The organism is Sphingomonas sp. Leaf4 (genome assembly GCF_920939515.1).
In the GTDB taxonomy this organism is placed as follows: domain Bacteria; phylum Pseudomonadota; class Alphaproteobacteria; order Sphingomonadales; family Sphingomonadaceae; genus Sphingomonas.
Genome location: NZ_CAKLBB010000012.1, coordinates 1 through 57,671, shown reverse-complemented (window position 1 = coordinate 57,671; position 57,671 = coordinate 1). Strand labels below are relative to the sequence as shown.

Annotated in this window: 49 protein-coding genes and 1 tRNA gene (1 of these 50 running past the window's edge); 18 read left to right on the top strand and 32 right to left on the bottom strand. The window is 66.1% G+C overall.

Features of this window, described 5'->3' with window-relative positions:
* Positions 1-1,461 carry the 3' portion of an MFS transporter gene (locus tag LRA89_RS16890; RefSeq protein WP_230772125.1) on the top strand. It extends 36 nt beyond the left edge of the window, so the window shows 1,461 of its 1,497 coding nt (coding positions 37-1,497); its start codon lies beyond the left edge, outside the window; it ends in the stop codon at positions 1,459-1,461.
* Positions 1,462-1,622: 161 nt separating this feature from the next.
* On the opposite strand, the gene glgX is transcribed toward LRA89_RS16890, so the two are convergent.
* From glgX to LRA89_RS16830, 12 genes are all read right to left on the bottom strand, one after another.
* Positions 1,623-3,371: a glycogen debranching protein GlgX gene (glgX, locus tag LRA89_RS16885; protein ID WP_230772122.1), complete on the bottom strand. Its 1,749-nt coding sequence runs from the start codon at positions 3,369-3,371 to the stop codon at positions 1,623-1,625.
* Between the two features lie 17 nt (positions 3,372-3,388).
* Positions 3,389-4,801 (bottom strand): glycogen synthase GlgA, encoded by a 1,413-nt coding sequence (glgA, locus tag LRA89_RS16880; RefSeq protein ID WP_230772120.1) that lies wholly within the window; start codon positions 4,799-4,801, stop codon positions 3,389-3,391.
* Positions 4,802-4,809: 8 nt separating this feature from the next.
* Positions 4,810-6,063: a glucose-1-phosphate adenylyltransferase gene (glgC, locus tag LRA89_RS16875; RefSeq protein ID WP_082448372.1), complete on the bottom strand. Its 1,254-nt coding sequence runs from the start codon at positions 6,061-6,063 to the stop codon at positions 4,810-4,812.
* A gap of 13 nt (positions 6,064-6,076) precedes the next feature.
* The gene (glgB, locus tag LRA89_RS16870; protein WP_230772118.1) at positions 6,077-8,227 is read right to left on the bottom strand and encodes a 1,4-alpha-glucan branching protein GlgB; all 2,151 of its coding nucleotides are present in this window, start codon (positions 8,225-8,227) and stop codon (positions 6,077-6,079) included.
* Positions 8,224-10,653: a glycogen/starch/alpha-glucan phosphorylase gene (locus LRA89_RS16865; RefSeq protein ID WP_230772116.1), complete on the bottom strand. Its 2,430-nt coding sequence runs from the start codon at positions 10,651-10,653 to the stop codon at positions 8,224-8,226. The genes glgB and LRA89_RS16865 overlap by 4 nt, the downstream gene beginning before the upstream one ends.
* Before the next feature lie 182 nt (positions 10,654-10,835).
* Positions 10,836-11,447 carry a LutC/YkgG family protein gene (locus tag LRA89_RS16860; RefSeq protein ID WP_230772113.1) on the bottom strand — a complete coding sequence of 204 codons (612 nt, stop codon included), beginning with the start codon at positions 11,445-11,447 and terminating at the stop codon, positions 10,836-10,838.
* Positions 11,444-12,838 carry a lactate utilization protein B gene (locus LRA89_RS16855; RefSeq protein WP_230772111.1) on the bottom strand — a complete coding sequence of 465 codons (1,395 nt, stop codon included), beginning with the start codon at positions 12,836-12,838 and terminating at the stop codon, positions 11,444-11,446. Before LRA89_RS16855 ends, LRA89_RS16860 begins: the two co-directional genes overlap by 4 nt.
* Positions 12,835-13,590 carry a (Fe-S)-binding protein gene (locus LRA89_RS16850; protein ID WP_230772108.1) on the bottom strand — a complete coding sequence of 252 codons (756 nt, stop codon included), beginning with the start codon at positions 13,588-13,590 and terminating at the stop codon, positions 12,835-12,837. Before LRA89_RS16850 ends, LRA89_RS16855 begins: the two co-directional genes overlap by 4 nt.
* Positions 13,587-14,537, bottom strand: coding sequence for an alpha/beta hydrolase (locus LRA89_RS16845; protein WP_230772106.1), 951 nt, complete (start codon positions 14,535-14,537; stop codon positions 13,587-13,589). The genes LRA89_RS16850 and LRA89_RS16845 overlap by 4 nt, the downstream gene beginning before the upstream one ends.
* On the bottom strand, positions 14,528-15,307 hold the full coding sequence (locus tag LRA89_RS16840; protein WP_230772104.1) for a rhamnogalacturonan acetylesterase: 780 nt from the start codon (positions 15,305-15,307) through the stop codon (positions 14,528-14,530). Before LRA89_RS16840 ends, LRA89_RS16845 begins: the two co-directional genes overlap by 10 nt.
* Positions 15,304-16,068, bottom strand: coding sequence for an SDR family NAD(P)-dependent oxidoreductase (locus LRA89_RS16835; RefSeq protein WP_230772102.1), 765 nt, complete (start codon positions 16,066-16,068; stop codon positions 15,304-15,306). Before LRA89_RS16835 ends, LRA89_RS16840 begins: the two co-directional genes overlap by 4 nt.
* Before the next feature lie 13 nt (positions 16,069-16,081).
* Positions 16,082-16,936 (bottom strand): IclR family transcriptional regulator, encoded by an 855-nt coding sequence (locus LRA89_RS16830; protein ID WP_230772099.1) that lies wholly within the window; start codon positions 16,934-16,936, stop codon positions 16,082-16,084.
* 194 nt (positions 16,937-17,130) lie between these two features.
* Here LRA89_RS16830 and rhmD point away from each other — a divergent pair, with 194 nt between their 5' ends.
* The 5 genes from rhmD to rhaT all read left to right on the top strand — a co-directional run bounded on the left by rhmD (position 17,131) and on the right by rhaT (position 22,008).
* Entirely contained in the window at positions 17,131-18,321 is a 1,191-nt protein-coding gene (gene rhmD / locus LRA89_RS16825; protein WP_230772097.1) for an L-rhamnonate dehydratase, read from the top strand.
* A 10-nt stretch (positions 18,322-18,331) separates the two neighbouring features.
* A complete protein-coding gene (locus LRA89_RS16820) occupies positions 18,332-19,186 on the top strand; it encodes a fumarylacetoacetate hydrolase family protein (protein ID WP_230772095.1) in 855 nt (284 codons plus the stop codon).
* Positions 19,183-19,935 (top strand): SDR family NAD(P)-dependent oxidoreductase, encoded by a 753-nt coding sequence (locus LRA89_RS16815; RefSeq protein WP_230772093.1) that lies wholly within the window; start codon positions 19,183-19,185, stop codon positions 19,933-19,935. The genes LRA89_RS16820 and LRA89_RS16815 overlap by 4 nt, the downstream gene beginning before the upstream one ends.
* 118 nt (positions 19,936-20,053) lie before the next feature.
* A complete protein-coding gene (locus LRA89_RS16810; protein ID WP_230772091.1) occupies positions 20,054-20,953 on the top strand; it encodes an amidohydrolase family protein in 900 nt (299 codons plus the stop codon).
* The gene (gene rhaT, locus LRA89_RS16805; protein WP_230772089.1) at positions 20,950-22,008 is read left to right on the top strand and encodes an L-rhamnose/proton symporter RhaT; all 1,059 of its coding nucleotides are present in this window, start codon (positions 20,950-20,952) and stop codon (positions 22,006-22,008) included. Before LRA89_RS16810 ends, rhaT begins: the two co-directional genes overlap by 4 nt.
* 1 nt (position 22,009) lies before the next feature.
* Here rhaT and LRA89_RS16800 read toward each other — a convergent pair whose 3' ends face one another.
* Both LRA89_RS16800 and LRA89_RS16795 read right to left on the bottom strand, forming a co-directional pair.
* Positions 22,010-22,963, bottom strand: a complete 954-nt coding sequence (locus LRA89_RS16800) for a family 43 glycosylhydrolase (RefSeq protein WP_230772087.1) — start codon at positions 22,961-22,963, stop codon at positions 22,010-22,012.
* Positions 22,960-24,534, bottom strand: coding sequence for an MFS transporter (locus LRA89_RS16795; RefSeq protein WP_230772085.1), 1,575 nt, complete (start codon positions 24,532-24,534; stop codon positions 22,960-22,962). The genes LRA89_RS16800 and LRA89_RS16795 overlap by 4 nt, the downstream gene beginning before the upstream one ends.
* A 112-nt stretch (positions 24,535-24,646) precedes the next feature.
* Here LRA89_RS16795 and LRA89_RS16790 point away from each other — a divergent pair, with 112 nt between their 5' ends.
* On the top strand, positions 24,647-25,978 hold the full coding sequence (locus LRA89_RS16790) for an oligogalacturonate lyase family protein (protein WP_443025001.1): 1,332 nt from the start codon (positions 24,647-24,649) through the stop codon (positions 25,976-25,978).
* Positions 25,979-26,028: 50 nt separating this feature from the next.
* Here LRA89_RS16790 and LRA89_RS16785 read toward each other — a convergent pair whose 3' ends face one another.
* The 7 genes from LRA89_RS16785 to LRA89_RS16755 form a co-directional block, all read right to left on the bottom strand.
* Positions 26,029-28,389, bottom strand: a complete 2,361-nt coding sequence (locus tag LRA89_RS16785; protein ID WP_230772084.1) for a glycosyl hydrolase 115 family protein — start codon at positions 28,387-28,389, stop codon at positions 26,029-26,031.
* Positions 28,389-29,501 (bottom strand): beta-galactosidase BglB, encoded by a 1,113-nt coding sequence (gene bglB, locus LRA89_RS16780; protein WP_230772081.1) that lies wholly within the window; start codon positions 29,499-29,501, stop codon positions 28,389-28,391. The genes LRA89_RS16785 and bglB overlap by 1 nt, the downstream gene beginning before the upstream one ends.
* 191 nt (positions 29,502-29,692) lie before the next feature.
* Positions 29,693-32,689, bottom strand: a complete 2,997-nt coding sequence (locus tag LRA89_RS16775; RefSeq protein WP_230772079.1) for a glycoside hydrolase family 35 protein — start codon at positions 32,687-32,689, stop codon at positions 29,693-29,695.
* 5 nt (positions 32,690-32,694) lie between these two features.
* On the bottom strand, positions 32,695-33,033 hold the full coding sequence (locus LRA89_RS16770) for an L-rhamnose mutarotase (protein WP_443025000.1): 339 nt from the start codon (positions 33,031-33,033) through the stop codon (positions 32,695-32,697).
* 45 nt (positions 33,034-33,078) lie between these two features.
* The gene (locus LRA89_RS16765) at positions 33,079-34,569 is read right to left on the bottom strand and encodes a rhamnogalacturonidase (protein WP_443024999.1); all 1,491 of its coding nucleotides are present in this window, start codon (positions 34,567-34,569) and stop codon (positions 33,079-33,081) included.
* Positions 34,566-35,765, bottom strand: a complete 1,200-nt coding sequence (locus tag LRA89_RS16760; RefSeq protein WP_230772077.1) for a rhamnogalacturonan acetylesterase — start codon at positions 35,763-35,765, stop codon at positions 34,566-34,568. The genes LRA89_RS16765 and LRA89_RS16760 overlap by 4 nt, the downstream gene beginning before the upstream one ends.
* The gene (locus tag LRA89_RS16755; RefSeq protein WP_230772075.1) at positions 35,762-37,636 is read right to left on the bottom strand and encodes a rhamnogalacturonan lyase; all 1,875 of its coding nucleotides are present in this window, start codon (positions 37,634-37,636) and stop codon (positions 35,762-35,764) included. The genes LRA89_RS16760 and LRA89_RS16755 overlap by 4 nt, the downstream gene beginning before the upstream one ends.
* A 173-nt stretch (positions 37,637-37,809) precedes the next feature.
* Here LRA89_RS16755 and LRA89_RS16750 point away from each other — a divergent pair, with 173 nt between their 5' ends.
* From LRA89_RS16750 to LRA89_RS16725, 6 genes are all read left to right on the top strand, one after another.
* Complete coding sequence (locus tag LRA89_RS16750; RefSeq protein ID WP_230772073.1) at positions 37,810-41,040, top strand: TonB-dependent receptor; 3,231 nt, start codon at positions 37,810-37,812, stop codon at positions 41,038-41,040.
* A 20-nt stretch (positions 41,041-41,060) separates the two neighbouring features.
* Positions 41,061-41,762: a DUF6250 domain-containing protein gene (locus LRA89_RS16745; RefSeq protein WP_230772071.1), complete on the top strand. Its 702-nt coding sequence runs from the start codon at positions 41,061-41,063 to the stop codon at positions 41,760-41,762.
* A 17-nt stretch (positions 41,763-41,779) separates the two neighbouring features.
* Positions 41,780-44,479: an exo-rhamnogalacturonan lyase family protein gene (locus LRA89_RS16740; RefSeq protein WP_230772069.1), complete on the top strand. Its 2,700-nt coding sequence runs from the start codon at positions 41,780-41,782 to the stop codon at positions 44,477-44,479.
* 234 nt (positions 44,480-44,713) lie between these two features.
* Entirely contained in the window at positions 44,714-46,558 is a 1,845-nt protein-coding gene (locus LRA89_RS16735) for a potassium transporter Kup (RefSeq protein WP_230772179.1), read from the top strand.
* Entirely contained in the window at positions 46,555-47,067 is a 513-nt protein-coding gene (locus LRA89_RS16730) for a 2'-5' RNA ligase family protein (protein WP_056492417.1), read from the top strand. Before LRA89_RS16735 ends, LRA89_RS16730 begins: the two co-directional genes overlap by 4 nt.
* A 52-nt stretch (positions 47,068-47,119) precedes the next feature.
* Positions 47,120-47,196: transfer RNA gene (locus LRA89_RS16725), tRNA-Met, on the top strand.
* On the opposite strand, the gene LRA89_RS16720 is transcribed toward LRA89_RS16725, so the two are convergent.
* The 7 genes from LRA89_RS16720 to LRA89_RS16690 all read right to left on the bottom strand — a co-directional run bounded on the left by LRA89_RS16720 (position 47,153) and on the right by LRA89_RS16690 (position 51,439).
* The gene (locus LRA89_RS16720; protein WP_230772178.1) at positions 47,153-48,778 is read right to left on the bottom strand and encodes a recombinase family protein; all 1,626 of its coding nucleotides are present in this window, start codon (positions 48,776-48,778) and stop codon (positions 47,153-47,155) included. The two genes, LRA89_RS16725 and LRA89_RS16720, sit on opposite strands and share 44 nt — an antisense overlap.
* 118 nt (positions 48,779-48,896) lie before the next feature.
* The gene (locus tag LRA89_RS16715) at positions 48,897-49,523 is read right to left on the bottom strand and encodes a hypothetical protein (RefSeq protein WP_230772067.1); all 627 of its coding nucleotides are present in this window, start codon (positions 49,521-49,523) and stop codon (positions 48,897-48,899) included.
* On the bottom strand, positions 49,520-49,804 hold the full coding sequence (locus tag LRA89_RS16710; RefSeq protein WP_230772065.1) for a hypothetical protein: 285 nt from the start codon (positions 49,802-49,804) through the stop codon (positions 49,520-49,522). The genes LRA89_RS16715 and LRA89_RS16710 overlap by 4 nt, the downstream gene beginning before the upstream one ends.
* Entirely contained in the window at positions 49,801-50,082 is a 282-nt protein-coding gene (locus LRA89_RS16705; protein ID WP_230772062.1) for a hypothetical protein, read from the bottom strand. Before LRA89_RS16705 ends, LRA89_RS16710 begins: the two co-directional genes overlap by 4 nt.
* Position 50,083: 1 nt before the next feature.
* Positions 50,084-50,290: a hypothetical protein gene (locus tag LRA89_RS16700; protein ID WP_230772060.1), complete on the bottom strand. Its 207-nt coding sequence runs from the start codon at positions 50,288-50,290 to the stop codon at positions 50,084-50,086.
* Between the two features lie 278 nt (positions 50,291-50,568).
* Positions 50,569-51,036, bottom strand: a complete 468-nt coding sequence (locus LRA89_RS16695; protein WP_230772058.1) for a hypothetical protein — start codon at positions 51,034-51,036, stop codon at positions 50,569-50,571.
* A gap of 139 nt (positions 51,037-51,175) precedes the next feature.
* Positions 51,176-51,439, bottom strand: a complete 264-nt coding sequence (locus LRA89_RS16690; RefSeq protein WP_230772056.1) for a transcriptional regulator — start codon at positions 51,437-51,439, stop codon at positions 51,176-51,178.
* On the opposite strand from LRA89_RS16690, the gene LRA89_RS20645 reads away from it, so the two are divergent.
* Positions 51,420-51,857, top strand: a complete 438-nt coding sequence (locus LRA89_RS20645; protein ID WP_443024998.1) for a helix-turn-helix domain-containing protein — start codon at positions 51,420-51,422, stop codon at positions 51,855-51,857. The genes LRA89_RS16690 and LRA89_RS20645 overlap by 20 nt on opposite strands.
* Positions 51,858-51,901: 44 nt before the next feature.
* Here LRA89_RS20645 and LRA89_RS16685 read toward each other — a convergent pair whose 3' ends face one another.
* Positions 51,902-52,531, bottom strand: a complete 630-nt coding sequence (locus LRA89_RS16685; RefSeq protein WP_230772054.1) for an SOS response-associated peptidase family protein — start codon at positions 52,529-52,531, stop codon at positions 51,902-51,904.
* Between the two features lie 125 nt (positions 52,532-52,656).
* On the opposite strand from LRA89_RS16685, the gene LRA89_RS16680 reads away from it, so the two are divergent.
* The 3 genes from LRA89_RS16680 (at position 52,657) to LRA89_RS16670 (ending at position 54,038) form a co-directional block, all read left to right on the top strand.
* On the top strand, positions 52,657-52,860 hold the full coding sequence (locus LRA89_RS16680) for a hypothetical protein (RefSeq protein WP_230772052.1): 204 nt from the start codon (positions 52,657-52,659) through the stop codon (positions 52,858-52,860).
* Positions 52,857-53,153, top strand: a complete 297-nt coding sequence (locus LRA89_RS16675; protein WP_230772050.1) for a helix-turn-helix transcriptional regulator — start codon at positions 52,857-52,859, stop codon at positions 53,151-53,153. Before LRA89_RS16680 ends, LRA89_RS16675 begins: the two co-directional genes overlap by 4 nt.
* 291 nt (positions 53,154-53,444) lie before the next feature.
* The gene (locus LRA89_RS16670; RefSeq protein WP_230772048.1) at positions 53,445-54,038 is read left to right on the top strand and encodes a sce7726 family protein; all 594 of its coding nucleotides are present in this window, start codon (positions 53,445-53,447) and stop codon (positions 54,036-54,038) included.
* Here the strand turns inward: LRA89_RS16670 and LRA89_RS16665 are convergent.
* The 3 genes from LRA89_RS16665 to LRA89_RS16655 are packed head-to-tail and all read right to left on the bottom strand — an operon-like array spanning position 54,001 to position 56,853.
* On the bottom strand, positions 54,001-55,077 hold the full coding sequence (locus LRA89_RS16665) for a beta family protein (RefSeq protein WP_230772047.1): 1,077 nt from the start codon (positions 55,075-55,077) through the stop codon (positions 54,001-54,003). The two genes, LRA89_RS16670 and LRA89_RS16665, sit on opposite strands and share 38 nt — an antisense overlap.
* Position 55,078: 1 nt before the next feature.
* Positions 55,079-56,353, bottom strand: coding sequence for a helix-turn-helix domain-containing protein (locus tag LRA89_RS16660; RefSeq protein ID WP_230772044.1), 1,275 nt, complete (start codon positions 56,351-56,353; stop codon positions 55,079-55,081).
* Positions 56,350-56,853 carry a DUF6932 family protein gene (locus LRA89_RS16655; protein WP_230772042.1) on the bottom strand — a complete coding sequence of 168 codons (504 nt, stop codon included), beginning with the start codon at positions 56,851-56,853 and terminating at the stop codon, positions 56,350-56,352. The genes LRA89_RS16660 and LRA89_RS16655 overlap by 4 nt, the downstream gene beginning before the upstream one ends.
* 419 nt (positions 56,854-57,272) lie before the next feature.
* Between LRA89_RS16655 and LRA89_RS16650 the strand changes: the two genes are divergently transcribed.
* Entirely contained in the window at positions 57,273-57,578 is a 306-nt protein-coding gene (locus tag LRA89_RS16650; RefSeq protein WP_230772040.1) for a hypothetical protein, read from the top strand.
* Positions 57,579-57,671: the final 93 nt, after the last annotated feature.

The window sequence follows — 57,671 nt, the reverse complement described above, 5'->3', positions numbered from 1 at the left end:
TGGAACATCTCGTTCGGCTTCTTCGGCATCCAGATCGGCTTCGCATTGCAGAATGCGAACGCCAGCCGCATCTTCCAGTCGCTCGGCACGCCGCTCGACCAGTTGGGGCTGATGTGGATCGCCGCGCCGCTGACCGGGTTGCTGGTCCAGCCGCTGATCGGTCATTATTCGGACCGGACGTGGGGGCCGCTGGGGCGCAGGCGGCCCTATTTTCTGGTCGGCGCGATCCTGTGTACCTGCGCGCTGTTCTTCATGCCCAATTCGCCGTCGATCCTTGCGGCGGCGATCACGCTGTGGATTCTCGACGCCTCGCTCAACGTGTCGATGGAGCCGTTCCGCGCCTTCGTCGGCGACATGCTGCCCTCGAAGCAGCGGCCCGCGGGCTATGCGTTCCAGACATGGTTCATCGGCGCGGGCGCGGTCGTCGCCAGTATCGCGCCGTTCGTGCTGGAGAATGTCTTCGGCGTCAGCAACAGCGCGCCCGCCGGCCAGGTGCCCGATGCGGTCCGCTATGGCTTCTACTTCGGCGGGGCGATGTTGCTCCTCGCCGTGTTGTGGACCGTCATGACGGTGCGCGAATACAGCCCCGAGGAACTGGCGGCATTCGGCGAGGCGTCGAGCGCGGTCGAGGACAGCACGCCGCCGGCGATGCCGCGGCATGGCTTGTGGTGGATCGTCGGGGGCGGCGTCGTCGCGCTGCTGATCGCATGGGCGGAGCGTGGCGGTGCGCTCGACAGCGGGCGCGAGGCCTATTTCGTCGCGGGCGGCGTGGCGCTCTATGGCGTGGCGCAACTGGTGTCCGCCGCGCTGATCCGGGGCGGGCGCGGCAACAATGTGCTCAGCCATATCGTCGGCGACCTCATCACCATGCCTGAGACAATGCGGCGGCTGGCGTGGGTGCAGTTCTTCACGTGGGGGGCGCTGATCCTGCTGTGGGTCTATACCACGCCGGTCGTCGCGCAGCAGGTGTGGGGAACGATCGATCCGGCGGCGGACGGCTATAATCAGGCGGGAAGCTGGGTCGGCGTGCTGTTCGCCATCTATTCGGGCGTCGCGGCGCTGGCGGCGTTCGCGCTGCCGGTGCTGGCCAAGGCGATCGGTGCGGCGCGAACCCACCTGCTGTGTCTCGCGATCGGGGCGGCGGCGTTCGTCGGCATTTTTGCGACGCACGATCGGCTGGGGATGATCGTGCCGATGATCGGGATCGGCATCGCGTGGGCATCGGTTCTGACCATGCCCTATGTGCTGCTCGCCGATGCGTTGCCGCAGCGCAAGCTGGGCGTCTATATGGGTATCTTCAACTTCTTCATCGTGCTGCCGCAGTTGATCGTCGCCACGGTGATGGGGGGTGTCATCAAGACATGGTTCCCGGGGCAGCCGGCCTATACGATGCTGATCGCGGCGGCGGTGATGGCGCTGGCGGCGGTGGCGATGTTGCGGGTTCGGGTGCAGGTGAAGTAGAAGGTTGGTTCACGCGGAAGCGCGGAGGCGCGGAGGGGTTGCGGCTCACGATCGTGTCGCGCCGAATGGCGCTGTCGCTGGGCGCGGCGTAGCTGGGAGCGACGCTGCCGCGTCCAAATCATCTCCGCGCCTCCGCGCCTCCGCGTGAACCAACCCTTCTTCTACCCGAGCGTAACCCGCCGCGCCGAACGATCGACCCGGACCACCGCCCCGTCCAGATGCAGTTCGAACCCCGGACAGTCATAAGCTTCCCAAGCTTCTGCCGTCATCGCCCGTCCATCCAGCGTCCGCCACTCCGCCACCAGAGGCACCGTGCGATCGACCACCACCGGCCGCGCGCGTCGCCATGCCGCGCAGTCCGCGACGAACGCCTCCAGCGCCGTGTTCCGTGCCGCCCAGTCGACCCACGAGATCGCATTGTCCTGCGCATAGCCGTTGTTGTTGCCGCGCTGCGTCCGGCCGAACTCGTCGCCGGCGGTCAACTGGATATGCCCGCGCGTCGCGAACAACGTGGCGAGCAGCGCGCGTAGATCGCCCTCGCGCGCCGCCCGGATCGCCGGATCGTCGCTCGGGCCCTCGACGCCGTGGTTCCACGACAGGTTCTCGCCATGCCCGTCGCGATTGTTCTCGCCATTGGCATGGTTGTGCCGATCGACATGCGACACGAGGTCGGCGAGCGTGAACCCGTCATGCGCCGCAAGGAAATTGACGCTGCGGGTCGGCGATCCGAACACGTCGCTCGACCCCATCAGCCGCGTCGCCAATGCCCCCGCGCCGCCATCGCCGCGCCAGAAGCGGCGCACGTCGTCGCGGTAGCGATCGTTCCATTCCAGCCAGTCCGACGGGAAATTGCCGAGCTGATAACCGCCCGGCCCGATGTCCCATGGCTCGGCGATCATCTGCCGCGCGGCCAGCAGCGGATCGGCGGCGATCGCGGCGAAGATCGGCGCCTGCGCATCGAACCCCGGCGAGCGGGCGATCACCGGGGCCAGATCGAACCGGAAGCCGTCGACGCCGGCACACGCGAAGTGCCGCAGCGATTCGACGATCAGGTCGCGCACCCCCGCATCGCCGGCGTCGAGCGTATTGCCGGTGCCGGTATCGTTGATGAGGCTGCCATCCGGCGCATGGGCATAGCTGCGATCGTCCAGCCCGCGCAGCGACAGGACCGGTCCCTCCGCGTCGCTCTCGCCGGTGTGATTGAAAACGAGGTCGAGGATCACCGCGATCCCCGCGTCGTGCAATGCGGCGATGGTGTCGCGCAGTTCGGCGATGCCGCCGGGGGCCAGCCCCGGATCGATCGCCATCGGCACGACCGGATTATAGCCCCACGCATTGCTCAGCCCGAGCGGGGCGAGATGCCGCTCGTCGATCCACGCAACGACCGGCATCAGCTCGATCGCGGTGACGCCGATCCGCTTCAGATGCGCGACGATCGCCGGGTGGGCGAGCGCGGCGATCTTCCCGCGCTGTGCTTCGGGAACGTCGGGGTGGAGCATCGTGAAGCCGCGCACGTTGACTTCGTAGATCAGCCCCGCCGGATCGATCGGCACCGGATCGGGAATCGCGGCGGGCAGGGGGGACGGCACGATCGCACGCGGCACCAGATGCCCCGTCTCCGCGCCGAAACCGGCAAGCGCCGCATCCCACCCGAACCGGCGATCGAGTTCGACCGCATAGGGATCGACGAGCAGCTTGGCCGGATCATGCCACAGTCCGCGATCGGGTGCCCATTCGCCTTCGGCGCGATAGCCATAGCGCTGCCCCGGCCCGACGCCCGGCACCTCGACCACGAACCAGTCGCCGTCGCGCGTCATCGCGACGCGGCGTTCGTCGTCGCCGTCGAACAGGCACAGCCACACCGCATCGGCCCGCCGCGCGCGCACCGCGAAGGCGGTGCCGCCGGGCATCGGACTTGCGCCGGGGATCACGCCGCGATCAGGCTGCGATAGAGTGCGGCATAGCGCGCGCCGCTGCGCGTCCAGCTAAAGTCGGCGCGCATGCCCTGCCGCTGCATCGCGCTCCACAGTGGCGGCTGGCGATACAGGTCGATCGTCCGGCGTAGCGCGTGGACCAGGCCATCGACACTGACGTCACCGAACTGCACGCCGGTGGCGACACCCGCCGCGACCGCCGCCTCGTTGGCGTCGATTACCGTATCGGCGAGGCCACCGGTTCGCGCCACCACCGGCACGCAGCCATAAGCGAGACCGTAGAGCTGCGTCAGCCCGCACGGCTCGAACCGCGACGGGATCAGGATCGCATCGCCGCCGCCTTGCAACAGATGCGACAGCGCCTCGTCATAGCCGATCCGCACCCCGATCGCGCCGGGATGCCGCCGGGCGGCGTCAAGAAACGCGGCTTCGAGCGCGGCGTCGCCCGATCCGAGCAGCGCCAGCCGCCCGCCCAAGGCCACCAGCGTGTCGAGCGTGTCGGCGAGTACGTCCATGCCCTTCTGCCATGTCAGCCGGCTGACCACGACGAAGATCGGGCCATCGCCCCGCGCCAGATCGAACGCCGCCTCAAGCGCACGCTTGTTGGTGCGACGGCGGGCGAGGGTACGGACGGAATAGGGCGCAGGCAGCGCCGTGTCGGCGTGTGGCGACCACACCGCCGGGTCGATGCCGTTGACGATGCCGCTCACCCGGTCGCGCCGGACCTCGATCAGTCCTTCCAGCCCCATGCCGAACGCGGGCCTCCGGATTTCCTCGGCATAGCTCGGCGACACGGTGGTGATCGCCGAGGCGGAAGCCAGCCCGGCTTTCAGCAACCCGACCCCGCCATAATATTCGACGCCGTCGAGCGCGAACGCCGCGTCGGGCAAGCCGAGGTCGGCGAAGACCGTCGCGTCATAATGCCCCTGAAACGCGATATTGTGGATGGTGACGACGCTCGGCACCGCGCTGTCGTCATAGCGCAGATAGGCCGGGGTCAGCGCCGCCTGCCAGTCATGCGCGTGTACCAGATCGAAGTCGCCCGCGATGTCCGCCGCTGCGCGCGACAGGGCCGCGAACCGCCGCCAATTGTCCGCCCAGTCGCGGCCGGTCGCATCGGCATAGGGGCCGCCGTCGCGTGCGAACAGCGTCGGCACGTCGAGCACCAGCAAGGGATGCCCGTCGATCGTGCCACCCAGCAGCCGCGCCGGCTCACCCAGCAGATCGTCCCATGTCCGCACGACCTTTGCGGTCGCCGCCTTCATGACCGCCGGATAGCCGGGCAGCAATGTCACCGTCTCGATCCCGTGCGGGGCGAGCGCGGCGGGCAGGGCGCCGACGACATCGGCAAGGCCGCCGGTCTTGACCAGCGGATAGGCTTCGGACGCGACCGACAGAACGCGCATCGACCGCCCTACAGCCGGTCGATCATCGGCTGGGTGATGAGGCACACCCCGCGTTCGGTCCGGCGGAAACGATGGGCGTCCATCACCGGATCCTCGCCGATCACCAGTCCGTCGGGGATCGTCACCCCGGCGTCGACCACGCATTTGGTGAGCCGCGCGCCACGCCCGATCCGCGTCATCGGCAGCACCACCGATTCGTCGATACTGGCGAAGCTGTGCGCGCGCACCCCGGTGCTGAGCAGGCTGCGATGCACGCTGGCACCCGACACGATGCAGTCGCCCGCGATCAGGCTCGACACCGCGCTGCCGCGCCGCCCGTCGAGGTCATGGACGAACTTGGCGGGCGGGGTGATTTCCGAATAGGTCCACAGCGGCCAGCTCCGGTCGTACAGGTCGAGCTGCGGCACCACGTCGGTCAGATCGATGTTGGCTTCCCAATAGGCATCGACCGTGCCCACGTCGCGCCAGTAGGACCCCGGCTCGTCGGCCGAGCGGACGCAGGAGGCGGAGAAGCGATGCGCCTGCGCATGGCCGTGCCGGACCAGCCACGGGATCAGGTCCTTGCCGAAATCGCGCGACGATCCTTCCTCATCGGCGTCGCGGCGCAACTGTTCGAACAGCAATTCGGTGCGGAAGACATAGATGCCGAGGCTGGCGAGCGCCATGTCGGGATTGTCGGGCATCGCCGGCGGATCGGCGGGTTTCTCGACGAAATCGATGATCCGGTCGGTGCCGTCGACGTGCATCACGCCGAAGCCGGACGCCTCCATCCGCGGCACTTCCATACAGGCGACCGTGACGTCGGCTCCCGTATCGCAGTGCTGCTGAAGCATCAGCTCGTAATCCATCTTGTAGATGTGATCGCCCGCCAGGATCACCATATATTCGGGGCGATAGCTCTGGATGATGTCGATGTTCTGGTAGACGGCGTCGGCGGTGCCCTCATACCACTGGAACTCGCTGATCCGCTGGCTGGCGGGCAGGATGTCGAAGCTTTCGTTGCGTTCGGGGCGCAGGAAGTTCCAGCCGCGTTGCAGGTGGCGGATCAGGCTGTGCGCCTTGTACTGTGTCGCCACGCCGATGCGGCGGATGCCTGAATTGATCGCGTTCGACAGCGCGAAATCGATGATCCGGCTCTTGCCGCCGAAATAGACCGCCGGCTTCGCGCGCGTATCGGTCATCTCGAACAAGCGGCTGCCACGTCCGCCGGCCAGCACATAGGCCATGGCATCGCGTGCCAATGGTTGCCCCCTACGCTCCATACATCCTCCCCGTTTATCGTTCTAATCGAAACCACATTGTCGCGAGCGGCGGCAGCGTCAGCACGACGCTCCCGTCCTTGCCCTCGACAACGCCCAGATTGCCCAGTCCGCTCCCGCCATAGGCGGACGCATCGCTGTTCAGGATTTCGCGCCAGCGCCCGTTCGCCGACACCGGCACGCGGTAGCCGTAACGCGGCACCGGCGTCATGTTGGCGACGACCAGCACCGGCGGCTCGCCCGGTGCACGCCGCTCCCACGCGAACACCGACTGCGCGGCATCGTCGACAACTGCCCAGCAGAACCCGTCACCCTCGCAATCGCGCGCATGGAGCGCGGGGGTGTCGCGGTAGCGATGGTTGAGATCGCGCACCAGCAACGACACGCCAGCATGGGCCGGCGCTTCGAGCAACTCCCAGTCGAGTGCACGTTCCTCCGACCATTCGCGCGCCTGCGCGAACTCCTGCCCCATGAACAGCAGCTTCTTGCCGGGATAGCCCCACATCAACGCATAATAGGCGCGAAGATTGGCGAATTTCTGCCATTCGTCGCCCGCCATCTTCGTCAGCAACGATCCCTTGCCGTGGACGACCTCGTCATGGCTGAGCGGCAGGACGAAATTCTCGGCGAAGGCATAGGTCAGGCCGAAGGTGATGTCGTCATGGTGGTGCTGCCGGTGGACCGGTTCGCGCGCCATGTACGACAGCGTGTCGTGCATGAAGCCCATGTTCCATTTGAACCCGAAGCCCAGCCCCCCTTCATGCGCCGGACGGCTGACGCCGGGCCACGACGTCGATTCCTCGGCGACGGTGAAGACGCCGGGATGCTCGCGGTAGATCGCGCGGTTGGTGGCGCGCAGAAAGTCGACCGCTTCCCAATTCTCGCGCCCGCCATCGGCATTGGGAATCCATTCGCCCGGCTCGCGCGAATAGTCGCGGTAGAGCATCGAGGCGACCGCATCGACGCGCAGGCCATCGACATGATAATGTTCGGCCCAGAACAGCGCGTTGTTGACGAGGAACTGCGACACCTCGCGCCGCCCGAAATTATAGATCGCGGTCTGCCAGTCGGGGTGGAAGCCCAACCGCGGGTCTTCATGTTCGTAGAGCGCGGTCCCGTCGAACTGCGCGAGGCCATGCGCGTCGACCGGGAAATGCGCCGGCACCCAGTCGAGCAGCACGCCGATCCCCGCCTTGTGCGCGCCGTCGACGAAACGCGCGAACCCCGCCGGATCGCCGAAGCGGGCGGAGGGGGCATAAAGGCCGGTCGTCTGATAGCCCCATGACGGATCATAGGGATGCTCGCTGATCGGCAGAAATTCGATATGGGTGAAGCCCATCGCGATGACATAGGGAATCAGCCGGTCGGCCATCCGGTCCCAATGCAGGAAGCCGCCATCGTCCTCGCGCTGCCAGCTTCCGGCATGGACCTCGTAGATCGAGATCGGCACCCGGCGCGGATCGATCGACGCCCAATGCGCGCGGTGCGCCGCATCGTGCCAGTCGTGATCGATCGGCGCGGCGGTGCGCGACGCGGTGGCCGGGCGCAATTCGCTGGCGAAGGCGAACGGATCGGCCTTCAGCGGCAGCAATTGCCCGTCCGGCCCCCGGATGGCGAATTTATACGCCTGCCCTGGTCCGACGTCGGGCAGGAAGATTTCCCACACGCCCACGTCGCCGCGCCGGCGCATCGGGTGGCGCTTCGCGTCCCACCCGTTCCAGTCGCCGACGACGCTCACCACCTGCGCATTGGGCGCCCAGACGGCGAAGTGCATGCCATCGGCGCCTTCGTGGCGAATCGGATGCGCGCCGAGCTTGTCGTGGAGGCGCAGGTGCGTCCCCTCGGCAATCAGGAAATCGTCGGTGGGGCCAAGGACGGGTCCGAAGCTGTACGGGTCCTTCACCCACCATTCGCCGCCGCCGCCGCGCGCGTAATACCACAAGGGCCGGGGCGGGCCGGCGACGATCCCCTCGACCATGCCGTCGCCGACCGGCTTCAACTCGCCGAGCACCGTGCCCGACAGGTCATGCGCCAGCACCTTCTGCGCACCGGGCAGCCATGCGCGCACGAAGGTGCCGGCGGGGCCGGCATGCGGCCCCAACAGGGCGAACGGATCGGCTTGCCTGCCTTCAAGGAGCGCGGCGATCGCGTCCGCCGAAGGCGTCACATCACGCCCCAGATGTCGCGGGCATATTCGCCGATCGTGCGGTCGGACGAGAACCAGCCGACGCCGGCCACGTTGCGGATCGCACTGGCATTCCACCCGGCACGGTCTTGCCAGCGGCGGTCGACGTCGCGCTGCGCGGTGGCATAGCTGTCGAAGTCGGCGGCGCACAGGAACCAGTCGCTGTTCTCGATCCCCTCGATCAGCCCGACATAGCGGGTCGGATCGTCATGGCTGAACACCCCGCCCTTGATCGCCGCCAGCGCCTGCGCCAGTTCGGGCGACGCGGCGATCGCCTCGCGCGGGTCATATCCGGCGGCGCGCTTCGCCGCGACCTCGTCGGCGGTCATGCCGAAGATGATGATGTCCTCGGCACCGACATGGTCGCGGATTTCGACGTTCGCCCCGTCCAAGGTGCCGATGGTCAGCGCGCCGTTCAGCGCCAGCTTCATGTTGCCGGTGCCCGATGCCTCCATCCCGGCCGTGCTGATCTGTTCGGACAAGTCGGCCGCCGGCATGATCTTCTCCGCCAGCGACACATTGTAGTTGGGGATGAATGCGACGCGCAGCAGGTTGCCGACCGCCGGATCGGCGTTCACCCGCCGCGCCACGTCGCCCGCCAGTTTGATGATCTGCTTGGCGTTGTGATAGCTCGGCGCGGCCTTACCGCCGAACAGCTTCACGCGCGGGGTCCAGTCGCGTTCGGGATGGCTGCGGATCTGGTCGTACAGCGCCACCGTCTCGAGGATGTTGAGCAACTGGCGCTTGTATTCGTGGATGCGCTTCACCTGCACGTCGAACATCGCCTGCGGATCGAGCCGGACGCCCATCGTCTCGCGCAGATGCTGCGCCAGCCGCGACTTGTTCGCGCGCTTCACCTGCTCGAACTTTTCGCGGAACGCGGCATCCTCGGCGAAGGGGCGCAGATCGGCCAGTTTCGCCGCATCGTCGAGGAAACCGTCGCCGATCGCCTCGCGAATCAATGCGGTGAGCGCTGGGTTGCTCTCGAACAGCCAACGCCTGGGGGTGATGCCGTTGGTCTTGTTGTTGATCCGCGTGGGATACAGCCGGTGGAGATCGGCGAAGACCGTCTGCTTCATCAGGTCGGTATGCAACGCCGCCACGCCATTGACGCTGTGGCTGCCGACGAACGCGAGGTTGGCCATCCGCACCCGCCGCTCGCCGCCCTCGTCGATCAGGCTGATCGACGAGATCGCGCCGTCGTCGATCCCCTTGGCGCGCGCCTCGCGCAGCACCTTGGCGTTGATCGCGTAGACGATCTGCATGTGTCGGGGCAGCAGCCGCTCGAAGAGGGGGAGGGGCCAGCTTTCCAGCGCCTCGGGCAGCAGCGTGTGGTTGGTATAGCCGAACGTTGCCTTGGTGATCGTCCATGCCTCGTCCAGATCGAGCGCATGTTCGTCGATCAACAGCCGCATCAGTTCGGCGACCGACACCGCCGGATGCGTATCGTTCAACTGGATCGCCGCCTTGTCCGCCAGCGTGCGGATGTCGCCGGAATATTGGACGTGGCGGCGCACGATGTCCTGGATCGAAGCGGAGGAGAAGAAATACTCCTGCCGCAGCCGCAGCTCCTGTCCGGCGGGCGTCGCATCGGCGGGATAGAGGACGCGAACCAGCGTTTCGGCACGCACCTGTCCGGCCAGCGCGCCTTCATGGTCGCCGGCGTTGAACCGGTCGAGCCGGATCGGGTCATAGGCGCGCGCGGTCCACAACCGCAGCGTGTTCACCCGCGCCCCGCGCCAGCCGATCACCGGCGTGTCGACCGCCATCGCCTCGACCATCTCGGCCGGGTGCCAGTGGACCGCGCCATTCTCGTCGCCGGTCACTTCGCCGCCGAAGCCGACCGGATAGGCGCTCTCGCGCCGCTCGAACTCCCACGGATTGCCGTGCCGCAGCCACGTTTCGGGCAGTTCGACCTGCCAGCCATTGTCGATCCGCTGGCGGAACATGCCGTTCACATAGCGGATGCCATAGCCATAGGCGGGCAGATCGAGCGTCGCGAGGCTTTCCATGAAGCACGCCGCCAGCCGGCCGAGGCCACCGTTGCCGAGCGCGGCATCGGGTTCCTCGTCCTCCAGCGTCGACAGATCGACGCCGAGCGACGCCAGCGCCGCGCGCACCTCGTCGCTGCGCGACAGATTGGCGATCGCGTCGCGCAGCAGCCGCCCGATCAGGAATTCGAGGCTGAGATAATAGACCCGCTTCGCGCCATCGGCATGCGCCTGCTTGCTCGACGTCATCCAGCGTTCGATCACGTCGTTGCGGACGGTCAGGATCGTGGCGGCCAGCCAGTCGTGCGGCAGCGCGGCCTGCGCGTCCTTGCCGATCCGGTGGATCAGCGTGTCGAGAATGGCATCGGCGAGCGGTGGCGTGGGCGAAGCGGCGGCGGCAAGGGCAGGCTGGGTCACGCGGGCTCCTGAATCGGACAAGACGACAGTATCGATTGCGAAACGCTTGTCACGCGCAATACGTATGCGTGATGACGCTCGTTCCGACCGCAGAACAAAATATGCGGCGGTGCAACGATATTGGCGGTTTTCAGCCGATCGTAATGCTATCCGGCGTCGTCGGGCCGCACCCCTGCCGTCGACTATCCGACCAGCACGACATGCAGGAACCGTGGCCCATGCGCGCCGCGGACATATTGCCCTTCAATATCGGTCGTCCCCGACACGCCCGTCACCCAGTAATGCGCGCGGTGCCCGGCCAGATCGGCGGGAATATCCTCCAGCCGGTCGACCAGCGTGTCGGCCGCCAGCACGACGATGTGGTGCAGCGTCAGGAAGTTGGGCAGCATCGGTGCATCGGGCGCGGTTTCGAACACCAGCGACCCGCTTTCGGCAGCGCCCGCCTTCGCCACCGCCAGCGCCGCCGGCTGATCGGGCAGCGCGGCATCGGTGATCGCGAAGCCCGACCAGTCGAGCCCGAGCACCGCCGGATCGGGCGGCAGGTAGAGCGCCGGCGCGAGGCCGGCCTCGCCCAGATAGCGCCCGACCGCCGCCGGCAGCGCGTCCAACGCCCCGATCCGCTCGATCGTCGCCGACACGCTCGGTGCCGCCAGCCGGCCGGCGAATCGTTCGGCGAGCGTGCCCGCCGGTTCGGGTGGCCGCTCGTTGCCGCGCACCAGCGCTGCCGCCTGTTCGGCGAGGTCCGCCGGCACCGCGCGGCGCAGCTTGTCGAGGATCGCGTCGCGCGCGCTCATCGCCGCTTGCCCCTGGCATATTGCGCCATGAACGTGCCGCCTTCCGGTGCCGGCATGTCGCGGTGCGCGGTCCATGCCCCGGCCAGCGGCAATTTGGCGATCCAGCCGCGCTTCGCCAGCAACCGCATCGACTGCACCGCCGCCGCGCTCGCCAGCCGGTAGAGCCTGGGCCGCAGCACCAGCCGTCGCCACCAGCCCAGCCCCTGCCGCATCGTCACCGGCTCCAGCCCCTCGCGCCAGCTCTTCTCGCGCCAGCCGCGCAACAGGGTGGGGAGGGGGATGTTGACCGGGCATACCTCCTGACACCGTCCGTTCATCGTGCAGGCGTGCGCCAGATCGCGGTTGGCCGACAGCCCGTCGAGCGCCGGGGTCAGCACCGCGCCCATCGGCCCGGGATAGGTGCCGCCATAGGCATGGCCGCCGACCTGCCGGAACACGACGCAGTGGTTCATGCACGCCCCGCAACGTATGCAGCGCAGCATGTCTTTCAGCGCCGCATCGTCGCGCATCGCGCTGCGGCCGTTGTCGACCAGCACGATGTGCATTTCCGCCGGTCCGTCGCGGTCGCCGGCGCGTTTCGGCCCGGTATAGAAGGTCGTATATTGGGTCAGCGCCGCGCCGGTCGCCGATCGCGCCAGCATCCGTAGCATATGGATCGCATGCGGCATCGCCGGCACCAGTTTCTCGATCCCCGCCGTCACGATATGGACGCGCGGCGGCACGATCGACAGTTCGGCATTGCCTTCGTTGGTGACGGTGCAGATGCTTCCCGTATCGGCGATCAGGAAATTGGCGCCCGAGATGCCGACATCGGCCCCGAGCATGCCGACGCGCAAATGCCGCCTGGCGCTCTCCGCCATCGCGGCGATGCTTTCCTCGACATGCGGATCGGCGTGCTTCGCGCGGAACAGCTCGGACACCTGTTCGCGGGTCTTGTGCATCGCCGGCCAGACGATGTGCGACGGCCGCTCGCCCGCCAACTGGATGATGTGTTCGGCCAGATCGGTTTCGATCCGCTCGATTCCCGCCTCCGCCAGCGCGTGGGGCAGGCCGATCTCCTCGCCCAGCATCGATTTCGAGCGCGCGACCGATTTCGCCCCCGCCTTGCGGCACAGATCGATGACGATCTTGGCGGCCTCGTCGGCGGTCTGCGCCCAATGGACCTGCGCGCCCGCCGCAATCGCATTCGCCTCGAACTGTTCCAGATAATGGCCGAGGTTGGCGATCGTGTGATCCTTGATCGCCGCCGCCCGCGCCCGCGCATCCTCGAACGCCGGAAACGCTGCCACCGCCGCCGCGCGCTTGGCCTCGGCGGTGCCGGCGGTGCGTTCGACCGCGATCTTCAGGATCGGATCGGCCAGCGCCAGCTCGACCCGTTGTCCAAAGCTCATCGCGTTTCCCCGATCGCCGGGCCATCGCCCATGCCCGCCAGCACCTCGACGGTGTGGAACGCGCGCACCCCGCTGCCGCGCCGGTGCAGCTTGCCCGCCATGTTCATCAGGCAGCCGAGATCGCCCGCCAGCAGCAGCGCCGCGCCGCTGTCCTCGATCGCCTGTGCTTTTTCCTCGACCACCGCGTTCGAGATGGCGGGATATTTCACGCAGAAAGTGCCGCCGAACCCGCAGCAGGTTTCCGCGCCTTTCAGCGTCACCTGCTCCAGCCCGGCGACCGCGCCGAGCAGGGCGCGCGGCTGACGTTTGACGCCCAGTTCGCGCAAGCCGGAACAACTGTCGTGATAGGCCGCGCTCGTCGCAAGCGCGACGCCGGCGGGCCGCCAGCCCTGTGCGTCGAGGAACGACAGGATTTCATGCGTTTTGGCCGACACTGCTTCCGCCCGCGCCAACCATGCCGGATCGTCGGCGAACAATTCGGGATAATGGGCCTTGATCGTGCCGCCGCACGATCCGCTCGGCACCACGATCGTGTCGTACGGTTCGAGCGTGGCGATCGTCGCCCTGGCGATTTCCACCGCGCCTGCCCGGTCGCCCGAATTGAACGCCGGCTGCCCGCAACAGGTCTGCCCCTGCGGTACGATCACGTCGAACCCGGCTTCTTCCAGCACCTTGATGCTGGCGAAGCCGATCGATGGCCGCATCGCATCGACCAGACAGGTGACGAACAGGGCGACGGTCGGTCGGGTCACAGTCCGTGCCGCTTCGCCCAGGCGAAGAACAACCGTGTCCACGGGGCCGGTTGTCCGTCGATCGTGACGCCAAAGCCATGGCCACCGATTTCGGGCAGATAGGCTTCGGCCGGCACCTTCGCCCGGCGCAGCGCGGCGAGCAGCGCGAGGCCGTTGTCGACCGACACGACCCGGTCATCGATCGCATGGGCGATGAACGTCGGCGGACTCGCCGTCGTGATCCGCGCGTCGGTGCGGTAACGCAGCGCGACGTCGGGCGCGGGGTCCTTGCCCAGCAACTGGTCCTGCGATCCCCGGTGGGTGCCCGGCACCCCCATCAGCGCGACCGGATAGAGCAGCCCCGCCGCGCGAACGCCCAGCGGCTGGGCATCGGCGGCATCGACCGCGCGGTACGTCTCGTCGCCGCGATACGCCAGCATCGCCGCCAGATGCCCGCCGGCGGAAAAGCCCATCACCCCGATCCGGTCGATCGCGACGCCATTGGCCTTCGCCTCGGCCTTGACGATCCGCAGCCCGCGCTGCGCGTCCTGCAACGGCGCATCGGGTCCCGCCGCCCAAGGATCGCCCGGCAGGCGATATTTGAGCAGATAGGCGTGATAGCCCTGATCGGCGAAGAATTGCAGCAACGCCCGGCCGCCATTGCCGATCGCGACGCGCAGATAGCCGCCGCCGGGGATCAACAGGATCGCCGCGCCATTGGGTTTGGCCGGGGCGACATGCGCCATCGTCGGCGTGGTGACATGGAGGAAGGCGGTGTCGTCCTTCGGACCGGTCGGCGAGCGCGGGATTTCCTGCTCGACCTCGGTCACTTTCTCGCCGCCGGGTGCCTTGCCCGGCCAGATCGGACGATAGGTCAGGGGGGCAGGAGCCTGCGCCGGCAGCGCGGCGGCAAGCCCCAGCGCCACCGTACCGCCCAGCAGCGTCCGCCGTGCGAGGATCACCGACATGCCGTGCTTCCCAGCGGCGTCGTCCGCGTCAGGTCGGGGCGATCCTTTGCCACCTTCGCCGCCACCGGCAGCCCGGTACGCGCCAGATCGGCGGCGATCAGCTCGGCGATGCCGCGTGCGCCCAGTTCGCTGAAATGGGTGTCGTCGGCGATGCCGTCCTTGAACCCTGGCCAGCGTCCCGCCGGATAATGGAGGAACAGCGCCTTGGACGGCTCGATCCCCTTGCCGTCGACCCAGCCGCGCGACGACGCTTCGAGGTCGATCAACTGCGTCCCCGTTGTCGCCGCGATGTCGCGCACCACCGCAGACCATGGGGCGAAGTCCGCCTTGGTCCGGCCGTCCGGCCCGAACGAGCGCCGCGTGACCGGGGTGATGAGGATCGGCGTCGCGCCGCGCCCCTTCGTCTCCCACACCATCCGCAGCAGGTTGTCGCGATACAGCGTCGCCGCCGGAGCATAGCGTTCGGGCTTGTTCTGGCTGGCGTCGTTGTGGCCGAACTGGATCAGCACCACGTCGCCCGCTTTCATATCGGCCATGATCTTGTCCCACCGCCCCTCGGCGATGAAGCTCTTGGTCGAACGACCACCCATCGCCCGGTTTTCGACCTTCACGTCGCCGGTGAGGCCGCACGGCAGCATCTGCCCCCAGCCGGTCTGCGGATAGCGATCCTGCTTGTAGGTTTGCGCGGTCGAATCCCCGGCGATGAAGATCGTCTCGGCGGTGGCCGGCGCGGCGGCCAGCAGCGCGAGGGCGAGTGCGAGCGGCCTCACTGGAGGTTCACGAACATGCCGCCGTCGACCAGCAGCGCAGCACCAGTGACATAGGCTGCCATGTCGGAGGCGAGGAACACAATCGGCCCGACCATGTCCTCAGGTCTTCCCAGCCGGCCGAGCGGCACGCGGCTTTCCATATACTTGCGCTTGCCCTCGTCGGCGAGGTCGTCCTTGTTGATCTCGGTCAGGATCGTGCCCGGCAGCACCGAATTGCAGCGGATGCCGTGCCGGCCCAGCGCAATGGCGGTCGACTGCATCAGCGAATGGACCCCCGCCTTGGTCGGGGTATAATGCGTCTGATATTCGCCGCCGACCAGCGCCGAGATCGACGAGACGGCGACGATCGCGCCGCCTTCGCCCTGCTCGACCATCGCCCGCGCTGCCGCCTGGCACATGTAATAGGCGCCGTGCAGGTTGACGCGCAGCGTCCGCTCCAGCGTTTCCGCGGGCATTTCGAGGAAGCTGTGGAACGGGCAGATGCCCGCGTTCGATACCATCACGTCGACCCGACCGAACTCGGCCACCGCCTTCGCGACGAAATCGGTCGCGGTCGCGGCCTCGGCCACGTCGCCCTTGATCGCGAGGCCGCGCTGACCCGTAGCCTCGATCGCGGCGATACAGGCATCGGCGTCGGCATCGCGGCTGTGATAGTTGATGACGACGTTCGCGCCAGCTTGCGCCGCGCCGATCGCCGCCGCGCGACCGATGCCGGTCGACGCGCCCGTCACCAATACTGTCTTGCCTTCCAACAGCTTCATCACGCTCTCCACATCATTTCCGGCGTCGCTTCTGCAACGCTTGGGTTTCGGGGGACCAGCCGAGATCGCGGCTGATCCGCTCGGCGGTGCCGCGCACCTCGACGCTCAGCGTCGCCATGCGGGCATCGTCCATATATTGCGCGGCGCTCGACACGCTGATCGCGCCGGCGATCCGCCCCGACGCATCGCGCACGGGGGCGGCGACGCAGCGGATTAGATCCTCGTTTTCTTCCAAGTCATAGGCATGGCCGCTGGCGACATAGCCGCGCATCCGTTCCAGCCACACCGCGAAGTCTGGGCGGCGCGTGCCTGGCGGATGTTCCGCCTCGAACACCCGGGTCCAGTGCGCCTCGTCGTCGTCGAGCAGCAGCGCCTTGCCCAGACCGGTCGAGGTCAACGGCTGGCGATCGCCGATCCGGCTGGAGATGTCGACGCGCCGCCGCCCCGGTATCTTGTCGAGATACAGCGCCAGATTATCGTCCAGCCGCCCGAAATGGACGGTATCCTCGCTCTGCGCGGCCAGTTCCTCGATCCGCGGCCGGGCGATCTGCACGATGTCGGCCTGTCCCTGTGCCAGAAAACCGAGCTGCAACAGCTTCGGCCCCAACAGATAGCCCTCGCGCGGCAGGAAGGTGAGGAAACCCCGGTCGATCAACGCATTGGCAAGGCGGTGCGTCGTCGAGCGCGTCAGCCCCATGCGCTGCGACAGTTCGGCCAGCTTCACCGGCCCGTCGATCACCTGATCGAGCAGGTCGAGCCCGCGCACCAGCGTCTGGCTGCCTTGCGTCTTGTTCTCCGGCCTGGTCCCCGTTTCCAGCGGAACGGCGGCGTCGGACGGCGATTCTTCGTTTGACGGGTTCTGTCTCATCTAGTAGCATCCTATCCCATAAAGTGAGAAAGTAAACCAGCCGGAGCGGATGTTTCGCGGCACTTGCCGCAAAAAGGGTTCCAACTATTCGACCATATGCTGACATCGTACCACATGATGGTACGGCTTGGCGTGTGGTTTTCCAGTTCAGTCGGCGGCGGGCAAGTGCGCGCGCCCAAGGATAAGGTGTGGCAATGAAGGCGGCGCTTCCCAGGATCAAACACGTCCGCGCGTTCACCGTGCGTGGCGGCGGTGCGGATTATCACGACCAGCAGGGCTATCACTGGATCGACGATCACATCGCGACGCCGATGAGCCGCTACCCCGAATATCGCCAGTCGCGGCAGAGCTTCGGCATCAACGTGCTCGGCACGCTGATCGTCGAGATCGAGGCGGAGGACGGCACGATCGGCTTCGCGGTCACGACCGGCGGCGAACCCGCCTGCTTCATCGTGGAAAAGCATCTCGCCCGCTTCCTCGAAGGGCGCAGCCCGACCGAATATGAGAAGATCTGGGACCAGATGTACTTCTCGACGCAATATTACGGGCGCAAGGGACTGGTGGTGAACGCCATTTCCGGCGTCGACCTCGCGCTGTGGGACCTGCTCGGCAAGCTGCGCGACGAGCCGGTATACCAGATGCTGGGCGGCGCGGTGCGCGACGAGCTGCAATTCTACGCGACCGGCGCGCGGCCCGATTTGGCCAAGGAAATGGGCTTCATCGGCGGCAAGATGCCGCTGCACCACGGCCCCGCCGAGGGCGTCGAGGGGCTCAAGAAGAATATCGCCGAACTGGCCGAGATGCGCGCGCGCGTCGGCCCGGACTTCTGGCTGATGTGGGATTGCTGGATGGCGCTCGACGTCGACTATGCCACCCGCCTCGCCCATGCCGCGCACGAACACGGCCTGAAGTGGATCGAGGAGGCGATCAGCCCCGACGATTACTGGGGCTATGCCGAGTTGAAGCGCAATGCGCCCAAGGGAATGCTGGTGACGACCGGCGAGCATGAGGCGACCCGCTGGGGCTTCCGCATGCTGCTGGAGATGGACTGTTGCGACATCATCCAGCCCGATGTGGGCTGGTGCGGCGGCGTGACCGAACTGCTCAAGATCAGCGCGCTGGCCGATGCGCGCGGCAAGCTGGTCGTGCCGCATGGATCGTCGGTCTACAGCTATCATTTCGTCGTCACGCGGCATAATTCGCCGTTCGCCGAATATCTGATGATGGCGCCGGAAGCCGACCATGTGCAGCCGATGTTCCACCCGCAGTTGATCGGCGAACCCATCCCCGAAAACGGCCGGATGCGGACCAGCAAGCTCGACGCGCCCGGCTTCGGGGTCGAACTGAACCGCGACCTGCCGATGCACCGCCCCTTCGAGCACTGAGAGACAGCCCATGAAATTCTGCCGCTACGGAACCCAGGGTAACGAGAAGCCTGGCGTCGTCGATAACGACGGCAACATCCGCGACCTGTCGGGCGTGGTGTCCGACATCACCGTCGATGCCATCGCCGGGCTGGACGTCGACATCGACAGCCTGCCCGTCGTCGACGGAACGCCGCGCTACGGCGTGCCGGTGAAGGGCATCGGCAAGATCGTCGCGATCGGGCTGAACTATGCCGATCATGCTGCCGAATCGAACCTGCCGGTGCCGGCCGAACCGATGATGTTCATGAAGGCGCTGTCGTCGTTGACCGGCCCGAACGACGAAGTGATGATCCCGCGCGATTCGACCCACACCGACTGGGAAGTCGAGCTGGCGGTCGTGATCGGCAAGACCGCGCGCTACGTGTCGAAGGAAGATGCGCTCTCACACGTCGCCGGCTTCGCCATCGCCAACGACGTGTCGGAACGCTTCAACCAGAAGCAGCGCGGCAGCCAGTGGTCGAAGGGCAAGGGCCACGACACCTTTTGCCCGGTCGGCCCGTGGCTGGTGACGCCCGACGAGGTCGGCGACCATCAGGACCTCGCCATGTTCCTCGACGTGAACGGTGAGCGGATGCAGACCGGCAACACGAAGACGATGATCTTCGACGTCGCCGAACTGATTGCCTACGTCAGCGAATATATCACGCTGTATCCGGGCGACCTGATGATTACCGGCACGCCGCCGGGTGTGGGTGAGGGCAAGAAGCCGAACGCCATCTATCTGAAGGCGGGCGACACGATGAAGCTCGGCATCGCAGGGCTTGGCGAACAGAACCAGCAGGTCGTCGAATGGCGCAACCTTGGCGACGCGGTGCTCGGATGACCATCTATGAAGGGCGCTTCGCCGGCCGCACCGCCGTCGTCACCGGCGGAGCCTCCGGCCTCGGCCGGGCGACCGCCAGGCGCATCGTCGCGGAGGGTGGACAGGTCGCGCTGTGGGACCTGAACGAAGCCGCGCTGGCGGAGGCGAAGGAGGATGTCGGCGCGACGCATGTCGTGGCGCTCGACATTTCGGACGCCGCCGCGGTCGCGCGGGCCGCGACTGACAGTCATGCCGCGCTCGGCGGCCGGATCGACGTGCTCGTCTGTTCGGCCGGTATAACCGGAGCGACCGTCCCGTTGCATGAATTTCCGATCGATAGCTGGCTGCACGTCGTCAACGTCAATCTGAACGGGCTGTTCTATTGCAACCGCGCGGTCGTGCCGCTGATGCTGGCGGGCGGCTATGGCCGGATCGTCAACGTCGCCTCGGTGGCGGGCAAGGAAGGCAATCCCAACGCCAGCGCCTATTCGGCGACCAAGGCGGGGGTGATCGGCCTCACCAAGTCGCTTGGCAAGGAACTGGCGGGCAAGGGCGTCATCGCCAACGCGCTGACCCCGGCGACGTTCGAAAGCCCGATCCTCGCGCAATTGCCGCAGAGCCAGGTCGATTACATGCGCTCGAAAATCCCGATGGGGCGGCTGGGCGAAGTCGACGAAAGCGCGGCGATGGTCTGTTTCATGGCCAGCGAGGAATGCAGCTTCACCACCGCCTCGACCTTCGACACCTCGGGCGGCCGGACGACGTTCTGACGACCGACCGTACCCCCGCGCAGGCGGGGGTCCAGCGCCAAGCCGAACAACGGCTGGCGATCGTTACCCTGGACCCCCGCCTGCGCGGGGGTACGGGATGCAAAGGAGAGCGAACGCCATGGCCGGGCTGCCCTTCATCGATGCCCATGTCCATCTGTGGGACCTCGATCATCTCCGCTATCCGTGGCTGACGCCGCCGTTCCCGGACGACGGTCCCAACGGCTCGGTCGAACCGATCGCGCGCACCTATCTCCTCGACGATTACCGCGCAGATGCGGGTGCATGGGACGTGCGCGGCATCGTGCATGTCGATGCCGGGGCGGAAGCGGCCGCCGCGCTGGCGGAAACCCGCTGGCTCCAGTCGATGGCTGATACAAGCGGCATGCCGAATGCGATCGTCGCCTTCGCCGATCTGTCCGACCCGCAGGTCGACACGTTGCTGGCCGCCCACGCCGCGCATGCCAACGTCCGCGGCATCCGCCACATCGTCAACTGGCACGCCGATCCGCGCCGCACCTACACGCCGCGCGATGTGACGCGCGACGACGCATGGGCGGCGGGCTATGCCCGGCTGGCGGCGCATGGCCTCAGCTTCGACCTGCAAGCCTATCCCGGCCAGTTCGCCGGTCTGGCGCGGCTGATCGAGCGCCATCCCGAAACGCCGGTAATGGTCAACCACATGGGCATGTGCGTGCCCGGCGAGGAAGCCGAATGGCGCGCCGGCCTGACCGCGCTTGCCGCCTTGCCGCACGTCGCGATCAAGCTGTCGGGCATCGGCTTCACCCACCGGTCATGGACGCTTGAGCAGGCGAGGGGCCTCGTCCTCACCGCGATCGACCGGTTCGGCACCGATCGGGCGATGGTCGCCAGCGACTTCCCGACCGACAGGCTTTTCGGCAGCTTCGCCGCCACGCTCGGTGCGTACGACAAGATCACCGCCGATTTCAGCGACGCCGAACGCCACGCGCTGTTCGCCGGCAATGCCAACCGCCTCTATCGACTGGGCCTGACGCTATGACTCCCAACCCGTTGACCGGCGTGCTCTATCACTGGCTGGGCGGCTTCGCCTCGGCCAGTTTCTACGTGCCCTATCGCGGGGTGAAACGCTGGTCGTGGGAAATATACTGGCTGACCGGCGGCATCTTCTCATGGGTGCTGGCGCCGTGGTTCTTCGCATCGATCCAGACCAACGACCTGCTCGGCGTATTTGCTGCCACCCCGACCAGCACATTGTTGTGGCCGGTGTTCTTCGGCATCCTGTGGGGGTTCGGCGGGCTCGGCTATGGTCTGGTGATGCGTTACCTCGGCCTGTCGCTCGGCATGGCGGTGGTACTGGGGCTGTGCACCGTGTTCGGCACGCTGATCCCGCCGCTGTTCACCGGCGAGTTCGCCGCCAAGCTGCTCGACACGCCCTCGGGCAACATCATCCTGCTGGGGCTCGGGCTGACGATCGCCGGCATCGTCGTGGTCGCGCTGGCGGGGGCGAAGAAGGATCAAGCGCTCTCGCCCGAACAGAAGGCCGCCGCCGTCGCCGAATTCGATTTCCGCAAGGGGATCGTCGTCGCGATCTTCGCCGGGATCATGTCGGCCTGTTTCGCCTTCGGTCTTGCGGCGGGCGAGCCGATCAAGGCATTGTCGGCGGCGGCGGGCACTGGCCCCTTGTGGACGGGCCTCCCGGTGCTGTGCCTCGTCATGTTCGGCGGCCTGTTGACCAACGCGGTGTGGTGTACGATCCTGATCGCGCGCAACCGCAGCGCCGGGCAATGGCTGGGGCGGGGCGAGGCGAAGGGCGCGCCGATGGCGCTCAACTTCGCACTGTGCGCGCTGGCCGGCACCGCCTGGTATTTCCAGTTCTTCTTCTACACCATGGGCGAAAGCCAGATGGGGCGGTACGGCTTTTCGAGCTGGACGCTGCACATGGCGTCGATCATCATCTTCGGCACGCTCTGGGGCTTCGCGCTGCGCGAGTGGAAGGACGCTGCCCCCAAAACCCGCGCGCTGGTGTGGGCCGGGGTCGGCCTGCTGATCCTCGCGACGATCGTCATCGGCTACGGCAACATGATCGGGGGGTGAGTCAGCGCAACGGCCGCACCACTGACGTCTCGCGATCCACCGACAACACCCCGCCGTCCTCGCGCAACTCGGCGATCTGGAGCACGCTGCGCCGGTGCCAACGCGGGTCGCGCGCCGCCTCCGCCTCGCCCGACTGGTGGACGAAATAGACGATGAACGCCCGGTCGCCGACCACGACGATGTCGGGATGCTGCCCTTTTGCCCGGTCGGCCGGCCGCATACCCGTCCCGGCCAGAAGATAGCCCGGCTGCCGGGTCCAGTGCGTCGCATCGCGTGAGGATTGCACCAGCAACCCCCGCCACGCATCGCTCACCAGCCACCATTTTCCACGCCAGCGCACCACCTTCGGCCCTTCGCCCGGCGTGTCGGTCACGGTGCCCTTCACCACCCAGCGCTTCAGGTCGCGGCTGTCGGCATATCTGATCGCCTTGCCCGCGCGCTCGTCGTTGAACCACAGTCGGTAGCGGCGCGGCCCCAGCACCGCGACGCTGGCGTCGATCACCCGGTCCGATCCCAGATCGAGCCGCTCGCCACACTCCCAGCGTTCGAGATCGCGGCTGGTTAGATGGACGAGGAAGCGGGCTGCGTTCCAGTCACGGAACACGCCGGGCACGACGGTCAGCCACATATGCCACCGCCCGCCGATCCGCTGGACCTCGGGCGCCCAGAGCGTGGCGCCGGTGCAGGCGGCAGGGATCGCCGCCGTGCCGCCGTAGCGCCAGCGCACTCCGTCCTTCGACCGGGCGATGCCGATCGCGGTGCCATGCACCCACGACACGTCCTTCTCGTCCGCGAGCGGCAGATCGGCGCGACGGTTGGTGTAGAACATCACCCATTCGCCGGTCCGCGTATCGCGCACCGTGGAGGCATCCGCCGCGCCGTCATGCACTGGATCGCGCCACAGCGGCACCGGCGCAGTCGTCGCCGCCTGCGCCAGCACCGCCGCCCAGATCATCGCGGAGGCTTCGTCACGTCGACGCCGTCCCACACGTCGACATCAGGGTCGAACGGTTCGACATAGTCAGGGTTGGCGACCCGATTTTTGCCCCATAGCTGATGGTGTCGCCAGCCCGACAGATCCTCGACCACTGCCTTGTGCAGCGGATCGGGCGGGGTCGGATCGCCCGAGCGCAGCCGTTCGATCTCTTCCATCAAGATACCGTGCGTCGCCGGCGTCAGCCTGAAGCGTAGCGAGACGATAATGCCCAGCACCAGCACGCCGAGCGTTCCCACACCCAGCAGGACGGCAATGGTGTGAATTGCCTGCGGGGTCTGCACCTGCGCGCCCGACACGAAACCGCCGGCCTGGATGATGAGGCCGACGCCCGCCACCGCCAGCGCCTGCGTGAATTTGCGTACGAAGGTCATGACCCCGGCGAAGCTGCCTTCACGCCGCTGTCCGGTCACGATCTCGTCGACGTCGGCCATGTAGTTGTACGTCGCCCACGGGATATAGTTGAGCGCGCCGCGCCCCAATCCCGCCAGTCCGATCGCCAGATAGATCAGCGGGCTGGTCGCGGTCGTGCCGCCTGCCCACAGCGACAGCAGCACGATCACGCCTAATCCGAACGTCACCGCCGCCAGACGGTAAGCGAAGGCGGGCGAGGCGCGCAGCGCGAGGTTGATCGCGATCACCACCGCGACGAACTGCACGATATACATGGTGCCGAGCAGCCCCGACGCCATCGCCGTGGTTCCGGCCAGCGCGAAGATCACGAAGAAGGTGAAGGCCGCGTTGAAAATGTCCTGGCTGATATAGCCGCCGAGATACATGCCGAGGTGCAGCCGGAACGCGCGGATGCGCATCGTCGAGAACAGGTTGCGGTACAGCGCCTTGAACGCCGATCCGATGCCGCCCTCCTTGCGTGCGCCGGGCAGCGCGTCGAGAGGCAACGGCCGCTCCCAACTGAAGCGATACAGGAATGCCGCCGTCGCCATGAACAGCACGGCGAAGATGATCCCCATATAGAAGAAGGTCGAGGCGCTGTCGCGGCCAAGGTAGTTGATGAGCCACAGCGGCAGGAAGCCGGCAAGGATCGCCGCCGTCTGCCCGAACAGGATGCGGAAGCCGGCGAACTTCGCCTTGGTCTTGTAATCGGTCGACATTTCCGCCGCGAGCGTCTCGTACGGGATGATGACCATCGCATAGACGAGCTCGAAGCCGACATAGCTGACGAGGTAATACCAGAAGCTCATCCCCGGCAGCCACATCAGCGCAAAGCTGGGCAGCAGCGGGATCGCGGCGAGGATGAAGAACCGCCGCCGCCCGAACCGGCGGCCGAGCGCGGTGGTGCCGAAATGGTCGGAGACATAGCCGATGACCGGCGACGCGATCGCATCGAGGATGCGCGCGACCGCGAAGATCAGCGCCGCCTGTCCGGCGGTCAGGCCGCAGAACTGGGTGTAGAAGATCAGCACCCAGCCCGAGATGACCGCCATCGATCCCGCACCGAGCACGTCGTTCGATCCATAGGCGAGATAGTTTATCAGCCGGACGGGGCGTTTGGCCGGGGGGGCGGAAATCACGCGCGCACTCTCCTATGCACATCCCGGACTTGCGCATCCGGCGTCATCATGCTCATAATGTGAAGCGCTATCATACTATGTGGAACATCTACAAGCGCGAATGGAGAGTGACATGGCGGTGCGATCCTTGTTCGCCGGCGCGGCGATGCTGGCGATGGCGTGCCTGCCGATGGCGCCGGCGGTGGCGAAGCCGGCGGCCGAATGGGTCGATGCGACGACCGGCCACCGCGTGATCCGCATCAGCCGCGTGCCCGACAGCACCAGCCTGTATTTTCATCAGAACAGCTATACGCCGCAGGGCGACCGCATGGTCGTGAGCGTTCCCGGCGGGATCGCGACGATCGACCTTGCGACATGGGAGATGAAGCCGCTCGTCTCCGGCCCCGGCATCACCCTGTTGTTCACCGGGCGGCGCACCCGCACCGCCTATTACGCCACGCAGCTTCGCAACGACGCCAGCGGCCCCTCGACCATCCATGCGGTCGATATTGACACGGGCAGGACGCGCAAGGTCGCCAACGTGCCCGGCGGCTCGATCGGCTCGATCAATGCCGACGAGACGCTGTTGCTGGGGCAGGTCGCGCTGGGGGAAGGCGGCCTGCGCCCCGACGGCACCCGGCAGGACCGCCGCCACACCCCCGGCCGCGTCGTGGGGCCGGGCGAGGCAGATTATCAAGCGACGCGCGCCGACGGCACGCCCTACAGCTTCGCCGAGGCCAAGGAGCGCCGGCTGAACGAACGGCTGGAAGCGCGCATCCCGATGGAAATCTTCACCATCGATCTACGCACCGGGCAGCGCCGCGTCGTCACCGCCTCGACCGACTGGCTGAACCATATCCAGTTCTCGCCGACCGACCCGCAACAGATTCTGTATTGCCATGAAGGGCCGTGGCACAAGGTCGACCGCATCTGGACGATCCGCGCCGATGGTTCGGGGAAGACGCTCGTTCATCGCCGCACGATGAACATGGAAATTGCTGGCCACGAGTTCTTTTCCACCGACGGCAAGACGATCTGGTACGATCTGCAAACCCCGCGCGGCGAGGTGTTCTGGCTGGCGGGCTATGACCTGACCTCGGGCAAGCGGCACTGGTACAAGGTCGACCGCAACCAGTGGTCGGTCCATTACAACCAGATGCCCGGCGGCCGGCGCTTCTCGGGCGACGGTGGGGACGCCGAAATGGTCGCGCACGCGCCCGACGGCAAATATCTCTACCTCTTCACGCCTAGGGCAATCCCCGACGTCGCCGACATCCACGCCGCCGATGCCGACCGCCTGATCGTGCCCGGCACGCTGGAGGTCGAGAAACTGGTCGACATGCGCAGGCACGACTATCGGCTCGAACCCAACATGACCTTCACCCCCGACGCGAAATGGGTCGTCTTCCGCGGCAATTTCGAAGGTGCCACCCACATCTACGCGGTCGAGGTGGCGAAGAAATAGCGGTGCGGGGGGCAGTCGCACCGACAACGCTCCCGCCAGAATCACCACCATTATTTCCGCCGGGCGACCACCCGATCGACCAGCACGCCGCCCCCTGTCGCCGCCAACGTCAACGAATGTCGTCCACCGCCGACGCTGCCCGGCACCGCAACCACGATCCGGTTGTCGAGCACCGCCTGCGCCCACGCCGCATCCCCGGTCGCCCGCTCGACGACAAGCCGCTCGTCGCGCCCATCGATCCGAACCTCGACCTCCAGCGGCGCACCATCGGCATCGGGGTAGGTCGGCAGCAACTCCACTGACAACATCCACTCGCCCGCCGGCAGGTCGACCGAAACCCTTCCCGTCACCCGTTTGCCCGGCGTCGAGGCGAACACCGTCCCGCCGCGACCCAGCCCGGCGACCCGCCGCCACGCACCACGCATCTCGGACAGGTCGATGACCACATCCCCCGATGCCGCCACAGCAGGCGCGGGGACCAGCGGCCCGCCCAGCGCCGGCACCACCGGCGGCATGGTGCGATAGGATCGCCACTGGCCGTCCGCCGGCTCGACCGCCATGAACCCGCGCCACTTGCCGCTGTTGTACCGATCGGTCAGCGCCGCGATCCGCCGGTCGGCCGCCTGCGCCCGCGTTGCCTCGGCCAGCGCGGCGGGCAGGTCGCGGTCGCGCAGCCGGTCGTGCGCTTCGCCGGCGAACACCCGCTCGTTCGCCATCGCCGCCGCCTCGACTGGATAGCGCACCAGTTGGAAGAACGCCTCGCGCCGTTCGGCCGGAACCTGCAGCTCGATCGCGTCGACCCGCGCCACCAGCGCGGCGAACGCCGCCCGCCTTGCCGCCACCTCGTTCGGCGGCATCGCGCTCGCGCGCGCCTTCTGCCCCGGCAGCCACCATTGCAGATGCTCGGGCCGCCGCGCGAAGTTCAGCCGGTGATGCTCGTCCATCACCGCCGCGATCACATCGGCCAGTCCGGGCGCGACAATCTCCGCCGCCCAGTCGCGCACGAAGCCGGCACGCGCCCGTACGCCGATGTCCCAGCCGAGCGACAGGAAATAGTCGGTCGCTAGCTCGGCGGGTTTCAGGTCGCCGACATTGGCGATCCACATCGTGCGCGCGCCCAGATCATAGGCCCGCCCCATCTCCTCGCCGATCAGCGCGGGCGGGGTGGTCGACAGCCACAGATAGCTGAGTGGCGCGCCCAGATACGACAGGTGATAATAGATGCCATGCCCGCCCTGCCGCGCGCGTTCGGACGGCTGGGGCAGGCGGCGGATATAGGCGAAATTGTCGTCGGGCCACATCAGCGTCACATCGTCCGGTACGGCCAACCCGGCGCGATAGATGTCGAGCACCTCCTTGTACGGCGTGAACACCTGTGGCCCCTTCACCCCGTTCAGCATCGCACGCTGATCGGTGAGGATGCGCGCCATCAGCGCGCGCTTTGCGTCCATCGTCGTCGCACCGACGATCCCGCTGTCGTGGATGCCGCGCATCCCCAGCGTCCACGCACTCTCATAGCCGCCGTTGGTCGCCACCCGCTCGCGCCAATAGGCGGCGACTCCGGCCGGGTTGCGTGCATAGTCGAAGTCCGTCGCCGGCGCGGTCCATTCGCCGACGTTGTTGCGCAGCATCGGCTCGGCATGGCTCGACCCCATGACGATCGCATAGCGATCGGCCAGCGCGGCATTGGCCGGGTTCGCGTTGAACGCCGGCGTCACCTTGTGCATCGCCGGCCACAGCATGTTCGCCTTCAGCCGCAGCAGCAGCCCGAACAGCTTGCCATAGGTTTTGGGGCCGATCCCCTTTGCCTCGGGCTCGAAGTTGGTCGCAGCCCATGGGTGCAGTCCCCAATCCTCGTCGTTGAGGAAGATGCCGCGATATTTGACCGACGGCCCGGCGAAGCGATGTGTGCCCTTCGCGACATACAGCGCCGTGCGCCGCCGCGGCGTCACGTCCGCCCACCAGTTCCACGGGCTGACCCCGATCGCGCGCGACAGGTGATAGGCGCCGAACGCCGTGCCCCGCCGGTCGCTGCCGACTATCACCAGCGCCTGCGCGACCCCCGGTGCCGGCCGGTCGACCGTGGCGATGCGGAACTGCTCCCACGCGCCGGTCAACCCGCGCGTATTGATCCGGCGTTTGGCCGCCAGCCGGTCGATCGCGGCATTGTGTCCCAGCGTTCCGATCCAGATCTGCCGCTTGCCCGCCGCCGGCTGCGTGCCCAGCACGCTGACGAGGTCGCCGCGAAGATCGGCGGCGGCGATGCCCACCACCGCCGCGTCACCCGGATCGGTCACGACCTGCGCTCCGGCCAGTGCGAAGCCGCCCGGCGTCTCGCCCACCAGATCGCGGGCAGGGGCGGCGACCGGCAGCAGCACGCCGGCCGCCACCATGATCGCCGCCCGGCGCATCAGATGTACGTCCGCAGGAATTCGGCCAGCGCGCACACGGCAAGGCTCTGGCCGTATGGCATCGAGGTCAGCGCAATATCCTTGTAGAATTGCTGGGTATCGCCCATCGCGGTGCCGAAGCTGACTTGGCGCAACTCGCCCTTGTCGTCGATATTGGCCAGCACGCCGCGCACCGCCTTGATGCCGACCGCCTCGTAATGGCGCGGCAGATAGCCCTTCCGCACCGCCTTCAGGATGCCATAGGCGAAACCGGCGGCGGCCGATGCTTCCAGATAGCTCGTCGGATCGACGATCAGCGTATGCCACAGGCCGCTCTCGTCCTGCGTCTCGGCTAGCGTCTTCACCTGCGCCGCCAGCGTATCGATCAGGAAGGTGCGGAACGCATCGCCGACCGGCAGATCGAGAATCTCGATGATCTCGGGGATCGCGATCGTGACCCAGCAATTGCCGCGCGCCCACAGCGCCTCGGCGAAATTGTGCCGCCCGTTGAAGTCCCAGCCGTGGAACCACAGCCCGGTCTTCTTGTCGAACAGATATTTGATATGGACGAGGAACTGGCGTTTCGCCTCCTCGACATACTGCGGGCGGTTCAGCAGCAGGCCGATCTTGGCGAGCGGCAACACGCTCATCATCAGCGTGTCATCCCACATCTCGCCGGGGTTCTCGTCGTTGTAGACGATGTGCTGGAACCCACCCTCCTCGGTCTTGGGCAGGCCGTCCGGCGCCATCAGCCATTCGGCCCACGTATCCAGATAGGGGATGTAGCGCGGATCGGGCTCGTGCTCATAGAGATACGCAAGCGTGATGAACGGCGCGACGGTGTTGATGTTCTTGGTCGGCGTGCCCTCGGCGAAGCGATCCTCGAACCATTGCTTGATGATCGCCAGCGCGGCCTTGTCGCCGGTCTGCTCATAATAGCGCCACATGCCGAACAGGCCGACGCCGTGGGTCCATTCCCAGCCGGCCCAGCCCTTGGTGTCGATGATCCGTCCGTCGTCGAGGTGGAGGAGGAACTCGCCCGTCTCGTCCTTGATGTTGACGAGGTTGTCCATCAGCAGGGCGATGGCATCGTTCACCTGTTGGCGGGGAATGTCGTGGGTCAGCGCGGCCATGGTTGCTCCGGTAGAAAAGGTTGGTTCGTGGATATTTGGTGCGGAGCAGATACCCCGCAGGATTCGTCATCCCGGACTTGTTCCGGGGTCCACCGCGCGGCGGGCGGTGCCGCCCGAGACGGGAACGCCAGCGCAAGCGGGGAAGTGGACCCCGGAACAAGTCCGGGGTGACGGGGAGGGCGAAGGCATCATCACTTCGCCAATACCGCCGGCGCCTCGACCATCCGCACCGGCAATCCGCCGCGCACGTTGCGCATCGTCACGAGCTTGACCGTTTCAAGGGCATTGCCCTGCTGCCCGTCGCTGGTGACGGCGAGCGACAGCACGTTGCGCCCGCGATGGTTCAGGATGCCCTCGGGGATCACGAAGGTCCGCTGCGGCCCGACATGGGCGATGAACTGGCCCATATGCCATCCGTTGACGAAGATCAGCACGCGGTAGTCGACCGGCGAACGCGGGACCGACGCATCGCCGAACGACACGCCGATCGTCGCATCCTGTCCCTTGGGTACGTTCAGGTCGAAGCTCGTGCGATACCAGCTCGTCCCCGCCGGGGCGGCACTCGCCGGTAACGTCGCCTTTACCCAGCGCGTATCGTCGAAGCCCGGCAGGTGCCAGCCCATCCGCTCGCCATATTGGCCGCCGTTGTTGGGCACGCCGCGTACGGGATCGACGATGTCCTCGCCGCCCTGCCGCCCCTGGATCTTCCACGCGATGGGGATCGCGAACGATGCGCCCGCCTGTTTTTCGACCGATGCCGACACCAGCCCGCGGGCTTCCTTGTGGAAATCGTCGGCGTCGAGGTCCCAGTTATGGCCGTTGTTGCGCACCATGATCGACAGGACATGCTCGCCGGGCGTCCGCGCCTGCGCCGGCAGCGCGATCGTCGCCGCACCGGTCGTGACCGGTCGCGGCAGCCCGCCGGGCAATTCGTCCTGCCCGATCAGCTTGCCGTCGAGAAACACCTGCGCTAGCCCCGAACCACCCGCGCCATAATAGATGCGCAGCCGCTCGGCATCGGCGGTGCCGGTGAAGCGCCCGCGATACCACACGTCGCCCTCGTGAAAGCCGTATGCGTCCATCAGCATGTTGGGCTGCCCGTCGGGCCGCGCGGTGATGCTGGCATAGGCACGGCTGTCGATCGCCTGCCACGCGCCGTCGTCGAAACCGGGTTCGGCCTCGGGTGTGCCCGGCGCCATCCGCCAGTCGGCCAGCACCGGCAGCGTCACGCCCGCCGGACCTGCCAGCGCCGCGCGCGCGACGATGCTGCCGGCGGTGCCCGCCGTCGTCGCCACCCGCTGCCCGTTCCACGTCACCGCCCGCGCGCGCTTCGGCCCCCAGACTTCCAGCGGCGTCGCCTCGCGCGTGTCGCCGGTCAGCGCCAGCGTGGCCCCGGTCGCCCGAACCGATCGCACCAGCGCCGGCCCGCGCACCAGCACGTCGCCATGCTCCCAGAATTTCGCCGCCTCGCCCTCGTCGCCGATCAGCAGCGTCAGCGACGGCCGTCCGCCGCCCGACACCGCGACCCGCGCCAGCGTGCCATGGATATAGTCGAGCCGCAGATCGCCCTTCGCCGCATCGAACGACGACCGCACGTCACCGTCGATCACCCGCACGGTCGGCGCGCTGGTATAGCGCAGCACGGTCGTCCCGGTTTCCTGCGCCCGCCCGTACAGCAGCGCCACGTCGCCGCCATCGATCGCCACATGGCTCTGCAATTCCGACGTGGCATACACCAGCCGCTGCCCGCCGAGATTGACCCCGGCGACCAGCCACTTCGCATCGAACCCGTTTAGCCGCATCTCGGGAAACGCATAGCGCCCGTCGGGCAGGTCGGCGGTGATGGTGAACCGGTCGTCGCTCGCCTTGTTGGACGGATTATGCGTCACCAGCAGGAAACGCGCATCGGTTTCGGGCGACTTGTTATGATAGACCTGGATATTGGGCGACGAGATCGTCACCGGCCCCGCCGGGACCATGCCCGCCAGATCGGGCACCGACCGGATCAGCCCGGCCAGCGCCTTCAGCTCCTCGGCCTTCTCGCGCACTTCGCGCGTCTCGCTGAACGCCGCGCCATAATCATAGCTGGTGAAGACGACGGGGGCGGGTAGCCAGCCCCAGCTCGTGCCGCCGAAGCCCATGTAGAAGCTCTGGATCGCGATGCCGTTCGCCAGGTTGGTGCCATAGAACACCCGCTGGAACCGCTTGCCACGCTGGATCGCGTTGCACTCGTATCCGCCGTTCGATCCCCAGTAATCGAACCAGCCGCCGCCGAACTCGGCAGCGAAGCCGGGCGTGTTCGGACTGGCCGACGCGCCACCACGCGCGCCGCCCGGGCCATAAAAGCCCCAATCGGGCGCGGCCGATCCGCGTGTCGTCTTGCCGCCCACGGTGCAGGTGCCGCCGGGATAGCCATCGAACGCATACAGGTCGGGCGATCCCTCGACCGTCTTCGCCACGTTCGATCCGCGTGGCACCCAATATCCGTTGCGCCCCTGATCGTTGTGGAACAGCGGAACGGTGATGCCATCGGCGCGCGCCTTGGCGTACAGATGGTCCATATACCGCCCCTGCGCCGGGGTGGTCAGCGCCAGTTCGTTCTCGATCTGGTGCAGGATGACGGTGCCGCCCTTTTCACCCTTGGGGCCGCCGTTGATCTGGTGGCGGGCGATGATCGGGTTGATCTGCGACAGCCATTCGTCGGCGGCGGCGAGATAGTCGGGATCGTCGGTCCGCGCGCGGGCGCGCTGGTTCTGCAACCATCCCGGAAAGCCGCCGCGCGTCAGTTCGGCATTCACATACGGCCCGGCGCGAGTGATGACGTACAGCCCTTCCTCGGCGGCGATGGTGAGTAGCCGGTCGATGTCGCGAATGCCGTTGAAGTCGTACTGCCCACGCTTCGGGCTGTGGAAGCCCCAGTCGAAATAGAAGGCGACGGTGTTGAACCCGCTGGCCTTCATCTTCTGCAACACGTCGCGCCACAGATCGGGGGAGGGCAGGCGGAACGCATGGACCTCGGCCGACCAGATCGTCAGCCGCTTGCCGTCGATCATTAGCGAGCGTGCGTCATAGGATACGCGACCGAACTGCTTGGCCGGCGCGCCGAAATTGGCGGTCGGCTTCGCGGTCTGCGCGGCGGCGGGTATCGCGGCCAGCGCGGACGCGGCGAGCAGGAAATGGCGCAACATCGACGTCATGCCATGTGGAACATGGGGGTCAGCGCCCATTCGAGCGGCCGATGATCGGCCTGCGTCTCCATCAGCGGCGCCATCGATTCCCACCAGCGCTGCATGATCGAGCTGGCGGGCAGACTGTCGCGCTGGTTGTCGTCGGCGAGCTCCAGCGTCGCGAACAACGCACCGGTCGCTTCGTCGAGGAAGATCCAATAGTCGGAAATGCCCGCCTCGCGCAATAAATCGACCAATTCCGGCCAGATAGCGTCGTGGCGCGCACGATATTCCGCCGCCATGCCGGCCTTGAGCTGCATCCGAAACGCCTGACGCGCCATCGATCCCTCCCGATAATCGTCCACTATATGGACTCTATATCCAAATGATAGAATTGCGATCGGCAAACGTCAAACATTCTGTGTAAGCTTCGTCACCTTCGCCCCCGGACAATCGCTGAGCCGGACCGCCGCCCGCCGGTCCCCCGCCGTGGACAGATGCAGCCCCTCGACCCGCAACCCGCGGACATGCCGGCACCACAGCCCCCATGCCGGCGTCGGCCCGAACATGCTGGGTTCGGGATAGGCATCGGCGAGTTCCTCCGGCTCCACCACCGCCTCGCCACCGCCCAGATAGCGCAGCCGCAGGTCGCGAAGCGTCACATCCTCGATGCTATGCCCCGGCAACCCCGCCAGCGTCGCGGCAAAGCGATGGTCGATCCCCCGCGCATCCAGTCCCTCGATCACCACCCCCCGGATCGCGCCGACCCCGGTTCCCGCCGGCCCGCGCCGCCGGTCGCCGATTCGCAGGAACAGCGGCGCAGTCGTCACCTCGGTCATCGCAATATCGCGCACCGTCACATCCTCCAGCACGCCGCCGTCCACCGTCTCCAGCGCCACCCCGCGCGACCGGGTGAAGCGGCACCGCTCGATCCGGATCCGCCGAAACCCGCCATTGCTCTCGGTGCCGAGCTTGATCCGTCCCGTCACCCGGTCACGATCGGGCGCCAGCGCCTGCGTGCGCCGCCGCGTCCCGTCGATCAGCGTACCGCCGTCGAAGCCGGACACCTCGCAATCGCGGATCGTCACATCCTCGCACGGGAGGACACGGCCGAGGGCGAAACTGCTCTTCAGGACGATGGCATCGTCGTTGGGCGTGTTCACCCGGCACCGCTCGACCAGCACGTCGGACACGCCGTCGAGGTCGATCCCGTCACGGTTGCTGTCGATCGTCAGGTCGCGCAGCACCATGTTCCGGCACCCGGTCGCGAGGATCGCGAAATGCCCGCCCCGCGCGATCGTCAGCCCCTCGATCCGCACGTCGCTTGCCGCGACTAGGGCGATCGCCTTGTTGCCCAGCTCCGCCATCGCCCGCGCATCGGGTTCTAGCTCGGCGATCTGCGCCGCGCTCATCCCCTGCATCGACAGTGGCCGTTCGCCGGCCTGCTTGCGCCAGCGTGCGCCGGGACCATCGCGGGTCAGCGCCACGCCATCGATGCCGCCTGGACCAAGGATCGCCACCCGTGCCACGCCGTCACCGACGATCAGGCTGTTGTGCCAATGGCTGTGCCCGAAGTCCTGATAAAGCTGTTCGCCCCGATCCTCGGGCAGCGCATAGCGCCCGCCGTCGCGCACCGGATCGGCGGCGATGATCGTTGCCCCCCGCTCCAGCACGATCGTCGTGTCGCTCTTCAGGAACAGCGTGAAGCAGCGATAGCGCCCGCGCGGCACGATCACCGTGCCGCCGCCGGCCGCCGCGTCGATCGCGCGCTGCACCGCCGCCGTGTCGATCGCCCGCCCGTCGCCCACCGCGCCGAACGTCCGCACGTCGTGCGTCTGTGCGCCATGCGCCGGAAAGGGCAGGGCGAACATCGCCGCCAGCATGGTTCGCCGAGCGATCAATTGCCGTCCGGCCGTTCGTCGCTGCGCGCGCTGCTCTGCACGATCGCAACCTCAGCCGGCAGCGGCGGTCTGGCAGGGTCGAAGCGCGGCGCGGTCACATGCCCGGCCAGATCGGGCAGCGCCCGGATACCCTCCGCCACCCCGCGCGCGAGCAGCCATGCGCCATAGTTGTTGTGATGCGTCCGGTCCTTGCCACCGTCGTTGAACGCCAGTGGGCTGCGCTCCGGCCCGAGCGCCTCGTAAATCGCGACGCTCATCTGGTTGAGGTCGATCACCGGCACCCCCGCCTCCTGCGCCACCGCGCGCACCGCCGCCGGATAGTCGCCCAGACTCGGCTTGATCCGGCCGTTACCATCGAAATTGCGTCGCTCGGGACTGGTGACGAGCACCGGCTTCGCGCCACGCCGCTTCGCCTCGGCAATATAGGCGTTCAGATAGGCGCGATAGGTCGTGCTCGCCTCGACATAGGTCTGCGGCCACTGTGCTTTCTGGTCGTTATGGCCGAACTGGATGAACAGCCAGTCGCCGGGCCTGATCGTCGACAGCACCTTGTCGAGCCGCAACTCGGTCACGAACGATTTCAGCGTCTCGCCTGACTCGGCATGGTTCGCCACCGCGACCTTGTCGTCGAGGAAGGCGGGCAGCATCTGGCCCCAGCTCGCCGCCGGCTCGGCCTGCTGGTCGGTCACGGTGGAGTCGCCGACCAGATACAGGGTCGGGACGTTCGCCGGCTCGATCCTGAGCGTCGACACCGCGCCGTCGCCGAGCAGTTCCAGCGTCAGCCGGTCATCCCAGGTCGGGCTGGCCATCTCGCGCGGTTTCAACCGGACGATCGTGCCGCCCGGTGCATTCTCGGGCGGCGGGGTAAGCTGCGCGGTGCGCGTGTTGACGACGAAACTGCGGGTGACGCGCTTGCCGCCGCCGGTCGCCACCCGGTCGAGCATCAGCCGCCGCGCCTCGGCCTTCACCGTCGTCGTCGCGGCGCGCCGGTCGCCCAGCGTCACCGTCACCTGCCAGTTGCCTTCGGGCAGCGCGACCGAGAAGCGCCGCCCGCCACCCGGTTCATAGCCATAGCCGTCGCGGTAGCCGCGATCACGCTCGACCCGCGTCTCGCCCGGCTGCGCCCGGCCATCGTCCAGCCGATAGGTGACGGGAGTCGCCGGCCCGGCGAGCAGCATTGCCAGCGCGACGATCATTTCGGCACGTCCAGCGCATGCGGTGGCTGGTTATAGGCGGTGTTCTGCCACGCGACGCCCAGACGATAGACCGGATCGTGCATCAGCGTCACCCGCCGGATCATGGTGGGGAAGGGGGTGGCATAGATGCGCAGCTCGCTGCTGTCCTCGCTGCGCAGGATTACCTCTTCGCGCCAGTCGCCGAGGATGTCGGCGCTGAGCGCGGGCGTCGACTTGGTGCCGTTGTTCGACGTCGCGCCCTGTGCGTCCAGCAACAGCGTCTCGGTCCCGGTCTTCCAGTCCCATTTGGTGATGCGGTTCTTGTCGAGCAGTTCGCGCAGGGCATCGCCGTCCCAATAGATTGCGAAATTGGCGACGCGCGGCTTGGCGCCGGGGATCACCTGTCCCTTGGCGGTGTAGAGATACGGCGTGCTGGAGTTCCAGTTCTCCTCGCCCGGATAGCGCGGGTCGATGTCGGCCGACAGGCCGCGCCCGGTGTCCTTGGTTGCCGGCGTCGTCCACAGGATTTCGCCGGTCCGCGCGTCGAGCATCGCCGACCCGAAGCCGCCATTGCCCGGTACCTCCTCATGCACCCCGAATTTCTCGAGGCCCGGTCGGCCGGGGTCGAGATCGCCGAGATGCATCGTGTCGCCATGGCCGAGCCCTGCGCTCCACAACCCCTTGCCATCGTCGTCGATCGCCATCGATCCATAGACGATCTCGTCGCGGCCATCGCCGTCGACGTCGGCCACCGACAGATTGTGATTGCCCTGTCCGCCGAACCTCGCATTGCCCGGTGCGGCACTGTCGAACAGCCAGCGCTGCGTCAGCTTGCCGTTCCGCCAGTCCCATGCCGCGACCGTCGAGCGGGCATAATAGCCGCGCCCGAACACGCCGCTGGGCCGCTGGCCGTCGAGATAGGCGACCCCGGCGAGGAACCGGTCCGACCGGTTGCCATAGCCATCGCCCCAGATCGCGGCGCGTGCCTCCGGCGTGTCGCCGCCGCGCGGCGGCGAATAGGGCGCACTCGCCAGCGCCGCACCGGTGCGGCCGTCGAACACGCTAATATACTCGGGGCCGGACAGGATGCGCCCCTGCGTCCGCGCGATCCGGCGGCCGTCGGGCAGGACGGTCGATCCGGTGCGGTCGGCCTGCGGCAGTTCGCCGCCCGTCTCGCGCCAGTCGGCCTTTGCGTCGCCCAGCACCTTGCCGGTGCCGTCGATGGTCCCGTCGGCGGTCTTGACCATGATCTCCGCCCGCCCGTCGCCGTCGAAGTCATAGACCATGAACTGGGTATAGTGCGCGCCCGAGCGGATGTTGCGACCAAGGTCGATCCGCCACAGCCGCTTGCCCTCCAGCGTATAGGCGTCGAGGATCGTCTCGCCGCTGTAACCGCCAAAGGCGTTGTCCTTGGAAATGGTCGGATCCCACTTCAGTACGATCTCGTAGCGCCCGTCGCCGTCCAAGTCGCCGACGCTCGCGTCGTTGGCGGTATAGCCATAGCGCTCGCCGGCGGGCGTCGTCCGGTCGGCCGGCTTGTCGAGCGGGATCGGCAGATAACCCCTGGCCCATACGCCGACGCTGACTGCGCGTTCGCGCCCGCCGATCGTCTCCAGCGTGTAGCGTGCGCCGGGCGTGCCTTGCCGGTCGTGAAAGCTCGATGCGCTGGTCAGGCGCGCGGCGATCGCCCGTCCGTCGCGCAGCAGCCGGAATGCGACACCCGGCCGGTCGGTGGCGAGTAGCCGCCAGCTCACGTGATTGCCGCCATCTGGTGCCGGAACCGCCACTAGCGCCCTGTCGAGTCGTTCGTATTGACGGCTGGGCTTCACCGGGGCCGCACCCAGCGGCAACGCCACGGTGGCGGCCAGCAGTGCCAGCAATTTGCTACGCATCCTCATCTCTCCCGGTCCTGATGATTTTCCATCATGTGGACATACATATCATATTGCGAAGATTTAGCTTTGCAACGCAAGGATTCGACGTTACCCCTAATGAAGAAATTTGTGTTCGTTCGGCGGTGACGGGGAATACCCACGCACCGGATGGGAATTAAGGAGGGGATTGCATGGCATCGTTCGTCAATATTCGCAGGGCCGGTATTTGCAGCGCAGCTTCCGGCCTCGCGCTGATCGTCGCGCTTGGCAGCGCACCCGCGTGGGCGCAAACGACGTCGCAGGTCGATAATGCGGTAGCGTCGGACGATGTCCGCCAGTCGCCGACTGACGAACTGTCGCAGGAAGCGAGCGAGGCCGAGATCATCGTCACCGGCACCCGCGCCTCGCTGCAATCGGCCAACGCCCGCAAGAAGAACGCCGATACGGTGGTCGACTCGATCGTGGCGGAGGACATCGCCAGCTTCCCCGACAAGAACGTCGGCGAGGCACTCGCCCGGGTAACGGGTGTCCAGTTGCAGCGCGACTTCGGTGAAGGCTCGCAGATTTCGATCCGCGGCGTCGAGCCCGACCTCAACCGTATCGAGATCAACGGCGTCAGCCAGCAATCGCCTGGCGGCGGGCGCAGCGGCGACTTCCGCGAACTGGCGGTCGAACTGGTCAAGTCGATCGATGTGTACAAGGGCTATACCGTCGACCTGACCGAAGGCGGCATCGGCGGCACCGTGCGCGTCGAGACGCGCCGTCCGCTCGAACTCACCAAGCCGCTGTTCAGCGTGAAGGGCGAGGCGCAGCGCCTCAACCTCACCCAGAAATGGCGTCCGCGCTTCAACCTGACGGCGGGTCGCTCGGACCTGCTCGACGGGCGGCTGGGCGTGCTGTTCAACGTGACGCACAGCGTCGTCGACACGCGCGGCGATTCGGTCGCCAACACCAACTGGCAGCGGTATCTCGATTTCGACCGGTCGACCGAAAAGACCGTCGCCGATCCGGCCTATGCCAATTTCGGCAGCTATGAGAGCTGTGCCGGTACGACCGGCACGACGGCGGCGCTGGCGACCGCCAACCGGCTCGCCTGCGAAACCCAGTTCTTCGACTGGTCGCCGGGGTCGGTCCGCTATCGCAACAACGAACGCACCGATGCGCGCACCACGCTCGACTTCCAGGCGCAGGTGCAGTTGGCCGACAATTTCTCGGCATGGGGTCAGGTCACGCTCAACTACCGTAACCAGAACCTGCGCGACACCAACTATGCGGTGAACATGGGTGGTGGTCTGGGCACCAACGGCCTGCAAGGCAGCACGCCCGACCTCACCCGCTACAACCTCGACGCCGCCCTTGCCAACAATGCCGCCGGCGGCGTTTCGCGCGCACGTCCCACCCAGTCGTTCGTGACGACCGAGGGACACGTGCTGACGAGCTGGACGACCGCGCTGAACGCGGGAACGCCGCCTGGCAGCGGTGTCGTCGTCAACTCGGGTGGTGCCAGCAACATCGTCGGCGTTCAGCGCCGCGACTTCAGCTACGACGAAAATACGCGCTATTACCAGACCGGGTTCAAATGGGACCTCGACCGGATGAAGATGGTGTTCCTCGCCTCGCGCGCCGAGGGCAACCGGGTGAACGAAACCAATCTCGTGTCGATCACCACCGGCGTTTCGGGGATTTCGGTCGACCGTCGCAATTCGGAAGGTCTGCCGATCCTGTCGTTCCCCACCGGGTTCGATCCGGCCAATATCGCGTCCTATGCCGATGCCACGCGGCGCGGCGCCAACGGCCAGTTGCTCGTCCAGTCGGGGCCGAACGTCCAGTATCGCCCCAGCCAGAACGACTCGTCCGAAGACCAGTTGAAGCTTGACGTCGACTATGATCTCGACTGGGGTTTCCTGAAGAGCATCAAGTTCGGCGGCCAGTATCGCAGCCAGGACCTCGTCGCCTACAATGCCGGCGGCGCGCGTCTGCTCTCGCCGGCGGTCGTCGCCGTTCCGGCGGCGGGCATCGTCGCGCGGCCTGCGGTGTTCCAGTACAACAACAACGTGTCGCTCACCACGGTGATCGGTTCGCCGCCGGCGACCGGTCCCGCAGCCGGCGTCACCTACTTCACCCCGGCGCAGTATCAGGAGTTCCTGGCGGTCAATGGTGGCGTCACCGGTGGCGCCCCGCTGTTCGGCGGGATCAAGGCAGTCGACGGCGCACCGACCCGCCTGGCGCAGCCGTTGTTCGATTTCGCGAACCTGTCGCGCTATTATGACCTGTCGGGGTTCAATCAGGACCGGGTGCGTGAGGCGAATGGCCTGCCGCAGATTCCGGGCTACATCATCAACGAAAAGATCGTAGCCGGGTATCTACGCGCCAATTTCGGGACCGAGGTGTTCGGCATGAATCTGACCGGTAACGCCGGCATGCGCTACACCTACACCCGCGACGATTCGACCAGCAGCAACACGCGGCGTGAGAGCCGGGTGCGGCCGGGCACCGGCGTCCCCGGCATCCCGGCGGTGATCGAGATCGCGACGGTCGCGGTGCAGGAAGTGACCCTGTCCAACGACTATCACGACTGGTTGCCGGCCGCGAACCTGTCGCTGGAAGTGCAGCCCAACCTGTTCGTCCGCGCGACCTATGCCAAGAACCTGGCGCGGCCCCGGCCGAGCGACCTGTCGCCGACGGTCAACTGCGTGATCGACATCGCCGACACCATCGCCGGCGAAGATACCTGCTCGGCGGGCAACCCGAACCTCAAGCCGTATCGCGCCGATCAGTACGACCTGAACGCCGCATGGTATCCCAACGCCGACACCGTCGTCAGCATTGGTTACTACTATAAGGACATCAAGAGCTTCGTCCTGCCCGCGTCGGTCATCGCCGGTGTCGACCTGTTCGGTGACGGCGTGCTGTATACCGTTCGCCAGCCGACCAACGGCTTCGGTGCGAAGCTGGACGGGTTCGAGGTCAGCGCCTCGACCGCCTTCACCTTCCTGCCGGCACCGTTCGACGGCTTCGGCATCAACGGCAACTTCACCTACAGCCGCGCGCTCAACAGTTCGCTGACCAACGTGGCGACCGGCGAACCGCTCGACGCATTCCCCGGCCTGTCGAAGTATACGTACAATGGCAGCGTCTTCTACGACAAGGACTGGCTGAACGCGCGCGTCAGCTACAACAAGCGCAGCGACTATCTGCTGGTCGCCGCCGATGCGTCGGTTAGCAACAACCCGGTGTTCCGTCGCGGCGAAACCTATGTCGATGCGAAGGTGCAGTTCCGCATCACGCCGCAGTACAGCATCTTCTTCGAAGCGCTGAACCTGACCAACGAACTTGCCCGCTCGTACATCGATGACGCACGGTCCATCGAATACAGCGACTTTGGCCGCCGCATCTTCGTCGGCGCGCAGTTCAAGCTGTGATGCGGCGGACCGGTCGCCCCGTGCCACGGCGCGGCCGGTCCCCGTCACGATCCACTCCCCCCTGTGCCCGGCTGCCGCAATGGTGGCCGGGCATCATTTTATTCGCGCTCGGCGGCTGTATCCATGCGCCCGCCGCAAGCGACTGGACGGTCGAGGCGCAGGATCCCGCCGCCCGTGTCGGTTTTGCGTCCGGCACGATCGACATCGATACCGCCCGGGGGCTGACGCTATGGTACGACCGGCGGCTGGATGCGCCGGTACGGATCACGTTCGAGGCGATGGCGGTGTCGACCGGCGGACCGAATGATCAGGTGAGCGACCTCAACGCCTTCTGGATGGCGGGCGATCCGGCGGCCCTCGACGGATCGGTGTTCGCCGCGAAGCGCAGCGGGAAGTTCGAGGACTATGACACGCTCGCGACCTATTATGTCGGGATCGGCGGCAACCGCAACACGACGACGCGAATGCGCCGCTATACCGCACGCGCCGGGGACCGGCCGCTGTTGCCTGAACACGACCGCGCCGATCCCGCCGCGTTGCTCGTGGCCAACCGCTGGACGCGCATCGCCCTGATCGCGCGCGACGGACAGGTCGCGGTCGAACGCGACGGCACGCGGCTGTTCGCCATGACCGACGCCGCGCCCTATCGATCGGGCTGGTTTGGCATCCGCACCACCCAGAGCCACTTGCGCATCCGCCGGTTGCGCATCACCCGATTCTGACCATCAGGAGAACCGCGATGCGGATGACCCGCCGTAGCCTGCTCGGGGCCACGATCCTTGCCGCCGCCACTGCCCGCAGCCTGCCGGCATTCGCCGCGCCGCGCACGGTTTCCCGTCCGGTCGGCGCGCATTGGGTGGAGGGCACCGCACCCGCCACCCATGCCGGCCAGACGTTCGGGCTGGCATGGCCCCGGGGGGCGCTGAACCGTCGGCGCTCGTTGGCGGTGCGCGATGCCGGTGGTAGGGCGGTTCCGGCGCAAAGCTGGGTGACAGCGACATGGCCCGACGGCTCGGTCAAATGGACCGCACACGCGCTGCCCGCCGACGTCATGCCGGGCGCGACGCTGACCGTGGCCCCCGGCACCGCGCCGGCACCGGCCGCCGCGCTCCGCGTCAAGGAACGCACCGATGCGGTCGTCATCACCAGCGGCGACCTGCGCTGGCACATCGCGCGCAGCGGTGACGCGGTCGTGCGGCAGGCCGCCTATGGCGCGCGGGTCGTCCTGCGCGACGTGTCGCTGGTGGGGGAGGTGCGGCAGGGTGCGCCCGACGGCCCACGGATCGCGCTAAAAGGGCGGATCGAGCGTGTCACCGTCGAGCAGCAAGGGCCGGTCCGCGCGGTGGTGAAGATCGAGGGACGACATGTTGCGGGCGACCGGACCATGCTGCCGTTCGTCGTGCGCCTGTACGCCTATGCCGGGTCGCCCGGCCTGCGGATCGTCCACAGCTTCATCCATGACGTCGATCCGGCGCAATGGTTCGTCTCGGGGTTGGGCGTTCGTGGCAGCGTGCCGATGGCCGCACCGCTCCACGACCGCCATATCCGCCTCGCGCTGGCCGAGGATGCGATGTTCGTCGAGGCGGTTCGCCCGCTGACCGGGCTGCGCCGCGATCCGGGCGAGGCGACCCGTAGCGCGCAGATCGCGGGGAAGGCGACGCCGCCGCTGGCCGACATGGCCAAACCGGTCGGCGAGTTGATCGAGCGTATTCCGGCATGGGGCGACCTGTCGTTGGCGCAATTGTCCGCCGGTGGCTTCACGTTGCGCAAGCGGACCGCGCCCGGCCATGCGTGGATCGATGCCGCAGAGGGGACTCGCGCGCCGGGCTTCGGCTATGTCGGCAGTCCGGCGGGCGGGGCGGCGATCGCCTCGCGCTGGTTCTGGGAACGGCATCCAGGCGAGATCGCGATCGGCGGCGCGGCCGGCGACGCCGCCAACCTGACATTGTGGCTCTGGTCGCCGCAGGCTCCGGCGATGGACCTGCGCCCCTATCGCGGGGTGATGGGCATGGAGGCGTTCGCCGCCCAGAACGAGGGGCTGGCCGTCACCTATGAGGATTACGAGCCCGGCTGGGACAGCGCGACCGGCATCGCCCGCACCAGCGAACTGATGCTCTGGGCCTTTCCCGAAACGCCCGCGACCGATCGGTTGCAGGCGCTCGCCAATCTCGCTTCCAGCCCGCCGCAACTCGTCGCCGATGCGGATGGCCTTCACGATGCCCGGGTGTTCGGCCACTGGAGCCTGCCCGATGGCTCGACGCCCAACCGTGTCGCGATCGAGGACCAACTCACCAACCTCGTCGATTTCTATGCCGGGGAGGTCGAGCGGCGCCATTGGTACGGCTTCTGGAACCACGGCGACGTGATGCACAGCTATGACGCCGACCGGCATCAGTGGCGCTACGACATCGGCGGTTTCGCATGGGCCAACAGCGAATTGTCGCCCGACCTGTGGCTGTGGATGCAGGCGCTGCGCACCGGCGGCGGGCAGGCGTACCGGCTGGCCGAAGCGATGACGCGCCACACCGGTGAGGTCGACGTCTATCACACCGGCCGCTTCAAGGGGATGGGCACGCGCCACGGCGTCCAGCATTGGAGCGACAGTTCCAAACAGCCGCGGGTGAGCAACGCCGCCTATCGCCGCATCTATTATTACCTGACCGCCGACGAGCGCGTCGGCGACCTGATGCGCGACCTGCTCGAATCGGACCGGACGCTCACCAATGTCGAGATCGGCCGCAAGGTGCCGGGCGGTGTGAAGCAGGTCCTGCCCGCCGGGACGATCGAGATGTCGTTCGGCACCGTCTGGTGTTCGCTTGCCGCCGCCTGGCTGACCGAATGGGAACGTACCGGAGAGCGCCGCTGGCGCGACCGCTTGACCGCCGGCATGGACAGCATCGGCCGGTTGAAGAATGGCTGGATCGCCGGCAGCGCGCCCTACGACCTCGCCAGCGGCCGCTTCGTCGGGCCGGGGGACAGGGTGTCGTTGTCACACCTCAATTCGGTGTTCGGCGCGGTCGAGATCAATGCCGAACTGCTGCAATTGCTCGACGTGCCGCGGTATCGCGCGGCGTGGCTGGACTATTGCCGCTATTACAATGCGCCGCGTGCGGAGTTCGAGGCGCGCTATGGGCCGCGCCGGGGTTCGGAGAATCTGAGCGAGGCGCATTCGCGACTGACCGCGTTCGTCGCACATGAAACCGGCGATGCGGGTCTAGCGAGTCGTGCCGCGAGCGAATTCTACGGCGGCCGCGCCGGCCTCGGCGTCGCGCCCGGCGATCCCCGGCGGACGCTGCCCGGCGGAGTCGTCGAATGGCCCGGAGTCAGCACCAACGCCGCGTCGCAATGGGGATTGGCCGCGATCGAGAACCTCGCGCTGATCCCCGCGGCGATCGACGCCGGGCGGCTGCGCGGCAGGCGGAGCGGTGCGGGGGAGTAGCCGAAGCGCTCCGTTCAGCCTGCGTCCATCGATGTCGCACCATTCAGGCCCGTTGCAGCGGCGTTGTGCGCATGCTAACGGCCCGCCCCTGAACCATTGGGACGCGGTCGCCATGACCAATATCGTTGCCACTCCGGCGCGGTCCCCGCGCTCGTGAACTCTACCGCAGAGGCTTCGCCGCAAGCCGTCGATCTCACCGCCGAACCGGTCGGCCACCATGGCCCGCGCCAGTCGATCACGAAGCTTGCCTTCGGGGCGATCGGTGTCGTCTATGGCGACATCGGCACCTCGCCGCTGTACGCGATGAAGGAGACGTTCGTCGGCCATCACCGGTTGCCGGTCGATCAGATCAACATCTTCGGTGTCGTCAGCCTTGTCTTCTGGTCGTTGATGCTGATCGTGACGTTGAAATACGTCTTCGTCATCATGCGCGCCGACAACAACGGCGAGGGCGGCAGTCTCGCGCTGCTCGCGCTGATCCAGCGCAAGAGCGGCGGCGGGCGCTGGACCGCCAGCCTGATCGTGCTGGGCGTGCTGGCGACCGCGCTGTTCTTCGGCGACTGCATGATTACGCCCGCCATGTCGGTGCTGTCGGCGGTCGAGGGGCTGGCGACCGTCGACCAGCGCTTCGATGCGTTCGTCATTCCGATCGCGGTGGTCATCATGATCGGGCTGTTCTGGTTGCAATCGGTCGGCACCGCCAGCGTCGGTCGCCTGTTCGGGCCGATCATGGTCGTCTATTTCGCGACGCTGACCGGGCTTGGCATCCTCAACATCCTCGAACGGCCCGAAGTGTTCCAGGCGCTGAACCCGATCTGGGCGATCCGCTTCTTCCAGCAGGATGGCGTCCTCGCATTTCTGGCGCTGGGCTCGGTCGTGCTGGCGGTGACCGGGGCGGAGGCGCTCTATGCCGACATGGGCCATTTCGGTCGGCGGCCGATCCAGGTCGCGTGGTTCTACCTCGTCTTCCCCGCACTGATGATCAACTATCTGGGGCAGGGGGCGCTGCTGCTCAACAACCCGAGTGCCGCCGAAAATCCGTTCTTCTTCATGGCGTCTGAGGATTTCCGCCTGCCGCTCGTCATCCTCGCCACGCTGGCGACGGTCATCGCCAGCCAGGCGGTGATTACCGGCGCATTCTCGGTGGTGCAGCAGGCGGTGCAACTCGGGCTGATGCCCCGGCTGCGCATCGAACATACCAGCGCCGATGCGGCGGGGCAGATCTATATCCCGTCGGTCAACTGGGCGCTGCTCGTCATGGTGCTGCTGCTGATCTTCGGCTTTCAGGAATCGTCGAACCTTGCCGCTGCGTATGGCATCGCCGTCACCGGCACGATGTTCATCAGCACCTGCATGATCGGCGTCCTGTTCCGCCGTGTGTGGAACTGGCCGGCGGTGGCGGCGGGGGCGTTCGTGTTCCTGTTCCTGTGCATCGACGGTGCCTATTTCGCGTCGAACCTGACCAAGGTGCCCGATGGCGGCTGGTTCCCGCTGCTGGTCGGCATCATCGTGTTCGTGCTGCTGACGACCTGGGCCAAGGGCCGCAAGCTGATGATCGAGCGGATGCGCGAGGCGGCGATGCCGATCAAGGTGTTCATCCAGTCGGCCGCCAATTCCGCCACCCGCGTTCCCGGCACGGCGGTATTCATGACGTCGACGCCCGAAGGGGTGCCGCACGCGCTGCTCCACAATCTGAAGCACAACAAGGTGCTGCACGACCGGGTCGTCCTGCTGACCGTCAAGATCGCCGACACCCCCTATGTCGACCCGGTCGTGCGGACCAAGAACGAGGATCTGGGGCAGGGCTTCCACCGCATGATTCTGAAGTTCGGCTTCATGCAGGACCCCGACGTGCCGGGCGCGCTGAAGGAAGTCGGCTGTTGCGGCGGCGATTTCCGGATGATGGACACCAGCTTCTTCCTCGCACGGCAGACGTTGCTGCCCTCGTCGCGGCCGGGGATGATGATCTGGCGCGAGAAGCTGTTCGCGTGGATGCTCCAGAATTCGGAAAGCGCGATGGAGTTCTTCCGCCTGCCGACCAACCGCGTCGTCGAACTCGGCAGTCAGGTGGAGATTTGACCGGCGGTCCGGCCCCGATCATCGTCACCGCGCTGTTCGCGCCCGAGGATCAGGCATGGTTCGACACGCAGCGCCGTGCGTATTTTCCCCCCGAGCGCAACGTGCTCGCCGCGCACTGCACGATGTTTCATCACCTCGCCCCCGAACTGGGAGCGGAGTTGAAACAGCGGCTCAATGCGGCGACACGGGGGCAGGGGGCACCGCAGGCACGGGTCGGCGGACTCCTGAACCTTGGTCGTGGCGTCGCCTATCGCATCGAAGCACCCGAACTGGAGGCGATCCGTGCGGACATCGCCGATGCGTTCGCGACGATGCTGGTGCCGCAGGACAAGGCCGGCTGGCGGCCGCATGTCACCATCCAGAACAAGGTCGAACCCGCCGATGCCAAGGCGCTCCTTGCCCGTCTGAACGCCGGTTTCGCGCCCCGTCCGGTTCGGATCGCCGGTCTGGCGAGCTGGTGGTATCGTGGCGGACCATGGGAAGCGCTTTCCCGGCATATGTTCGCTTGACGGCCACGATTCGCGTTCGTATAGGGCCGCCTCCCCGAACGGGGATGCGTGGGGCGAAGTAGCTCAGTTGGTTAGAGCACGGGAATCATAATCCTGGGGTCGGGGGTTCAAATCCCTCCTTCGCTACCATCATAACCGAGCGGGACGTACGGTCCCGCCGGTTCTGATCAGTCGCTAGCGCCACAACGGCGCCGAACGACGATAGAACCTCGATATCGAATCCACCATGATTGTCGGGCGTGACCTTCACGCGCTCGATCAGGTCGCGCAGGCGGCTTTTCACTTCGTCGCCGGACGGCGTTCCGGCATCAAGCGTCGCGGATAGGCCGCGCACCCGGCGCCGATACGAATCGACGATGCCCGGGTTCAGCGCGATCACCGGTATGGCTTCGACCTCGGCCTTTTCGCGACGATAGCGTTCGACGTCGGCCTTTCGAGCGGTCAGCGCTTCGCGGACATCGGTGAAGTCGGCCGCGCCGTCCGCGATCGCCGCTATTAGGCGCTGGACCTGTGCCTCCGCCTTGCCGATCTGCCGATCGAGATCGGCGGCGTCGCGCGTTCGGTCCTTGCGCTTCGTCTCGATCTCGCTGTGATACTCCTGCACCAAGACCGAGACCGCTTCGGGCTGTAGCAGGTGCTCGGCAACGCCCTTCAGGACGCGGGCCTCCAGCATGGAGCGGGCGACTGTCCGCGTGACGTCGCAGGTTCCCGCTTCCCGTGCCCGGGTGCAGGCCATCCGGCCGCCGCCAATCATCGCGTACGCGCCGCCGCACACCCCGCACATGACGATGCCGGACAGCAGGTGCTTCGGGCGCTTGCGTTGGACGAGTGGTCCAGTCGAGCGTTCCGCCGCCTGATCCTGGACGAGCTGCCAGAGTTCCTGCGGCACGATCCGCAGCTCGGGCATCTCGACCAGCACCCGTTCGGACGCTGGATTGACCCGCGATACCCGGCGGCGGGTTTCGGGGTCGCGGCGCATATGCAGCCGGTTGTAGAGATACTGGCCGGCGTAGATCGGGTTGTGGAGCACGCCCAAGCCCCGCGCGCGCGACCCGGCGATCGCTGATGCGCGCCAGTCGCCGCCACGCGGGGCCGGGATGCCGTCCTCGTTCAGCCCGCGCGCGATCGCCTTCGGCCCCCGGCCGGTCGAATATTCGCGGTAGATGCGTAGAACGACCGCTGCCTGCTCGGGATTGATCCGGCGCAGTCCGCGGTCGAGTTCCCCATCGGGCCGAATCGCCGGCACGACGTCATAGCCATAGGCAAGACCACCGGGCACGCGGCCGCGCGATACGGTGCCGCGTTGACCCCGCCGGATCTTGTCCGCCAGATCCTTCAGGAACAGCGCCGACATCGTGCCTTTCAGCCCGATGTGCAGCTCGCTGACGTCGCCTTCGCTCAGCGTGTGGATGCGGACGTTGGCGAATTCCAGACGCTGGTAGATCGTGGCGATGTCGGCCTGATTGCGGGCGATCCGGTCGATTGCCTCGGCGCAGACGACATCGAATGCCCCCGCGCCGGCATCGGTCAGCATCGCGGTCATGCCGGGCCGCCGGTTGGATGCTCCCGATATGGCGATGTCGGTATAGACGCCGGCGACTTCCCAACCTTCGCGTTCGGCGCGGGCGGAGCACATGGCGATCTGATCCTCCGCAGAGTTGGCGGATTGCAGGTCGGACGAGAAGCGGGCGTAGATGGCACAGCGAGGCATGAAGAGCTCCGAGGAGGGTAGGCGCGCGCAACATCCTCCGCGGCCATGTCGCGGGCAATGGCGGCGACCAGCGCCGCGATGGCGGGGCTGAGCGAGGATTGGGCGGGGGCGGGGCGGATCATCGTGCAACCTCATCTGCAAGTTCGCGCAGTTGCCATTCGTCGAGCGTCGTCAGGCCGCGCAGCGGCGCGAACCATGCGGGTGCGTCCGGCCGCATCAGGTCGCCGGCCGGATAGATCTCGATCCGGCGTGCCTTCAGCGCGTTGATGGCGGCATCGACCGACGGCCATCGATCGCGGAGGTCCCGCTGTCGCAGATGCTCGCGATCGGGGACGCCCGCGCGCCGACCGGCGGCGCAATCGCGTTCGGCGGCCTCCGCCGTTGCTTCGTCGAACGCTCGCCGTTTGGCGTCGTAGATCGATTCGTCGTCGGCGGCGCGCAGCTCGTCGGCCCATCGGCGACGGGTTTCGGCGGCCTCCCGCATGGCCGTGCGATAGTCGCTGTCCGACCCCCGCATTCGCTCCGCGATCCCCGGCCGGTTCGCCGTCGTTGACGTGGACGCCCGGCGCTGGCGAGCCCGGCCGGGAATGTTGAAGGCGTCGAGCGACAGCCCCGCCTTCTCCGCCACGGCAATGCCCCGTGAGATCGCGGCGTCACGCTCACCGGCAAAGGTGCTCGACTCCGCCAGCGCGAAGCAGCTGCGTGCACGGCGCGCGGCGCGTTGTGCCTCTGCGGGCGCATTCATGCCGGTACCGTCCGTCGACTTGCTCGTATCCGCTTCACCTGCGCGACGATGCCCGTCATCCGGCCGGTGGACGTGATCGTGACGCGACGCCGGTTGCGGACCGGCTCGACCGAGATCAGGTCCCGATCCCGCAGCTCGATGAACGCGCGCGCGACGGCGCGCGGGTCGCAGCCGACCTGCTCGCCGAGATCGTCATTCGTGGGGCAGGGCGTTCCGGCACCGGCCAAGGCCGACAGCGTTCGATAGAGACGCTGGGATGATCCGCTGAGTTCACCGGTCATGCCTGTGTGCCCCGCGCTACACCGTCCCGAACCCAGGCACAGATCTTCGCCACGACCTCGTCGCGATCGCCGGACGTGCCGGCGACGATCGCTGAGATCAGCCCGTTCGCATAGGCTTTGGCGATGCCGGCGCTGAGTGCGGCAGGCGGCAGGCTCTCGTCGGCGATGAGCTGACGCGCGATGGGTACCATCCCGTCCTTGAACGCGCCACTAATCCGATGCGCGACGGCATCGACCTGCGCCGGGTACGGCCCGGCGAACGGATCGGCAATTAGCATGTCAGTATCCGAACATGATCTGGATGCCGGGACCGTCGAGCAGGCGATCGACCACCCAGGCGTTGAACAGTCCGAACGACAAGGCCGCGATCATTTCTGCGACGGTACGCAGCAAGGACGGCTCGGCGACGCTGGGAACGGGAGGATTGCAACCGGCGCAGCGGCAGGACTGGCCGTGCCAGATGGCGGGGCGGGAAGGGTGATGCATCAGCGATTTCCCTTTGGTTGGCGGAGGAGGTGCAGGACGAGGGTGAGCAGTACGGCGACCGCGATACAGGCGGCGATGGCGGCGATCGCCGGACGGCCGAGCAGAACCAGACCGATCGCGAAGCCGGCGAGGGTAGCGGTGGCGCGGGCCAGTCGGCGGGCGGTTCGATGGGCGACAGGGACCGTCAGTGGATGTCTCCGGGCAGCATAAATCCGTTCCGCAAACCGGGGTGGTCGCGAACCGGGGAGGCAATCGTCGGGAAGGTCAGCGGGATCAGCTCATGGCGGTTGGGCCGGTTGGCGCATCATCAATTGCAGGATCGGCATGATCCGGCGCTTGGCGGAGAACGCCTGCACTAGCTCGCGCATCGCAGCGCGCCGTTTGGCGGGGGTGGCACCGACCTGGCTGGCCTCGAGGAGCGCGGTGTGCGCCTCGCTTGATTCGCGCATCGCCTCAATGGTCGCCTCGAACAACTGCTGGTTGCACGACTGGCCGGCGGAGCTCTTCGCGTCGAGCATCAGCGTCATCATATCGTGGATCGGCCGGCCGCCGATCAGCCGTTCGTGCGCGGCGTCCAGCGCGATCGCATCGCGACAGGTGAGCAGCAGCCGTTTGTCCTGATCCGACACGTCGCCAAGGTAGCTGCGGGCGCGTCCCGTCGCGGCCATTGCTTCGGCCATGCCGATCGCGTCGATCGTATCGGAAACGGCCTGCTCGACCGAGAGCGGATGGCGCACCTTGGTCATTCCGCTGCACCGAAAGCGACAGCGGATCGCCACAGACGCGGATCAGCATTCCCGCGTAACGGCTTGCTGCCATGACGACAGCAATCGACGCGTTTGGGCGTCTGTGCGCAACAGGAGCGAGTACGTGTCGTGAGGGAGGTCATACGCGCGGTTCAATCGAACCGCCGAAGCTCGCGGTACGATCGAGATCGCGCTGGTAGATGTCGGGACGAAGTTCGAAGCGCGATACACCCGTCGCGGCTTCGGCCTTCAGAACCAACTCAGCGCCAAGAGGACGATCATCCCGGAGAAGCTGGTGCACGTAGGTTTGGCTACGTCCAATCTGCCGGGCGAAAGCCGACTGCGACCCCGCTCTACGAACCGCTTCTGCTAGCGGCGAATCAATGTCGGCTTCGATTCCCATGCCACCGAGCTATTGCAATTGCACTAGGCAAGTCAATTGCAAATGCGTGGTCGCTATCTATTGCAAATGCAATAGGTTTATAACTACTATGGATTCAGTAGGCGCACGGATACGTCAGCGGATTGCTCAGGTCGGCCTGAGCCAGTCTGAACTCGCCCGTCGCGCTGGTATCTCGCAGAGCACAATTGCTGGTCTGTTAAGCGGCAAGGCCCGCTCATCGTCGCACTTACACGTCCTAGCGCGCGAGCTGAGGACGACACCTGCATACCTGAGTGGTGAGGTTGATGATCCTGAGCTGGACGCACCAAACGCGCCTGCGCTCGATCACGATCAGATGCGTTTGTTGAGACTGTTCGATACGCTGGATTCGCCGGCCCGCAGCGCGCTCATGCTAATTGTGGAGCGAATGGCTAGATAACCGTACGGGCAGCATTTTAACGCAAACTGTTGCGACCGCCCATGTCAGCCCCGACGCCGAGTTGGGAACTCAGGACCTCGAACCTTCATTTGCTCAGCAGGGTAGGGGGCCTGCAACTGAACGACCTCGTCGTAGCTGCCGCGCAGCCAAACATCGCAATCCTCGGGTCGCAGGATGGTGATCATCGCTTTTGGGTGGATCGGCACGACCAGTGTGTTCGGATCGCAGGTTACCATCGCGAAACCGTTGCCCTCGACCGTGGTCTGCCAGAAGCCGGCCACCGCGAAGACCGGCTGGTCGACGACCGTGAACCACATCTCGCCTTTCAGCTTCGGCTTGCCGTCGCCCAGGTCGTGCTTGTCGGGCGTCCATTCGCAGAATTCGGTCAGCGGGATGAGGCAGCGGTTGGCCGGATCGGCCGCCAGCTTGCGCCATTGCGGTGCCGCCAGATTGCGGACATTCGTCATCGGCCACGCAGCCTGACCGCCCAGCACGTCCCACGACATAATGTCCCAAGCGCGCTCGCCGTCCTGCTCGCGAATGACATAGGCCCGGCTTTTCGGGCGCAGCTCGCGAGGATCGAAACGGTTGTCCCTAGGTCGTTCGGGAAACAGCTTTTTCGCTGATCCGAACAGGTCGGCCGGCTCGCCGGCGTATCTCGCACGATTGCACATGATGCGGGGATAGGCACGCCGAGCATCTGCCGCCAGACCCGAGGGGAGGGTTGCGAATCGTTCCCTATATGTTCTACCTTTGCAGTGTCGTTTTGGCGGCGAGTCGGTAGCAGAAGGGAACAGCAATGCAGCACGACCTGCAACTGCGCGCCGCCGCGCGCGCCGTGTATGAGGCCTGTTATCCATCGGACGATTGGGCACGGCTGGGGTTCGAGGAAGCCGAGCGATATCGGACGGTCGAATACCGCCAGGCGATCGATGCCGCGCAGCAGGTTCGCTCCGTCCTCGCGGCGCCGGGCGAGCAGCTCGCGCTCGGGCCGCTGCTGTGACCCGTCGGAAAGGTGAACTGCCGCTGCCCGTCTACCTCGACACCTGGACAGCCGATCATCCGGTCGCAAAATCCATCGTCCGCGGCACGAGGTGGTTCGATGCGTGGGTCATGCAGAAGACCACGCCGCTCGACACGCTGTCGCGCCGCACCGGCATTCCTCGCAACCGGCTGTTGACGATCAGCGGCGGCGATCGGGTTTCCTTGGCTGAGCTGGACGCGCTTTCGCGCGCTTGGTCGGTCAGCGCGGCCGATCTGCGCCAATCGGTGCCGCCCGAATTGGTCGTGCCGTGAGCGCGTGACCCGGTGCTAGCCGGCGATCGCGGGGGGCGGGTACGGCACGGGTATCCTGCCGCAGCGAACGCTCTTTGCCAGACGCTGTCGTTCGGATTGGCGGCGGAGGGCGGCTCCGGCTCGGCAAAACCCCATGGCGGCGGAGGGCGCCTCCGCCGCGTGCGGCCAGGATCATGGCGGAGGGAGCCTCTGCCGCGATGTTCGTACGATTTAAAGCGATCGACGCATCTCATCGATTTTTCACGGCAAAGCATTTGCCGAAAGGCGTTGGCGGGGTCTATCGCTCCGCGCATGTCGGGTCGGGTTAGGGATTGCGAGATTCGAGCAGCAGCGTATGCCACGCTGCTTCGGCGTGCGCGTGGTTGTCCAGATACGATCGTCCTCGACGAATTAGGCATCGATCACGGCGCGTGCCGCGTCGATATCGCAGTAATCAACGGGCACATCCGCGGACTTGAGATCAAGGCAGACGCCGATGTGCTAGACCGCTTACCGAGGCAAGTTGCCTCATACGGTACCATCGTCGATCGCGCGACGCTCATAGCCTCCCCTCGGCATATCGCACGAGCAATGCCTTTGCTTCCCGAATGGTGGGGTGTGATGTCAGCCGAGCGGCGGCCGAGCGGTAGTTTCGCGTTTCGTGTTGTCCGGCGCGAACATGCCAATCGTTCTGTTGACCCGTTGACCCTTGCCCGGTTGTTGTGGCGTCCTGAGGCTGTGGCCATTTTGCGTACGCTCGGAGCCGCTGAAAAAAGTCTACGGCAGCCTCGCGAGGATCTCTATCTGAGGCTGGTCGAATTGTTGCCGAAACGCGTACTGGCCGAACGGGTGCGACATGCTTTGAAGGTCAGGGAAGCCTGGAGAGATCGTCCAGAACTTTCGTGATGTGGTGGTTCGTTGCGACCCATTTCCAAGTCGTAGGATTACCCCGAGTAGCCGCACCCGTCTGACAGTCAGCGATATATGCGCTGCCAGCGGAAAAATGAGCGCCTAAATAAGACCCGGAGCTGGTCACGAGCCCACATAGTGCTGGATAGGGTAGGTTGCTCCCACGCTTTGCACCCTTTGCACGAGCGATAATCCATGCATCGTCGGTCGTGTACCGTACGTTTGGCGAGCCTCGCATGAAGCGCATGTCGCCTTCGGCAAAACTGATCGCAGCAATCCCATAATCGCCAAAAATTGGCCGTCGGGCCCCTGATGGCAACGCCGCGATGACGCCCTTGAACAAAACCCATTCGTGACGGACGAACCGCTGAATAGGGTTCGCCATGTTAGAAAGTGTGTCAGGAAAGCTAGTCGAAAGTAGCGTTACGCTACGGCAAAAATTGAAAATTGTCGCGCCGGTCAGCGCCGCAACTATGATGTTGATCAGTTGTGGCATTGGATCGAAAGCGGGTGTTTCCAAGTCGATGATTATGTCCAGCATAGTCCAATGGATTTTAATATTTTCCAGCAGTGTTTGGATATGCTTGTCAAAATCGGGGTCAAGTGCATCGGCAAGTGAGCAGCGCAGTGCTGCGCCGCGACCGTCTTTCATGCCGATCGTGCTTACGGCTGCTTGATAGGCTGTGTCCCGGCCAAGGCCAGTGACAGGAATAAGTGGAGCGCCCGCGGCACGCGCCTGATCGAATATAAAAGTAAGTGGATGGCGACCGTCGGCCATCAGTTGAGCCGAGTCTAGCCGACCTGTGTCGACGAGCGCCGGTCTACTTTTCCACTTGGCACCAAGCCGTTTGCCAAAAAGTTTCAGGTGTTCGTCTAGATCACGTTTTGGTTTGCGCAATTCAAAATCATAATCTGGTTTAAGAATTTCGATTAAAGGTAAGATTGCGTCCTTTTGAGGGGGAGCCAGTCGGAACAACGCTTCATATTCGCCCTGCCGCCAGCGCAGCAGTGGTACATAGGGTTTGGGAAGCTGCACGCTAATCTCTCCTTTGCCACCCGAATTGGCGCCGCACTTCGCCGTTGCCGACAAGGTTGCGAAGCAAGGTATAATCATGCGCCTCCCGGCGCACTCGGCCGGCAATGATCGCCGCCCCAACGCCGAAGCGCTTGGCGTCGGTACGGACTGCCTGCTCATTGCGTGTGAAACGAGAAATACCGAGGGCCCATTTTGCAGAAGGAAGCAGCATTTCCTGCGCGAACAAGTCGGCTTGAGTCTCGATGTCAGATCCAGCTGGCGCATCGGTATCGTCGAAGATGGACGCAAAGCCCTGGCCAATATGAAACTTGAGATGGCCAATTTCGTGAAACAGCGTGAACCAGAAGTTGTCGAGCCGGTCGTGCCGCAGCGTCATTGCGACGATCGTATAGTCTTCGAGCGTCGCGAGTGCCGCGCCGTCGAGTAGGGTACTTGGAAGGTGTTTTTCCGCGACAAGCGCAATGCCAATCTTACGCAGATGCTCAATCGCCCGAGCCGGACCGTCGGACTGAAGAGTGAGAGCTAACAGATCTGCTAGCCATGCGTCGTCAATCCGATCGGGCGAGAACGGTGAAGTTGGGGCATCTCGCTCGGCTAAGCGTCGCACTCGAGCTTCCCACGCGGTGATCGCCGCTTCGTGCACTTGCCCACTCGCGCGCACAGATTTGCGATGCAGGGCAGGTGCCGCATTGCGAGCCTGTCCACCTCGTAGAAAAGCAGGAATGATCTCCGACGCTGCCTTGCGTGCGTCAGCAAGAGAGCCCTCAAAATCTTCGAACCAGCCGCGCTTGTACATTTCGGCCAAAGGAAAGGCCTGCCATGTATTGGGGTCAACTGAGCGCAATGTTGCATCGCCCACGAGTTCTGCGCGCTTGGCGACCTGGACACCAAGAGCATCGGAAACCTCGATGAGTCGATCAAGCGACGCCGAACGGTAGCGCTCAGCTTCGTACCGCTGAACCTGCTGCTCTTTAAGACCAAGGTAGTCTGCCAACTCACGCTGGCTCAACCCACGAGCGATCCGAGCTTGAATTAGTATATCTGGAAGTTCGGCAAGATTTTCCGCCGCGAACTCTGTCACCTGTCCAGCTCGCAGACGATCGTACAGGTCTGCATCTTCGCGCAACTCCTCGATCTGGCTCACGAGCGCATCACGCTGCGCTTGTACGAGAGCCTGAGGGAGCGTTGCCGGCGCACTGTCGAGCGCCGTCAGTGCTTCTTCAAACCGGACGATTTGAAGTCGCGCTGATTTATACTGTTTGTCATTGGTAATCATAGGATCGGGCCTTTCGGCGCGAGGAGAATTCGAATGATTCCCTTGGGTTGGGCAGAGAATTTTTCGATCTGAAAAAAATCGAGAAACGTACCACCCGGTCCGTTGAGGGATAGTGCTGGAAACATTTCGCCCAGGAATTTCCGCTTCTGAGCGGCGCGCTTATTACTGAAATCTAATAGGACGGGGTCAAGTTTTGTGAAGTCAATGCCCGTATGGTCCCAGCAGCCATCATAGTCTTCGGGGTGCGGCTTGCCAGTGGTGAAACTGCCGTCAAGATAGACGACGGTGCAGCCTGCCACTTGCAATGCATCGGCGACACGCTGGAAACCCTCAAACAGCCATTGGCGGTGCGGGGTCGTGGCAAAAGCCGACTCCACCTCCGACAAGGTTGCATCATGGATACCGGGCGGGAGAACCGCCCATGGTGCATTCGCTGCGACATTGATCAGCGCTGGTATCACAACACAACAATATCGTTGTGTTGTGATATTGTCGAGCATTTTTTTGGCGTTCGCAAACGAGCTAGGTTTACCAAATTGCCGAACAAATCCGAACGCCAACCAAAAATTCGGTACCCCATTTAAACGGGTACCATGCCGTCGCTCTGAGGGTATGAATGGCGCGCTAATGCCTACTAAGGGCGGGGCGCGGCGGAGGGTATCCACTGTTTAGCCGCGGGTATCCTCAACAAGCGGAGCCGCAGAAATGCTTGCCCAAGGCGGAGGGCACCTCCGCCGCATGAACGTCCGGGTTTGGTGGAGAGCGGCCCGGCCGCATTCGGGCAGTGATCTGCAGAATGCGACGTTCGTCGACGCGACGTCGCACGCATGAAGGGGGAAGGTCGCGCCCGGCCGCGTAGCTTGTCGGAACCGCGCGCGTGCGCCAAAAGCCGTAAGAAGGGGTACACGACGGCACGGGCATGACGAGGATGAGCAGAGACGTTGGCGAGACTGTTGTCGCCCCGCGGCTGATCGAGATGATCAGGAATCATGATTGGGCGACGACACCGCTCGGGGCTCGAGAAGCATGGTCGGGAAGCCTGCGCACAATTGTCGACATGATGCTCGGCGCCGGTCATGCCATGTGCGTGATGTGGGGGCCGGAGCGAACCTTCCTCTACAACGATGCCTATGCGCCGATCCTCGGTCTCCGTCATCCTTCCGCCCTGGGCCAGCCGACGCAATCGGTGTGGCTAGAGCATAATCCGAACGGCGTGAATCGTTGAGGGATTCCCAAGGGGACTGAAGTCTGATTCAAGCCTGTCACCGGCGACAGGAGGCCGGTCAGATGGGCAAGCCGTTATCGATGGACCTGCGGG

Bases quoted from the DNA above. Each gene is read 5' to 3' on its own strand.
- LRA89_RS16695 (WP_230772058.1), bottom strand. From the start codon at position 51,036: ATGACCAAGGTGCGCCATCCGCTCTCGGTCGAGCAGGCCGTTTCCGAT.
- LRA89_RS16815 (WP_230772093.1), top strand. From the start codon at position 19,183: ATGACCATCTATGAAGGGCGCTTCGCCGGCCGCACCGCCGTCGTCACC.
- LRA89_RS16860 (WP_230772113.1), bottom strand. From the start codon at position 11,447: ATGAGCGCGCGCGACGCGATCCTCGACAAGCTGCGCCGCGCGGTGCCG.
- LRA89_RS16705 (WP_230772062.1), bottom strand. From the start codon at position 50,082: ATGCTAATTGCCGATCCGTTCGCCGGGCCGTACCCGGCGCAGGTCGAT.
- rhaT (WP_230772089.1), top strand. From the start codon at position 20,950: ATGACTCCCAACCCGTTGACCGGCGTGCTCTATCACTGGCTGGGCGGC.
- rhmD (WP_230772097.1), top strand. From the start codon at position 17,131: ATGAAGGCGGCGCTTCCCAGGATCAAACACGTCCGCGCGTTCACCGTG.
- LRA89_RS16750 (WP_230772073.1), top strand. From the start codon at position 37,810: ATGGCATCGTTCGTCAATATTCGCAGGGCCGGTATTTGCAGCGCAGCT.
- glgX (WP_230772122.1), bottom strand. From the start codon at position 3,371: ATGCCCGGCGGCACCGCCTTCGCGGTGCGCGCGCGGCGGGCCGATGCG.
- LRA89_RS16820 (WP_230772095.1), top strand. From the start codon at position 18,332: ATGAAATTCTGCCGCTACGGAACCCAGGGTAACGAGAAGCCTGGCGTC.
- LRA89_RS16855 (WP_230772111.1), bottom strand. From the start codon at position 12,838: ATGAGCTTTGGACAACGGGTCGAGCTGGCGCTGGCCGATCCGATCCTG.
- LRA89_RS16785 (WP_230772084.1), bottom strand. From the start codon at position 28,389: ATGCGCCGGGCGGCGATCATGGTGGCGGCCGGCGTGCTGCTGCCGGTC.
- bglB (WP_230772081.1), bottom strand. From the start codon at position 29,501: ATGGCCGCGCTGACCCACGACATTCCCCGCCAACAGGTGAACGATGCC.
- LRA89_RS16700 (WP_230772060.1), bottom strand. From the start codon at position 50,290: ATGCATCACCCTTCCCGCCCCGCCATCTGGCACGGCCAGTCCTGCCGC.
- LRA89_RS16650 (WP_230772040.1), top strand. From the start codon at position 57,273: ATGACGAGGATGAGCAGAGACGTTGGCGAGACTGTTGTCGCCCCGCGG.
- LRA89_RS16755 (WP_230772075.1), bottom strand. From the start codon at position 37,636: ATGCGTAGCAAATTGCTGGCACTGCTGGCCGCCACCGTGGCGTTGCCG.
- LRA89_RS16655 (WP_230772042.1), bottom strand. From the start codon at position 56,853: ATGCTCGACAATATCACAACACAACGATATTGTTGTGTTGTGATACCA.
- LRA89_RS16775 (WP_230772079.1), bottom strand. From the start codon at position 32,689: ATGTTGCGCCATTTCCTGCTCGCCGCGTCCGCGCTGGCCGCGATACCC.
- LRA89_RS16660 (WP_230772044.1), bottom strand. From the start codon at position 56,353: ATGATTACCAATGACAAACAGTATAAATCAGCGCGACTTCAAATCGTC.
- LRA89_RS16760 (WP_230772077.1), bottom strand. From the start codon at position 35,765: ATGATCGTCGCGCTGGCAATGCTGCTCGCCGGGCCGGCGACTCCCGTC.
- glgA (WP_230772120.1), bottom strand. From the start codon at position 4,801: ATGCGCGTTCTGTCGGTCGCGTCCGAAGCCTATCCGCTGGTCAAGACC.
- LRA89_RS16740 (WP_230772069.1), top strand. From the start codon at position 41,780: ATGCGGATGACCCGCCGTAGCCTGCTCGGGGCCACGATCCTTGCCGCC.
- LRA89_RS16810 (WP_230772091.1), top strand. From the start codon at position 20,054: ATGGCCGGGCTGCCCTTCATCGATGCCCATGTCCATCTGTGGGACCTC.
- LRA89_RS16680 (WP_230772052.1), top strand. From the start codon at position 52,657: ATGCAGCACGACCTGCAACTGCGCGCCGCCGCGCGCGCCGTGTATGAG.
- LRA89_RS20645 (WP_443024998.1), top strand. From the start codon at position 51,420: ATGTCGGCTTCGATTCCCATGCCACCGAGCTATTGCAATTGCACTAGG.
- LRA89_RS16845 (WP_230772106.1), bottom strand. From the start codon at position 14,537: ATGTCGGTGATCCTCGCACGGCGGACGCTGCTGGGCGGTACGGTGGCG.
- LRA89_RS16720 (WP_230772178.1), bottom strand. From the start codon at position 48,778: ATGCCTCGCTGTGCCATCTACGCCCGCTTCTCGTCCGACCTGCAATCC.
- LRA89_RS16790 (WP_443025001.1), top strand. From the start codon at position 24,647: ATGGCGGTGCGATCCTTGTTCGCCGGCGCGGCGATGCTGGCGATGGCG.
- LRA89_RS16670 (WP_230772048.1), top strand. From the start codon at position 53,445: ATGTCGGGTCGGGTTAGGGATTGCGAGATTCGAGCAGCAGCGTATGCC.
- LRA89_RS16835 (WP_230772102.1), bottom strand. From the start codon at position 16,068: ATGAAGCTGTTGGAAGGCAAGACAGTATTGGTGACGGGCGCGTCGACC.
- LRA89_RS16830 (WP_230772099.1), bottom strand. From the start codon at position 16,936: ATGAGACAGAACCCGTCAAACGAAGAATCGCCGTCCGACGCCGCCGTT.
- LRA89_RS16800 (WP_230772087.1), bottom strand. From the start codon at position 22,963: ATGATCTGGGCGGCGGTGCTGGCGCAGGCGGCGACGACTGCGCCGGTG.
- LRA89_RS16710 (WP_230772065.1), bottom strand. From the start codon at position 49,804: ATGACCGGTGAACTCAGCGGATCATCCCAGCGTCTCTATCGAACGCTG.
- glgC (WP_082448372.1), bottom strand. From the start codon at position 6,063: ATGGAGCGTAGGGGGCAACCATTGGCACGCGATGCCATGGCCTATGTG.
- LRA89_RS16715 (WP_230772067.1), bottom strand. From the start codon at position 49,523: ATGAATGCGCCCGCAGAGGCACAACGCGCCGCGCGCCGTGCACGCAGC.
- LRA89_RS16690 (WP_230772056.1), bottom strand. From the start codon at position 51,439: ATGGGAATCGAAGCCGACATTGATTCGCCGCTAGCAGAAGCGGTTCGT.
- LRA89_RS16685 (WP_230772054.1), bottom strand. From the start codon at position 52,531: ATGTGCAATCGTGCGAGATACGCCGGCGAGCCGGCCGACCTGTTCGGA.